55 protein-coding genes, 3 pseudogenes and 1 riboswitch (1 of these 59 running past the window's edge) are annotated in these 57,671 nt (G+C 38.3%); of the genes and pseudogenes, 18 read left to right on the forward strand and 40 right to left on the reverse strand.

Features of this window, described 5'->3' with window-relative positions; translation table 11 throughout:
- The 4 genes and pseudogenes from ODU50_RS06750 to ODU50_RS06765 all read left to right on the forward strand — a co-directional run.
- A pseudogene (locus tag ODU50_RS06750) lies at positions 1-108 on the forward strand (IS30 family transposase); the annotation flags it as partial.
- 103 nt (positions 109-211) lie between these two features.
- Entirely contained in the window at positions 212-682 is a 471-nt protein-coding gene (locus ODU50_RS06755; protein WP_014637631.1) for a ferrous iron transport protein A, read from the forward strand.
- The gene (gene feoB / locus ODU50_RS06760; RefSeq protein ID WP_105153564.1) at positions 679-2,823 is read left to right on the forward strand and encodes a ferrous iron transport protein B; all 2,145 of its coding nucleotides are present in this window, start codon (positions 679-681) and stop codon (positions 2,821-2,823) included. Before ODU50_RS06755 ends, feoB begins: the two co-directional genes overlap by 4 nt.
- Positions 2,823-2,975, forward strand: a complete 153-nt coding sequence (locus tag ODU50_RS06765) for a FeoB-associated Cys-rich membrane protein (RefSeq protein ID WP_085461704.1) — start codon at positions 2,823-2,825, stop codon at positions 2,973-2,975. The genes feoB and ODU50_RS06765 overlap by 1 nt, the downstream gene beginning before the upstream one ends.
- Before the next feature lie 52 nt (positions 2,976-3,027).
- On the opposite strand, the gene ftsX is transcribed toward ODU50_RS06765, so the two are convergent.
- The 6 genes from ftsX to ODU50_RS06795 all read right to left on the reverse strand — a co-directional run bounded on the left by ftsX (position 3,028) and on the right by ODU50_RS06795 (position 8,158).
- Positions 3,028-3,957, reverse strand: coding sequence for a permease-like cell division protein FtsX (ftsX, locus tag ODU50_RS06770; RefSeq protein WP_044759522.1), 930 nt, complete (start codon positions 3,955-3,957; stop codon positions 3,028-3,030).
- Positions 3,950-4,642: a cell division ATP-binding protein FtsE gene (gene ftsE / locus ODU50_RS06775; protein WP_002936190.1), complete on the reverse strand. Its 693-nt coding sequence runs from the start codon at positions 4,640-4,642 to the stop codon at positions 3,950-3,952. Before ftsE ends, ftsX begins: the two co-directional genes overlap by 8 nt.
- A gap of 142 nt (positions 4,643-4,784) precedes the next feature.
- A protein-coding gene (gene prfB, locus ODU50_RS06780) for a peptide chain release factor 2 (RefSeq protein WP_105153565.1) occupies positions 4,785-5,880 on the reverse strand; the annotation gives its coding sequence in 2 pieces (ribosomal slippage) (positions 4,785-5,807 and positions 5,809-5,880; 1,095 coding nt in all).
- 34 nt (positions 5,881-5,914) lie between these two features.
- Positions 5,915-7,042 (reverse strand): tRNA epoxyqueuosine(34) reductase QueG, encoded by a 1,128-nt coding sequence (gene queG / locus ODU50_RS06785; RefSeq protein WP_105153566.1) that lies wholly within the window; start codon positions 7,040-7,042, stop codon positions 5,915-5,917.
- A gap of 40 nt (positions 7,043-7,082) precedes the next feature.
- Positions 7,083-7,571 carry a VanZ family protein gene (locus ODU50_RS06790; protein WP_105153567.1) on the reverse strand — a complete coding sequence of 163 codons (489 nt, stop codon included), beginning with the start codon at positions 7,569-7,571 and terminating at the stop codon, positions 7,083-7,085.
- Positions 7,572-7,741: 170 nt separating this feature from the next.
- Entirely contained in the window at positions 7,742-8,158 is a 417-nt protein-coding gene (locus tag ODU50_RS06795; protein ID WP_024411787.1) for a TM2 domain-containing protein, read from the reverse strand.
- 67 nt (positions 8,159-8,225) lie between these two features.
- Between ODU50_RS06795 and ODU50_RS06800 the strand changes: the two genes are divergently transcribed.
- Entirely contained in the window at positions 8,226-8,681 is a 456-nt protein-coding gene (locus ODU50_RS06800) for a hypothetical protein (protein WP_238145670.1), read from the forward strand.
- Positions 8,682-8,807: 126 nt separating this feature from the next.
- Here the strand turns inward: ODU50_RS06800 and ODU50_RS06805 are convergent, their stop codons facing one another.
- The 3 genes from ODU50_RS06805 to ODU50_RS06815 all read right to left on the reverse strand — a co-directional run bounded on the left by ODU50_RS06805 (position 8,808) and on the right by ODU50_RS06815 (position 12,987).
- Positions 8,808-11,492: a cation-translocating P-type ATPase gene (locus ODU50_RS06805; RefSeq protein WP_105153569.1), complete on the reverse strand. Its 2,685-nt coding sequence runs from the start codon at positions 11,490-11,492 to the stop codon at positions 8,808-8,810.
- Positions 11,493-11,701: 209 nt separating this feature from the next.
- Positions 11,702-12,088, reverse strand: a complete 387-nt coding sequence (locus ODU50_RS06810; protein WP_105153570.1) for a DUF1934 domain-containing protein — start codon at positions 12,086-12,088, stop codon at positions 11,702-11,704.
- Positions 12,089-12,099: 11 nt separating this feature from the next.
- Complete coding sequence (locus ODU50_RS06815; RefSeq protein ID WP_398581370.1) at positions 12,100-12,987, reverse strand: TSUP family transporter; 888 nt, start codon at positions 12,985-12,987, stop codon at positions 12,100-12,102.
- 98 nt (positions 12,988-13,085) lie between these two features.
- On the opposite strand from ODU50_RS06815, the gene ODU50_RS06820 reads away from it, so the two are divergent.
- Both ODU50_RS06820 and yidA read left to right on the forward strand, forming a co-directional pair.
- Positions 13,086-14,399 carry an HD domain-containing protein gene (locus tag ODU50_RS06820; protein WP_029171514.1) on the forward strand — a complete coding sequence of 438 codons (1,314 nt, stop codon included), beginning with the start codon at positions 13,086-13,088 and terminating at the stop codon, positions 14,397-14,399.
- Positions 14,389-15,198, forward strand: coding sequence for a sugar-phosphatase (gene yidA / locus ODU50_RS06825; RefSeq protein ID WP_105153572.1), 810 nt, complete (start codon positions 14,389-14,391; stop codon positions 15,196-15,198). Before ODU50_RS06820 ends, yidA begins: the two co-directional genes overlap by 11 nt.
- 53 nt (positions 15,199-15,251) lie before the next feature.
- Here the strand turns inward: yidA and tpiA are convergent, their stop codons facing one another.
- The 8 genes from tpiA to ODU50_RS06865 all read right to left on the reverse strand — a co-directional run bounded on the left by tpiA (position 15,252) and on the right by ODU50_RS06865 (position 24,234).
- Positions 15,252-16,004, reverse strand: coding sequence for a triose-phosphate isomerase (tpiA, locus tag ODU50_RS06830; RefSeq protein ID WP_004298713.1), 753 nt, complete (start codon positions 16,002-16,004; stop codon positions 15,252-15,254).
- Positions 16,005-16,178: 174 nt separating this feature from the next.
- A complete protein-coding gene (gene tuf / locus ODU50_RS06835; RefSeq protein ID WP_012775011.1) occupies positions 16,179-17,375 on the reverse strand; it encodes an elongation factor Tu in 1,197 nt (398 codons plus the stop codon).
- 355 nt (positions 17,376-17,730) lie between these two features.
- Positions 17,731-18,702, reverse strand: a complete 972-nt coding sequence (locus ODU50_RS06840) for an anti-sigma factor (protein WP_044692710.1) — start codon at positions 18,700-18,702, stop codon at positions 17,731-17,733.
- Entirely contained in the window at positions 18,683-19,186 is a 504-nt protein-coding gene (locus ODU50_RS06845; RefSeq protein WP_044692709.1) for an RNA polymerase sigma factor, read from the reverse strand. The genes ODU50_RS06840 and ODU50_RS06845 overlap by 20 nt, the downstream gene beginning before the upstream one ends.
- 114 nt (positions 19,187-19,300) lie before the next feature.
- Positions 19,301-21,997 (reverse strand): phosphoenolpyruvate carboxylase, encoded by a 2,697-nt coding sequence (ppc, locus tag ODU50_RS06850; RefSeq protein ID WP_044670274.1) that lies wholly within the window; start codon positions 21,995-21,997, stop codon positions 19,301-19,303.
- Positions 21,998-22,017: 20 nt separating this feature from the next.
- The gene (gene ftsW, locus ODU50_RS06855; RefSeq protein WP_105153573.1) at positions 22,018-23,232 is read right to left on the reverse strand and encodes a cell division peptidoglycan polymerase FtsW; all 1,215 of its coding nucleotides are present in this window, start codon (positions 23,230-23,232) and stop codon (positions 22,018-22,020) included.
- 136 nt (positions 23,233-23,368) lie between these two features.
- Entirely contained in the window at positions 23,369-23,734 is a 366-nt protein-coding gene (locus ODU50_RS06860; protein ID WP_105153574.1) for a DUF4430 domain-containing protein, read from the reverse strand.
- Entirely contained in the window at positions 23,731-24,234 is a 504-nt protein-coding gene (locus ODU50_RS06865; RefSeq protein ID WP_161947042.1) for a hypothetical protein, read from the reverse strand. The genes ODU50_RS06860 and ODU50_RS06865 overlap by 4 nt, the downstream gene beginning before the upstream one ends.
- A gap of 112 nt (positions 24,235-24,346) precedes the next feature.
- On the opposite strand from ODU50_RS06865, the gene ODU50_RS06870 reads away from it, so the two are divergent.
- The 6 genes from ODU50_RS06870 (at position 24,347) to lysS (ending at position 29,576) form a co-directional block, all read left to right on the forward strand.
- Entirely contained in the window at positions 24,347-25,201 is an 855-nt protein-coding gene (locus ODU50_RS06870; protein WP_105153575.1) for a glycoside hydrolase family 25 protein, read from the forward strand.
- 23 nt (positions 25,202-25,224) lie between these two features.
- Positions 25,225-25,320: riboswitch (TPP riboswitch) on the forward strand.
- Positions 25,321-25,378: 58 nt separating this feature from the next.
- Positions 25,379-25,927, forward strand: a complete 549-nt coding sequence (gene thiT / locus ODU50_RS06875) for an energy-coupled thiamine transporter ThiT (protein WP_024414787.1) — start codon at positions 25,379-25,381, stop codon at positions 25,925-25,927.
- A 102-nt stretch (positions 25,928-26,029) separates the two neighbouring features.
- A complete protein-coding gene (locus ODU50_RS06880; protein ID WP_024414786.1) occupies positions 26,030-26,872 on the forward strand; it encodes a DUF368 domain-containing protein in 843 nt (280 codons plus the stop codon).
- Positions 26,872-27,354 (forward strand): aminoacyl-tRNA deacylase, encoded by a 483-nt coding sequence (locus ODU50_RS06885; protein WP_024414785.1) that lies wholly within the window; start codon positions 26,872-26,874, stop codon positions 27,352-27,354. The genes ODU50_RS06880 and ODU50_RS06885 overlap by 1 nt, the downstream gene beginning before the upstream one ends.
- A gap of 2 nt (positions 27,355-27,356) precedes the next feature.
- Positions 27,357-27,983, forward strand: a complete 627-nt coding sequence (locus ODU50_RS06890) for a histidine phosphatase family protein (protein WP_024414784.1) — start codon at positions 27,357-27,359, stop codon at positions 27,981-27,983.
- Between the two features lie 102 nt (positions 27,984-28,085).
- Positions 28,086-29,576 carry a lysine--tRNA ligase gene (gene lysS, locus ODU50_RS06895; protein ID WP_105120806.1) on the forward strand — a complete coding sequence of 497 codons (1,491 nt, stop codon included), beginning with the start codon at positions 28,086-28,088 and terminating at the stop codon, positions 29,574-29,576.
- 223 nt (positions 29,577-29,799) lie between these two features.
- On the opposite strand, the gene ODU50_RS06900 is transcribed toward lysS, so the two are convergent.
- The 8 genes and pseudogenes from ODU50_RS06900 to ODU50_RS06935 all read right to left on the reverse strand — a co-directional run bounded on the left by ODU50_RS06900 (position 29,800) and on the right by ODU50_RS06935 (position 37,601).
- Positions 29,800-30,345: a hypothetical protein gene (locus ODU50_RS06900; RefSeq protein ID WP_105153577.1), complete on the reverse strand. Its 546-nt coding sequence runs from the start codon at positions 30,343-30,345 to the stop codon at positions 29,800-29,802.
- 86 nt (positions 30,346-30,431) lie between these two features.
- Positions 30,432-30,596, reverse strand: coding sequence for a hypothetical protein (locus ODU50_RS06905; protein ID WP_161498822.1), 165 nt, complete (start codon positions 30,594-30,596; stop codon positions 30,432-30,434).
- A gap of 22 nt (positions 30,597-30,618) precedes the next feature.
- Entirely contained in the window at positions 30,619-31,284 is a 666-nt protein-coding gene (locus ODU50_RS06910) for a hypothetical protein (protein WP_105153578.1), read from the reverse strand.
- Between the two features lie 92 nt (positions 31,285-31,376).
- Entirely contained in the window at positions 31,377-32,957 is a 1,581-nt protein-coding gene (locus tag ODU50_RS06915; protein ID WP_398581371.1) for a hypothetical protein, read from the reverse strand.
- A gap of 367 nt (positions 32,958-33,324) precedes the next feature.
- A pseudogene (locus ODU50_RS06920) lies at positions 33,325-34,388 on the reverse strand (LLM class flavin-dependent oxidoreductase).
- A 131-nt stretch (positions 34,389-34,519) separates the two neighbouring features.
- Positions 34,520-35,767 (reverse strand): ABC transporter permease, encoded by a 1,248-nt coding sequence (locus tag ODU50_RS06925; RefSeq protein ID WP_105148320.1) that lies wholly within the window; start codon positions 35,765-35,767, stop codon positions 34,520-34,522.
- Positions 35,768-36,463, reverse strand: a complete 696-nt coding sequence (locus ODU50_RS06930) for an ABC transporter ATP-binding protein (RefSeq protein WP_044679028.1) — start codon at positions 36,461-36,463, stop codon at positions 35,768-35,770.
- On the reverse strand, positions 36,444-37,601 hold the full coding sequence (locus ODU50_RS06935) for an efflux RND transporter periplasmic adaptor subunit (RefSeq protein ID WP_024402725.1): 1,158 nt from the start codon (positions 37,599-37,601) through the stop codon (positions 36,444-36,446). The genes ODU50_RS06930 and ODU50_RS06935 overlap by 20 nt, the downstream gene beginning before the upstream one ends.
- A 211-nt stretch (positions 37,602-37,812) precedes the next feature.
- On the opposite strand from ODU50_RS06935, the gene gorA reads away from it, so the two are divergent.
- The gene (gene gorA, locus ODU50_RS06940; protein ID WP_105153580.1) at positions 37,813-39,162 is read left to right on the forward strand and encodes a glutathione-disulfide reductase; all 1,350 of its coding nucleotides are present in this window, start codon (positions 37,813-37,815) and stop codon (positions 39,160-39,162) included.
- 50 nt (positions 39,163-39,212) lie between these two features.
- On the opposite strand, the gene ODU50_RS06945 is transcribed toward gorA, so the two are convergent.
- Complete coding sequence (locus ODU50_RS06945) at positions 39,213-39,950, reverse strand: cyclase family protein (RefSeq protein ID WP_024399542.1); 738 nt, start codon at positions 39,948-39,950, stop codon at positions 39,213-39,215.
- Between the two features lie 204 nt (positions 39,951-40,154).
- On the opposite strand from ODU50_RS06945, the gene ODU50_RS06950 reads away from it, so the two are divergent.
- Positions 40,155-40,694 (forward strand): biotin transporter BioY, encoded by a 540-nt coding sequence (locus ODU50_RS06950; protein ID WP_024411794.1) that lies wholly within the window; start codon positions 40,155-40,157, stop codon positions 40,692-40,694.
- Positions 40,695-40,796: 102 nt separating this feature from the next.
- Here ODU50_RS06950 and ODU50_RS06955 read toward each other — a convergent pair whose 3' ends face one another.
- Genes ODU50_RS06955 through ODU50_RS06975 form a run of 5 tightly spaced genes read right to left on the reverse strand, consistent with a single transcriptional unit; the run spans position 40,797 to position 48,247 of the window.
- Entirely contained in the window at positions 40,797-42,929 is a 2,133-nt protein-coding gene (locus tag ODU50_RS06955) for an alpha-amylase family glycosyl hydrolase (RefSeq protein ID WP_105153581.1), read from the reverse strand.
- Between the two features lie 10 nt (positions 42,930-42,939).
- On the reverse strand, positions 42,940-43,767 hold the full coding sequence (locus ODU50_RS06960) for a sugar ABC transporter permease (protein WP_024393150.1): 828 nt from the start codon (positions 43,765-43,767) through the stop codon (positions 42,940-42,942).
- Complete coding sequence (locus ODU50_RS06965; protein ID WP_024411795.1) at positions 43,764-45,074, reverse strand: carbohydrate ABC transporter permease; 1,311 nt, start codon at positions 45,072-45,074, stop codon at positions 43,764-43,766. The genes ODU50_RS06960 and ODU50_RS06965 overlap by 4 nt, the downstream gene beginning before the upstream one ends.
- A gap of 8 nt (positions 45,075-45,082) precedes the next feature.
- Positions 45,083-46,537, reverse strand: a complete 1,455-nt coding sequence (locus ODU50_RS06970; RefSeq protein ID WP_105153582.1) for an extracellular solute-binding protein — start codon at positions 46,535-46,537, stop codon at positions 45,083-45,085.
- Between the two features lie 9 nt (positions 46,538-46,546).
- On the reverse strand, positions 46,547-48,247 hold the full coding sequence (locus ODU50_RS06975; RefSeq protein WP_013730216.1) for a glycoside hydrolase family 13 protein: 1,701 nt from the start codon (positions 48,245-48,247) through the stop codon (positions 46,547-46,549).
- A 63-nt stretch (positions 48,248-48,310) separates the two neighbouring features.
- Here ODU50_RS06975 and ODU50_RS06980 point away from each other — a divergent pair, with 63 nt between their 5' ends.
- Entirely contained in the window at positions 48,311-49,105 is a 795-nt protein-coding gene (locus ODU50_RS06980; RefSeq protein WP_023369586.1) for a LacI family DNA-binding transcriptional regulator, read from the forward strand.
- A gap of 449 nt (positions 49,106-49,554) precedes the next feature.
- Here ODU50_RS06980 and ODU50_RS06985 read toward each other — a convergent pair whose 3' ends face one another.
- Both ODU50_RS06985 and ODU50_RS06990 read right to left on the reverse strand, forming a co-directional pair.
- Positions 49,555-50,331: an InlB B-repeat-containing protein gene (locus tag ODU50_RS06985; protein WP_044679035.1), complete on the reverse strand. Its 777-nt coding sequence runs from the start codon at positions 50,329-50,331 to the stop codon at positions 49,555-49,557.
- Positions 50,332-50,607: 276 nt separating this feature from the next.
- On the reverse strand, positions 50,608-50,823 hold the full coding sequence (locus tag ODU50_RS06990) for a YdbC family protein (protein WP_004194749.1): 216 nt from the start codon (positions 50,821-50,823) through the stop codon (positions 50,608-50,610).
- A gap of 91 nt (positions 50,824-50,914) precedes the next feature.
- Here ODU50_RS06990 and ODU50_RS06995 point away from each other — a divergent pair, with 91 nt between their 5' ends.
- A complete protein-coding gene (locus ODU50_RS06995; RefSeq protein WP_024384625.1) occupies positions 50,915-51,238 on the forward strand; it encodes a hypothetical protein in 324 nt (107 codons plus the stop codon).
- A 19-nt stretch (positions 51,239-51,257) separates the two neighbouring features.
- On the opposite strand, the gene ODU50_RS07000 is transcribed toward ODU50_RS06995, so the two are convergent.
- Complete coding sequence (locus ODU50_RS07000) at positions 51,258-52,544, reverse strand: U32 family peptidase (protein WP_044761901.1); 1,287 nt, start codon at positions 52,542-52,544, stop codon at positions 51,258-51,260.
- Between the two features lie 176 nt (positions 52,545-52,720).
- Positions 52,721-53,650 carry a peptidase U32 family protein gene (locus tag ODU50_RS07005; RefSeq protein WP_105153583.1) on the reverse strand — a complete coding sequence of 310 codons (930 nt, stop codon included), beginning with the start codon at positions 53,648-53,650 and terminating at the stop codon, positions 52,721-52,723.
- A 160-nt stretch (positions 53,651-53,810) separates the two neighbouring features.
- Between ODU50_RS07005 and ODU50_RS07010 the strand changes: the two genes are divergently transcribed.
- Positions 53,811-54,122 carry a DUF3270 domain-containing protein gene (locus ODU50_RS07010; RefSeq protein WP_105153584.1) on the forward strand — a complete coding sequence of 104 codons (312 nt, stop codon included), beginning with the start codon at positions 53,811-53,813 and terminating at the stop codon, positions 54,120-54,122.
- A gap of 25 nt (positions 54,123-54,147) precedes the next feature.
- Here ODU50_RS07010 and nmlR read toward each other — a convergent pair whose 3' ends face one another.
- The 5 genes and pseudogenes from nmlR to ODU50_RS07035 form a co-directional block, all read right to left on the reverse strand.
- The gene (gene nmlR / locus ODU50_RS07015) at positions 54,148-54,558 is read right to left on the reverse strand and encodes a stress response transcriptional regulator NmlR (protein WP_105138941.1); all 411 of its coding nucleotides are present in this window, start codon (positions 54,556-54,558) and stop codon (positions 54,148-54,150) included.
- A 99-nt stretch (positions 54,559-54,657) separates the two neighbouring features.
- Positions 54,658-54,835: pseudogene (locus ODU50_RS07020) on the reverse strand (phage tail protein); the annotation flags it as partial.
- Between the two features lie 130 nt (positions 54,836-54,965).
- Positions 54,966-55,799 (reverse strand): class C sortase, encoded by an 834-nt coding sequence (locus ODU50_RS07025; protein ID WP_105138940.1) that lies wholly within the window; start codon positions 55,797-55,799, stop codon positions 54,966-54,968.
- Positions 55,800-56,034: 235 nt separating this feature from the next.
- Complete coding sequence (locus tag ODU50_RS07030) at positions 56,035-57,525, reverse strand: isopeptide-forming domain-containing fimbrial protein (RefSeq protein WP_105152818.1); 1,491 nt, start codon at positions 57,523-57,525, stop codon at positions 56,035-56,037.
- Positions 57,526-57,626: 101 nt separating this feature from the next.
- Positions 57,627-57,671: the 3' portion of a SpaA isopeptide-forming pilin-related protein gene (locus ODU50_RS07035; protein WP_105152819.1), read on the reverse strand. Its footprint extends 3,234 nt past the window's final position; 45 of the gene's 3,279 nt are visible here — the last part of the coding sequence; its start codon lies off the right edge, out of view; it ends in the stop codon at positions 57,627-57,629.

A 57,671-nucleotide genomic window follows, 5' to 3' on the forward strand; every position in this document is an offset into this window, starting at 1 on the left:
AAGAAAACGACTCCGAAAGAAGTCGCTTTTATCGAAAATTGGATTAACAACTACCCTAAAAAATGCTTGGACTACAAGTCGCCAAGTGAATTTCTTTTGGGTGGCTAACTTCAACTTGAAATTTGGGGAAAATAAACCATTCCTAAAAATTGTCTGACACTTTTAAGGAATTATGCTATACTATTGTTATAAAAATCACAAAGGAAACGATATGAAACTGCAAAACCTTCAAGTTGGACAATCTTATTTAGTCAAAGATTGTCTAACGCAAGATGATATTCGTAAACACTTAGCGCACTTGGGTTTAAAAGTCGGAGAAGAGATTCGCATCATTTCAAAAACCAAGACCAATGCAATTTTCCAAGTCAAGGCAAGCCGTCTAGCCCTAGACAGAGAAATTATTGAATCTCTGGTTTTAATAGAAAAGTCAGCTACGGAAATAATCAATCTATCTGAGGCACCTATTGGTAGCTCAGCTAAGGTCATGGACATCTATGCAACAGGTGCACTCCGTCGTCGCCTCATGGATATGGGACTTACAAAGAACACGCAGCTATTTCTCAAAAAAGTCGCTCCCTTGGGCGATCCAATCGAAATTACCTTGAGAGGATATGAGCTGACACTACGCAAATCCGAAGCGCAAATGATTGGTGTTCAAATCACAAGCGAGGTGAAGAAATGACAAAACACATCGCCCTTGCAGGAAATCCAAATAGCGGAAAAACAACTCTTTTCAACCTCCTAACAGGAACCAACCAACGTGTTGGTAACTGGCCTGGAGTCACCGTTGAAAGAAAATCTGGAACAATCAAAAAGCGAAAGCATTTACTAATTCAAGATTTACCAGGTATCTACTCGCTGTCTCCCTACACACCAGAAGAACGGGTTGCCAGAGATTATTTGATAGCGAAACAACCAGCTGCTATCCTCAACGTCCTTGATGCAACAAACTTGGAGCGAAATCTCTATCTAACCTTGCAGTTATTAGAAATGGGCCTTCCTATTGTTATCGCCCTCAATATGACAGACGCCCTGAAAAGTCAAGGTCGCTCAATAAACAGCGACCAGCTCTCCTATCAACTGGGAGTTCCTGTACAGCCTATCAGTGCACTAAAAAAGCTAGGTATATCCCAGCTCCTCCATGAAGTAGAAAAAATTACCAATCAGCAAGCCGAGCCAATCTATCCTCAGTATGATAAGCAATTTGAAGCCGGTCTCGCCCAAGTTATTGACCTATTATCGGATTCCATCCCAAATCATCAAAAACGCTTCTACGCCATTAAGCTACTCGAACAAGATCAAGTCATTCTAGACCAATTGCAACTCAATGCACAAGACATGCTTGATTTGACCGAAATCATTGCCATTTTGGAAAAAATTTACGCAGACGATATGGAAGCCATTATCGTCAATCAACGCTACCAATTTATCGAGAAAATCACAGAACTGGTCACAAAAGACAGCGATAAAGCTTTTAACCTGTCTGATAACATAGACCGACTTGTTACCAATCGTTTTCTTGCCCTCCCTATCTTTGCGGCAGTCATGTGGCTGACCTACTTCCTGTCTATTCAAACGGTTGGCACAATGGGGACGGACTGGGTGAATGATGTCCTCTTCGGAGAGCTTGTTCCAGGCCTTATTCAGGAAAATCTAGATCGATTTGAAATCGCTGGCTGGCTACAATCTCTGGTCCTTGATGGCATTATTGCAGGATGCGGAGCCATTCTCGGTTTTGTACCACAAATTTTCGTCCTCTTCGTCTGCTTGGGAATCTTGGAAGACATCGGCTATATGAGCCGAGTCGCCTTTGTCATGGATAGGATTTTTAGACGTTTTGGTCTATCAGGCAAATCCTTTATTCCCATGTTGATTTCCACAGGCTGTGGCGTTCCTGGAGTCATGGCAAGTCGGACTATTGAAAATGAACAGGACCGAAAAATCACCATTATGACAGCAACCTTCATGCCCTGTTCTGCTAAACTTCCTATCATTTCGCTGGTAGCCGGTGCTTTCTTTCCTGACAATCCTTGGATTGCTCCAAGCGCCTATTTTGTCGGTATGGCCGCCATCGTCCTATCCGGAATGGCACTAAAAAAGACCAAGCAGCTCGGTGGAGTCGCAAGCCCCTTTATCATGGAATTACCATCTTATCACTTACCGAAACTCAGTACGGTTCTCCGGTATGCATTCGATAAGGCACTTAGTTTTATCAAACGAGCTGGTACCATTATATTTGTGACCAACATCATTATTTGGTTCAGCAGTTCCTATAATTGGTCCTTACAAATGGTAGAAACAGATGAGAGTATCTTAGCCTCCATTGGACGCAGTTTTTCTCTCCTCTTTGCCCCACTTGGTTTCGGAAATTGGCGAGCAACTGTTGCAGCCATTACAGGTCTCTTAGCCAAGGAAACCGTCATTGCCACCTTTGGTATCCTCTATAAATTAGGAGAAACAACCGAAGAAAATCCCGAACTCTGGGGGCTTTTACAACAAGACTATACAGCATTATCAGCCTATTCCTTCCTAGTCTTCAATCTCCTCTGTGCCCCTTGTTTTGCGGCTATTGGTGCCATTCACCGTGAAATGGGAGAAGCCAAATGGACATGGATTGCTATCGGTTTCCAAACAGGTTTAGCCTATGCAAGTAGTTTGGTTATCTATCAGATTGGTCTTGTACTTATCTACGGACAATTACCAACCGTCTGGACATTTATCGCTATCTTTCTAATTATCACAGCCATCTACAGCCTAGTGAAAAAACCAGCCAATACTCTTCCAATCGTCACGCTAAAAACATTAGAAAAAGGAGAATATTAATGCCCACACTTATCCTCTTTCTCATCATCGTCATCTTATTTTCTCTTGCTATTCGCAGTCTCATCAAAGGAAAAGGATCCTGCGGAGATTGTTCCTGCGACTGTACTATTAAGCAAGAGATGAACGAATCTTCTCACCATAGACATCCATAACAAAAAGGTCTGCACAATAATGAGGCAGACCTTTTTACATGTAGCTTGTCTATTAAATTTTTAAGTAGCGGTTCATGGAAATGACTGATCCCAAGGAACCAATAATAATACCAATTACAAAAAGTGCGCCAATCATTCCTGGAACAAAGACATTCATACTAATCAGAGACAAATCTTGACTAGCAAGACTAGCATTTACCGAAGTATAAATCATCTTATAAAGAGAATAGACTAAAGCAGAAGGCAAAATAGCTCCGAGGAGACCTACCCAGGCACCTTCCCAGAGGAATGGTCCACGGATATAACTGTTTTTAGCACCAACCAGACGCATGATCTGAATTTCACGGCTACGAGAAATAATGGTAATTCGAATAGTATTGGAAATCAAGAAAACAGCAGTAAAGAGCAATAAGCCAGTTGCTGCCAATCCCCATGTACGAACTAGATTAGCTAATTTAAAAATACGTTCCGTTTCAACTTCCCCATCGCGTACCTCTGTAACACCATCAATTTTAGCAATCTCTGCTGCAACAGTTTTTACATATTGCGGTTCAGTCGTATCAATGATATAAGCATCGTAAAGTGGATTGGCATCTCCTTGGAATAGGTTCCAAGTATCTCCCAAGGTAGCTGTTAATTTCTGCAACTGTTCATCCTTACTTGAATAAGTAACAGATTGTACATTTTCTAAGGCTGTAATCTGATTATACACCTTTCGATAATCTGGATTAGCTACCGTCTCTCCTGCTTCGTTCACAATCGTCTCAGCTTGATCGGTTGAGTTCGCTCTCAAATACACATTGATGCGTACATTCTGTTCCAAATCCGAAGCGAGCTTTGCTGTGTTCAAAATAACTGAAGCAAATAGACCAACCAAGGTAAGGGTAATGGCTACAGATGAAATGGCTGCAATCGTCATCCAACCATTTCGCTTCAAACTCTTCAATGACTCAATAAAGTGTCTAAAAAATCGATTACTCATCGTATCCATATTCTCCTTCCGCTTCATCACGTACTACACGACCATCTTCAATCGCAATAACACGATGACGAAGTGTATTTACAATCTGACTATTGTGTGTCGCCATCAAAATCGTTGTCCCCTGCAAATTGATTCGCTCCAATAGATTCATGATTTCCCAAGAGTTTTCAGGGTCCAAGTTACCAGTTGGCTCATCAGCAATCAATACTTTAGGATTATTTACAATGGCACGGGCAATAGCAATCCGCTGTTGCTCACCACCTGAAAGTTCATTTGGGAAAGAACGAATTTTGTGTTTCAAACCAACCAAATCTAAAACTTCCATTACACGTTTCTTGATATTCCGTGGTTTTTCACCGATAACTTCCATCGCATAAGCAATATTTTCAAAGACAGTCTTTTTAGGTAAGAGTTTGTAGTCTTGGAAAACCACTCCTACACTACGACGTAGAAGAGGAACATCTCTCTTTTTAATTTTTGCAAGGTCAAACTTACCAACCTTTAGACTCCCCTTATCGAGCTTTTCCTCCCGATACAAGAGTTTGATAAAGGTTGACTTACCTGCACCAGAAGGACCTACAATGTAGGCAAATTCTCCCGCTTCAACATTGACTGATACTCCGCGAAGGGCAGTCGTTCCGTTTCCATATTTCTTGGAAACGTCTTTCATTTCTATTATTCCCATAGGATTTCCTGTCTTAGACAGTCCTTTCTTTAGATTTGAGAACGTTTTTTTCAAAATACAGTCCGTATTCTCTCAAAAAACTTCCTTGATGAGCGAAAAACTATCTCTTATTTACAAGCACTTCACTTGTAAATACAGGTTCTTAGCTAATTCGCCATTTTAAATAAGCATCTATAAAGCCGTCCAAGTCTCCGTCCATAACCTTATCGACTTGAGCCACCTCATAACCAGTACGGTGGTCTTTTACCATAGTATAAGGCGTAAAGACATAGGAACGAATCTGACTTCCCCAAGTAATTTCTTTTTTATCTCCCTTGAGTGAGTCGACCTCTGCAGCCTTCTTCTCCTGCTCCAATTGATACAATTTAGCCTGCAAGAGTTTCATTGCACGGTCTCGGTTTCCATACTGAGTACGGTCAACTGTGGACTGAGTCACAATTCCTGTCGGAATGTGCGTCAATCGAACACCCGTTGAGACCTTGTTGACGTTCTGTCCACCAGCACCACCTGAACGGAAGGTATCCATCTTCACTTCATCATCTCTGATTTCAATTTCAATGGTATCGTCCAACTCAGGCATTACCTCTACAGATGTAAAGGAAGTATGACGACGCTTAGCTGAGTCAAAAGGTGAGATGCGCACCAAACGATGAACACCCATTTCTGACTTAAGCAAGCCATAGGCGTTTGGACCAGTAAAGCTTAGAGTCACGGACTTAATACCTGCCTCATCACCAGCTTGATAATCCAATGTTTCTACTGTAAAACCTTTGGCATTTCCATAACGCTGATACATCCGCAGGAGCATTTCTCCCCAGTCTTGTGCCTCTGTACCACCCGAACCTGGATGGATTTCCAAGATAGCGTTATTGTGATCATAGGGTTCTGACAAGAGCAAGGTCATTTCGTAAGCAGTCATGGTTTTGTCCAATTCCACTAACTTTTCAACCAACTCATCCCGCACAGACTCATCTTCTGCTAGAAAATCTAGCAAAATTTCAGATTCATCATATAAATCCAACATCTGATGGAAATTTCCATAAGTATTTTTTAATTCATTCAACTCCTGAGACGTCTTCTGGGCTGCCAAATTATCATTCCAGAAATCTGGCTCCGTCATCTTGTTCTCAAGAATGGCAATCTCTTCTTCCAGACCTTCTAAGTCAAAGAGACCCCCTAAAAGAAGTTAATTTTTTGCCAAGTTCTTCAATCTTTTGGCGAATTTCTGCTGTATCCATATACACCTCATTTTTATTCATAATCTTTATTATATCACATTTGCAAGTCCTTGACCATGTTGAGAAAGGCCGCTTGCTCTGCTATGACATCATCATTGTCTGATGAAATACCTGCGATAAAGGAAACCATCTCATCATTGGGCTGTTTGACCAATTGCCCCAAGGCCCAGATAGCCGTTGCCATGTGGACCGGATTTTGTTTTTTATCGATGATTTCTAGGAGTTTGGGAATGGCAGAGCGGTCATTACTATTGGCCAAGGCTATGATGGCATTGCGCTGGAGAATGTTTTTCCCCCGCCAAGAACCAGCAATCATGCCAAATTTTTCCTTGAACTGCCCATTTGACAAGTCCAAAAATGGAATCAGCTCTGGCTCAGCCAAATCTGGATCAATGTCTACAACAGGTGGACTGGAAATTCCTTTATTGTATGGACAACAAATCTGGCAAATATCACAACCATAGATGACCGTCTTGATTTTCTTACGAAACTCCAAGTCCATCATCCCCTTATCCTGTGTCTGAAAAGACAGACAACGGCGGGCGTTCATAGTCGTATCCCCTAACAAACAAGATGTTGGACAGGCTGCAACACAACGATTGCAATCGCCACAGTCGTAGTCCACTGGCTTATCAGGCTCAATCTCAAGGTTGGTCACCAACTCGCCCAAAAACATATAGGAACCAAATTCCTTAGAAATAACCAGGCCATTCTTACCGATAAAACCAATGCCTGCTCGTCTGGCAACAGCAGTATCCACCAAGGCACCCGTGTCCACCATGGCCTTGTATTCCAAACCATCCGTCAGTTTTTCAATCCCCCTCGCCAAGCGCTCCATCTTATCTTGCAAGATATAATGGTAGTCTAGGCCCCAAGAGCTAGGTGTAATCTTTCCACGTTTGTATTGGGTCTTCTGCGGTTTGACAGGCAAATGTCTAGGATAAGCTACCGTGATAGAAATGATGGTTTTAGCTGATTCTAACGATAATTTGGGACGGATACGTTCTTCAATGTTCTTATGTTCAAAGCCTGACGAACGCCCCTCTTCCTGACTAGCACGAAGTGATTTCTCCAAATAAGCAAAATCATCAGCCGTTGTAAAACCAATCTTCGAAATTCCGATTTCCTGAGATAATTTAATAATCTCTTCCTTAATATTCATTATATTCATTTTAGCAAACTTTGGATATATTTAGCAAGACCTACATAGCTAAATAAGTTATTAATATAACAAAAAACGTTAGCGCAAAACAAAAAATATTCATACGAACATAGGCCTTCTCCCGCCAAATACTGGTCAAGACATACATGACATTAATACCGATTGCTCCCCCTAAGCCGTTAGCCAGTAAATCAGTTATATCTGCAACTCCAAGCAAAAGAAAATATTGCAGAACCTCAAAACAGAGACTCACTAACATAATCAAACATAGATTAGCCACCCACGATGCCTTGCGAAATAGCATTTCCATATAAATACCAAAGGGAATAAAACTTACAATATTAAATAGAATTTCTGGAAAATCCAGCACTCCATCATAGACTGCTGTTCCTGCAAACGGAATTAAGTTTATACTAGCATAACCATAGCGTCCATATAAGATGCTCAAGTCCATCTTAAAGACAATCATCCAAGTAAGTAAAAGGAGATAGGCAAAAAATAAAAACATACTCATTTTCTTTGTCTGCATAGAAATTCTCCTCTCAACTAGCATATTTTATCATTATATCATAAATGCCGTTCCATAAAATGTCACTTCTGTGACAAAGCTCGTTCCATATTACAAGTACTTTACATCCTGCTAAAAAACAGAAAAGGAAGACAATACCAAGCCTCCCCTTATTCAAAAAAATATCTTACTTAAAATGTCTGATTGCTATGCTGAAAAGCCTTATATTGATGGATTTGTAGCATCAAACGCTCAAAGTTCGCCTCCTTACATGCTCGCATGATTAAGAAGCAATCAATAAACTTCCACAAATAAAGTCCCAAAAATAACAAGAACCCAATCAAGATAAATAGCGTAACAAAAGATACTGCAAAAGCAATCAGCTTGGCAAATCCCAATTCTTTATTCCCGACATAAAAACGGTCGACACCAAACTCACCGAAGAAAATAGCCAAAATAAGAGCGACAAGAGGGTGACGCATCTCAACCATCATAAGAACGTTTAAAGCCTCATCATCTAAATCTTCTAGTTCTTTTTGCAGAATGAATAACTTATCAGATGGCAAATAACTGCTTTTACTTAAAATATAATTCTGAAGATAATTCATATAAACTCCTACCTCTTCAAAATTATAGCAGTTTCTTATTCTTCAAGCAAGCCTACAGGGGAAAACAGTGCCAGAAATCGTTTACATTTTTTCTTTTTTTGCTATAATGAAACTAGATTACAAGGAGGTTCATATGAGAGTTACTATTCATTATCCAAAACCTATCAAACAACCATCCTCCCAAAAACTTCCACTCCTGGTAGATGGAAAAATTGCTGGGACAGTTACTCAAGGAAAAATTCTAAGCTTACCAATTACACAATCATCTGTTACACTAAGCGTTCGAGGGGATAAAAAATCAAGCATTCAAGTTAAAGACGGCGATAGGGTTCAAATAATAGAAAACAGTAAGTACTTCACCCTTTACTATTTCAGCTTGGCTATCCTTCCAATTGTCATCTTTTTCCAATTTTCTACGATGATAAAGATAATCCTACTTGCTACATCTCTAATCTTTACATTTTTGGGACAAGTAATCTTCCCAAAATACATTATCAGTACAGAAAAAAGCTCAGACCACTAAATCTGAGCTTTTTCAAATGATATAGTCTTCAGTTTGCTTTTAGTACAAGGCAACGAGTCGCAGGCTGTACTAAAGTACAGCAAGGCGAGTTAACGAAGTAATAAAAGATAAGCTGAATAACTATAATTAGATAGCTTTTTCATCCAAGCCCAACTTACGTTGAACAAATTTAACAATTTCTACAACGACAACCATGAGACCTGAACCGATTACTGTTACCATCCATTGAGTTGGTGTCAAGATAGATACCTTGAAGAAGGTATTGAATCCTGGAATCACAACAGTCGCCATCAAGAGCAAGAAGGCTGCTACGATAGACCAGTTAAAGAGCTTGTTCTTGAATGGACCAACGGTAAAGATAGATTGGTAGACAGACTTAACGTTGAAGGCATGTACCAACTGAATCAACCCAAGAGTAACATAGGCCATTGTCAAGGCATCTGCATGGATTTCTTCATAAGTGCTGTGTTCTGGGTAAAGCAGTGCAAAACCATAGACACCAAGTACCAATGCTGTTTGTAGAATACCCTGATAGACAATAGAGCTCAAGACACCACCTGAGAAGAAGCTTGAGTTACGACCACGAGGTTTGTGCTGCATCACACCTGGCTCAGCAGGTTCAACACCAAGGGCAATCGCTGGAAGTGTATCTGTTACCAAGTTAATCCAAAGAAGATGAACTGGCTCCAATACGTCCCAACCAAAGAGGGTTGCAAGGAAGATACACAATACTTCAGCAGTGTTAGCTGACAAGAGATATTGGATGGTTTTTTGGATGTTTGAGAAGACCTTACGTCCTTCTTCTACCGCTACGATAATAGTCGCAAAGTTGTCATCTGCAAGGACCATATCAGAGGCACCTTTAGATACTTCCGTACCTGTAATCCCCATACCGATACCAATGTCGGCAGTCTTAAGTGATGGCGCATCGTTAACACCGTCACCAGTCATGGCAACAACCTTACCATCATTTTGCCAAGCTTTTACAATACGAACCTTGTGTTCTGGAGATACACGAGCATATACAGAATATTGCTTGAAGACTTTCTGGAACTCTTCATCCGTCAATTCGTTGAGCTCTGCACCTGTAAATACATGATCTTCTGTATCGTTTGGATCGATGATACCAAGACGTTTTGCAATTGCTTCAGCAGTATCTTGGTGGTCACCTGTAATCATGATTGGACGGATACCAGCTTCCTTAGCGACACGAACAGCTTCTGCTGCTTCAGGACGCTCAGGGTCAATCATACCAACCAAACCTGAGAAGATAAGGTCGTTTTCAACAATGTCAGATTCCAATTCAGGAATAGCATCCACATACTTGTATGCCATCATCAAGACACGAAGGGCTTGTTTAGCCAACTCTTTGTTTGTTGCAAGGATAGCTTGCTTATCTGCATCGGTAATCGGACGGATTGTACCGTTTTCTTCAATTTGCGTTACACGTTTGAGCAATTGGTCTGGTGCACCTTTAACAGCTACGAAGAAGTTTCCAGCAGCTTGTTGGTGAACGGTTGACATCAATTTACGTGTTGAGTCAAATGGCAATTCAGCCACACGAGGCTCAGATACCAAGACTTCACGAACGTCAAAGTTTTGATCCAAACCAAATTGAACAAGTGCCGTTTCAGTTGGGTCACCAATCAATTTACCAGTTGGGTCAACTTTTGTATCGTTGGCAAAGTTCATAACACGAAGCGTTGTATTGCTTGCATCCAAAGCTTCTTTAGCATCCACCAATTGACCGTTTGTATAAACTTTTTCAACAGTCATCTGGTTCATCGTCAAGGTACCAGTCTTATCTGATGCGATGATTTCAGTTGAACCAAGTGTTTCAACAGCAGGCAACTTACGGATAATCGAGTTACGCTTAGCCAAGACCTGTGTACCAAGCGAAAGAACCACTGTAACAATAGCTGGCAAACCTTCAGGAATGGCCGCAACCGCAAGAGCTACAGAAGTCATAAGAGCAGGTAAGATACCTTCTCCACGTACAAATACCGAAACAGCCATCGTTACCGCAGCAATTACAAGAACTGCATATGTCAAGACTTTTGATAACTGGTGCAAGTTTTGTTTCAATGGTGTATCAGTCTCATCAGCATTGGCAAGCATACCAGCAATATGACCAACTTCAGTGTACATACCTGTATTTGTAACCACACCAAGACCACGGCCGTAAGTAACGTTTGAGTTTTGGTAAGCCATGTTGACACGGTCACCGATCGGTGCATCTTCAGCCAAAACTGCTGACAAATCTTTATCAACTGGTACAGACTCACCTGTAAGAGCTGCCTCTTCGATTTTGAGGGAGTTAGCTTCCAACAAACGCATATCGGCAGGAACAACATCACCTGCTTCAAGCAAGACGATGTCACCTGGTACCAAGTCTTTAGAATCAACTTCGACTACATGATTATCACGAAGCGCACGCGCAACTGGGCTTGACATGTTTTTTAGCGCCTCAATGGCTGCCTCAGCTTGCCCTTCTTGATAAACACCAAAGGCTGCGTTCAAGATAACCACGGCCAAGATGATAATGGCATCTGTCAAACCGTGTGAACCTTCTGTAATCACCGTCAAGATTGCTGCTACAATCAAGATAATGATCATCAAGTCTTTAAACTGATCCAAGAATTTAGCTAAGAGTGTGCGTTTTTCACCCTCATCCAATTCGTTACGACCGTAGTCTGCTAGACGTTTGCTTGCCTCATCACTAGACAAACCGTCCAAAGAAGACCCCATGCTTGACAATACTTGCTCTTCGCTCTGTGTATAAAACAAATCGCGTTTTTGTTCTTTTGACAATTTCCTTCTCCTTCTCGGTCTCTTTTTTACCTAACAAATAAAAAAGAGACCTGTCTTATTAAAACAAGTCTCGCTATTTAATATATTGCCGGAAACAAGTCGGATTGACGACAATATCACGGAATTTTCCGCTAGCTACTCCCTCGATTTGTTAACTATTATATCAAAAATCCCGAGAAATTCAAGAATATTTTTCTGGAAATAAGAGATTATTTCCACGAGATTTCCAAATCATAGGAAGCAAAAACTTGCTGGTTCTCCAATCCCTTTAATTCATATTGCAACTGGACACTTTGATCCGAACGGTTTAATTGGTAACGTTTTGTATCGGTCACAAAATGCTGGATTCCTAACGGTGTAGGAATGGTCACAATAGCTTCTTTACCAGAAATAAATCGCATAATAGACTTCGGAGTGGAAAAGCGTGTCATCACTAACTCTTCTTCGTCACATTTTATGACAACTTTTTCAGCTTCATCGTTACTATAAATGAGATAGAGAGTGCCATCTTTGTCCTTAACTTCCACTTGAAATTGCTGATCCACTACCTCAATCTGCCCGTCCAGATCAATTTCATTTCGTAAATAAATATCCATAGGTCCTCCTACTATTTTTTAATACTAGTAACAAAGGAAGAACGAAGCAGAGTAAAGCCTGTATACGCTGCAATGAAGACAACCAAAATTTTTAAATTATTAATATCTAAATTTGATAAGAAGAAAGCGGCTGTCAAAACACCCAGCACCCCACCGACAATGATTCCTGGAACTCCTGGCCAGTTTACTCGTCCTGATTGGATAAACTGCTTGGCACCCGCTGTCATAATCATAGCAGCATTCAACATCATGACCGGAAGAGCAACCGCTGGACTAATTCCCATCAATGAGAAGAAAATTAACTCAGGAGCATAGTTACCCAGCCCCATACTCATCAGCATTCCCACCATAAAATCAAAGACAATACCAACAGCCAGTTTCCAACCAGTTAAGCCTTTTACTTCATTGGTAAGAGCTGCGCCAGGGTTAGTAATCATGCGATAGACCATGAAACAGGCTGCAATAATTAGCAAAATCCCAAGAATTCGTTGAACTTTCTTTGTATCCCATTTTTGAGTTACCTTGGCACCAACAAAGGCACCCGTAAATGCCGCTACTGCCATAGCAATCAGAGTGACCATGTCAACCTCAACTATCGTAATAAACAATAGCGCCTCTACTAAGACTGGTATGATGTGCGCCGTTGTCATGGTCGCAGGAATTTTACGATCGTCTTCCACCAACTTTGTCAGTTTAAACATAGTGGTTGTCGTTGCAAAGGTTCCAATCCCCAAGGTGTCTAGCAAATCAGTAACATAACCGATACCAAATCCTGTCCAAAATTTCTCTTTTAGAGAAATATCGTGCTTTTTAGCATAGGATAGAATTGTGTAAAGCATCCAAAGAATCAGGGCTACAATAAAGACCTGAATAGTTAATAAGATAATTTGATTATTCATTTCTCCATTATACCAAAAGATTCCATTGGGTACATAGCAATATCCTTGTGTTTTAGAAAAATCAGGAATTTATCTCCCTTTTTTGTTATAATGAAACTATGATAGAAAAAGTATTTCGCGATCCAGTTCATAACTATGTACATGTTGATCATGAGCTGATTTATAAACTTATCAATACAAAAGAATTTCAGCGACTACGCCGCATCAAGCAACTAGGGACTACTTCCTATACCTTCCATGGTGGCGAGCATAGCCGCTTTTCGCACTGCCTTGGTGCCTACGAAATCGCCAGACGGATTACTCAAAAATTTGAAGACAAGTATCCACAAATCTGGGATACAAATGAGTCCCTATTGACCATGGTTGCTGCGCTACTCCATGATGTCGGACACGGAGCCTATTCTCATACCTTCGAGCGTCTATTTGATACAGACCATGAGGAAATGACCTGTGCTATTATTACTAGTCCAGAAACGGAGATCAATGCTCTGTTGAAACAAGTTTCGCCTGAGTTTCCAGACAAGGTTGCTAGTGTTATCAAACACACCTATCCAAATAAACAGGTCGTTCAACTCATTTCGAGCCAGATTGATGTTGACCGAATGGATTATCTATTACGAGATTCCTACTTCACTGGTGCGAACTATGGTGAATTTGACCTAACTAGGATATTACGTGTCATTCGCCCGACAGAAAATGGAATTGCCTTCAAAGAATCTGGTATGCATGCAGTAGAAGACTACGTTCTCAGCCGCTACCAGATGTACATGCAAGTCTATTTTCATCCAGCAAGCCGCTCTATGGAAGTCCTATTGCAGAATTTACTCAATCGTGCCAAACTACTATATACTAGTGAACAGGAGTTTTTTGCACGAACTTCACCTCGGCTATTACCTTTTTTTGAGCATCGTATCCGTCTAACCGACTACCTCAGTCTGGATGATGGAGTTATGAATACTTACTTTCAATCATGGATAGATGGACCAGATCGTATTTTATCTGACTTAGCTCAGCGCTATATCAATAGGAAAGTGCTCAAATCCATCACTTTCAAGGCCGAAGAAGAGGAAGCTTTGGACCGCCTGCGTAGCCTGGTCGCAGATGTCGGTTTTGACCCAGAATACTATACTGCTATTCACCACAACTTCGATTTGCCGTATGACATTTACCGTCCGAATGCAGAAAAGAAACGGACTCAAATTGAGATTTATCGCAAAGATGAAACCTTGGTAGAACTATCCTCTCTATCACCAATTGTTCACTCCCTATCAGGCACAATCCACGGCGATAGCCGTTTCTATTTCCCAAAAGAAATGTTAGAAGAAACAGGGATTTTCGCACCTCAAATAGCTGATTTTAACAACCATATACATAACGATCATTTTATAATTGGAGAATCAAATGAGCATTAAACTTGTCACCATCGATATTGATGGTACACTACTAAATAGTCAACACCAAATTACAGCTGAAGTACATTCAGCAATCCAAGAAGCAAAAAAAGCAGGCGTTAAAATTGTTATTGCTACTGGTCGCCCCATTTCCGGTGTTCAAGCAATTTTAGAAGAACTCAATCTTACAGAAGCAGGTGACTACGTCATCACTTTTAACGGTGGCTTAGTCCAAGATGCAGCAACTGGTGAGGATATTGTCAAAGATACCTTGACTTATGAGGATTATCTCGACATCGAATCTGCTGCCCGTAAACTCAAGCTCCCAATGCATGCCAGCACCAAGGAAGGTATCTATACTGCCAACCGTAACATCGGTAAATACACCATTTACGAATCAACACTAGTAAGTGCACCCATTTTCTATCGCACTCCGGAAGAAATGGCTGACAAGGAAATCATCAAAACAATGATGGTTGATGAACCAGAAATTCTTGATGCTGCTATTCCACTTCTACCGACCAGCTTGACTGAAAAGTACAACGTAGCAAAATCAGCACCATTTTATTTGGAAATCACCCCTAAAACTGTTAACAAGGGACATGCTATCATTCATCTAGCTGAGAAGCTTGGACTAACAATGGATCAAACCATGGCCATCGGTGACCAAGAAAATGACCGTCCAATGTTGGAAGTTGTTGGTAATCCTGTTGTCATGGAAAACGGAAATCCTGAATTGAAGAAAATCGCCAAATACATTACGAAGTCAAATGATGAGAGCGGTGTAGCCCACGCTCTTAGAGAATGGGTACTGAAATAGCCTCTTAAAATATCAAAAAAAGCATCGAATTCAAAATCCGATGCTTTTTGTTGTTAGAAGTTCAACAAAGCCAAGAAGCTTTCTGCTTCAAGTGATGCACCACCAACAAGCGCACCGTCAACGTCTGGACATGCCATGTATTCAGCAACGTTTGATGGGTTTACAGAACCACCGTATTGAACGCGAACTTTGTCTGCAACTTCTTGACCGAAATCAGCAGCAACAACGTCACGAACAGCTTTACACATGTTTTGTGCATCGTCTTTAGTAGCTGATTTACCTGTACCGATTGCCCAGATTGGCTCATAAGCAATAACAAGTGATGCTACTTGCTCAGCAGTCAAGTCTTTCAAAGCTGCAGAAACTTGAGCACCTACGAATTCTACTGCTTTACCAGCTTCGTAAGTTTCAAGTGACTCACCACAACAGATGATTGGAGTCAAACCGTTACGGAAGATTGCATGAGCTTTTTTATTAATATCTTCATCAGTTTCGTGGAAGTAATCACGACGCTCTGAGTGACCGATAACAACATAGTTAACACCCATTTCAGCCAATACTTTTGGAGATGTTTCACCAGTGAAGGCACCAGCATCTTCAAAGTAGCAGTTTTGAGCAGCAACTTTCAATTCAGAATCTTTAGCGAACCACAACAAAGCATTCAAATCTACAGCTGGAGCTGCGATAGCTGCTTCAATTTTGTCGCCTGCAGGCAATTTTCCTGCAATTGCCTCAACGAAAGCTTGTGCTTCTTGAGGGTTTTTGTTCATTTTCCAGTTACCGGCAATGATTGGTTTACGTGACATTTCACTTACCTCTTCTATATTTATTGTACAAGGTACATTATAGCATAAACTTAGCTAAGATTAAAGAATTTCTGTGCATTTTATGAATACTTACAGAAAAACTCTCTACCCGAAAGTAGAGAGTTACAATTAAGTTGTCTGACTATAATTGTTATTTCTGGGAACTCAATCGAATTAAGCTTCGATTTCTGTAACCATACCTGAACCAACAGTACGTCCACCTTCACGGATAGAGAAAGTAGTACCTTGTTCAACGGCGATTGGGTGGATCAATTCAACGTCGATAGTAACGTTATCACCAGGCATTACCATTTCAGTACCTTCTGGCAATTTGATTGAACCAGTTACGTCAGTTGTACGGAAGTAGAACTGTGGACGGTAGTTGTCGAAGAATGGAGTGTGACGTCCACCTTCTTCTTTAGTAAGGATGTAAACTTCACCTTTGAATTTAGTGTGTGGGTTGATAGAACCTGGTTTAGAGATAACTTGACCACGTTCGATTTCATCACGTTGTACACCACGAAGAAGCACACCAACGTTATCGCCGGCAAGACCTTCGTCAAGTTGTTTACGGAACATTTCAACACCAGTAACAACTGCTTTAGATTTTTCTTCTTGAAGACCAACGATTTCGATTTCGTCGTTGACACGAACAGTACCACGGTCGATACGTCCTGAAGCTACAGTACCACGACCAGTGATTGAGAATACGTCCTCGACTGGAAGCAACAATGGTTTGTCAGTGTCGCGTTCTGGTTCTGGAATGTACTCATCAACAGTGTTCATCAATTCCATAACGATGTCTTCGTACTTAGAGTCACCTTCAAGAGCTTTAAGAGCTGAACCTTGGATAACTGGAAGATCATCACCTGGGAAATCGTATTCTGAAAGAAGGTCACGGATTTCCATTTCAACCAACTCAAGCAATTCTTCATCGTCAACCAAGTCAACTTTGTTCATGAAGACGATAAGGTGTTTAACACCAACCTGACGTGAAAGAAGGATGTGCTCACGAGTTTGTGGCATTGGACCGTCAGTTGAAGCTACTACAAGGATCGCACCGTCCATCTGAGCAGCACCAGTGATCATGTTTTTAACGTAGTCCGCGTGTCCTGGAGCGTCGATGTGAGCATAGTGACGTTTTTCAGTTTCGTACTCAACGTGTGCAGTGTTGATAGTGATACCGCGCTCGCGCTCTTCTGGAGCAGCATCGATAGACGCATAGTCTTTAGGTTGGTTAACTGATGAAGGCAAGCGACGTGCCAATACAGTTGTGATAGCTGCTGTCAAAGTAGTTTTACCGTGGTCAACGTGTCCAATTGTACCAATGTTAACGTGTGGTTTACTACGATCGTATTTTTCTTTTGCCATTTTGGTAAAAGCCTCCAATAAAATATATTTTATAGATAGACAGTAGGCAATACAGTCTAACTTTACCTTACTATTCTATCAAATTGTAGCAGAATTGCAAGCATTTTCTATCGTTTTTTATTTTATCCATTTTCTGCAAGGACTATTAGCTTCGCTCATAACTTTTTTTATCATCCCATTTTAACCTATTACTCAACTAAAAATACCTCACTTCCATAGGGATATTGATGTTACCATAGCTACAAGGTATCACAAATACGAGACCACTTCGACAGACCTTTCTCCATTCAATCATCCTACGACTCCCTGATAAGCCTCTTGCTATAGGTATTGAAAATATATTGACTATTTTCACTTAATGATGCAGTTGATAATAAGGCTGAATAGGAATGGACGCGCCAATACTAGAAGAATAAATCCAGTCCTTGCCTTCCAACTGAGCAAAATCTTCTGCTTTTCCTGTTAGGATAATGCCTGCAAATTCTAGCTTATCAATCTCTTCTTGTTTAGTAAAGTCAGTGCCACCAAACTTATCGACAAAGGCCTGCAAGTCATTCACAGGTATGTCCAGATACTGTGCTCGCTCCTGATCTCCCGATTCTAAGAACTCTTTCATAAAGTCCATACCTGTCATATAGTCTCCAGGCATATCCGAAAAGACTAGTTGAATATCCTCTGGATCTAACCCCAAAAGCTGCTCTGGACGATAGTAATGGGTATTCTGCTTCCCTTCTGTCCCTATCCAATACCAATTTTGCTTGAGATTGCTGGGAATCATTTGCTTGATTTCTGCCAAACTGTACTTCTTATCAAAGGAAATAGCCACTTCTACTAGCTGCCCACTCATGTCTTTAAGATAATGCAATTCATTGGCAATGTCTTGAACACTCCAAACAGACTTTTTTCTATTGTAAAAAACAGGTACCTTGGTATTGGTTGTGAAATCATATAGATATTTGAAGGTATTGCCGGGTATATGCTGGGCAAAGTCATAATGACTATCAAAAAGGTCATAGTAAATTTCGTGCTGACCAAAAGCCATTGGAACACCGTATATATCCTTGTATAAATCGAAGTAGAGCTTCCCAGATACATAACTCGTACTTTGGATTTTAATGCCATCATGATTTATATTTGGATAGGCGATTTCCATTAGCATCGTTTGTTCCCACACCTCACGACCTTCTCGTGCACCGACAATTATTTTTACTGTTTGAACGCCAATAAGCATTAAGATGAAGCCGATGAGCGATGATAGCCCTATTGTCTTCCATAAATTCTTCCGCTTACTCTTTTTTGTCACTTCTTCAAAAGTCTTCATAGTCATATCCTCTCTCTTCTAGTACTTTCCTTAACTGTTTACGTCCTCGGTAAAGGCTGATTTTCACCCAACTTTGACCAGCACCTAAAATATGGGCAACTTCTTTGACACTCATATCTTGGAAGTAGTATAAGTCAATCACTTGCTGGTATTTTTCTGGCAGGTCTGCAACAGCTTGATAGAGTTCCTCATAATCTTCTTGGTCATAGACCAAAAAATTTTCAGGTGTAAAAAACTCCTTTTGTAAAATTTCATGGTAGCGCTTGTCTCGCCTGTATTTGTCAATGTAAGCCCGAACTGCAGAACGGTAAAGCCAAGCTCTTAGTTTTTCGAAAGGAAGGACAATATCAGATTCAAGCAATTTGACTAGAACATCTTGGGCAATATCCTGACTGTCAGCTGGGCCGGCTCCTGATTTTTGCAAATAGTAGGAAATCTCCTCTGCAATACCAATAATTTCTTTTTCATATTGATCAAGTTTGATACTTATCTCCTCCTTTCACTGATAAAACGAATAAGGGGTGATTTGGTTACACTTTCTTATGATTATTATATATTTTTATCAGCAAAAAAAACAACCTCCGAAGAAGTTGTTTTATGCCTATTAACCTGAGTTGCGCAAACCTGTCGCCACACCATTGATGGTAATATGAATGAGATTCTCTTGTTCTTTGCTCAATTCTCCACGACGAAGACGATGAATTAATTCAATCTGAATATAGTTGAGCACATTGAAATAAGGCATGCGATAATCAAGACTAGCTTTTAGAAACGGTAGTTCTGCTAAAAGCTCATCATTTTGCTCGATTGATAAAATAATTTCTTTGGTCAACTGCCATTCATCTAAAATGACATGGAAGATATTTCGTACCTCTTCACTTTCACACATTTTAGCATATTCAAATGCGATATTCATATTGGATTTAGACAATACCATATCCACGTTTGATAGAAGTGAACGGAAGAATGGCCAAGATTCGTACATTTTTTGTAACTTAGACAAATTATCAGGGTGCTTATCAATAAAGCGTTTGAAACTTGAACCAACTCCATACCAACCTGGCAACATGACACGGTTTTGTGACCAGGAGAATACCCATGGAATCGCACGCAAACCACCGATTTCTGTGATGGTTTTTCGAGCCGCGGGACGTGAGCCAATGTTCAGACTTGATACTTCACGAATTGGACTAGCGGCAAAGAAATAATCATAAAAATGTGGATTATTGAACACAAGATCTCTATAAATACGATAGCTATCTGATACAATTTCATCCATGGTTTCGCGATAGCCATCGATTTCATTTGGATCGGTAATCATTTGTGTGACCATACGGTCAAGCGTTGCAGATACCAGCATTTCTAAATTATAGTAGGCTGCGTCTTTGTTACCGTATTTATTGCCTATCACTTCGCCTTGTTCTGTCAAACGAAGCCGGTCCTTGATGGAACCAAATGGCTGAGATGTAATCGCATCGTAGGACGGACCACCACCACGACCAACAGTACCACCACGACCGTGGAAGAAGGTGATGTTTACTCCGTAGTCCTGACCAATTTGCGTCAATTCATTCTGTGCTTTGTAGAGTGTCCAGCCGGAGGATAGGTAGCCACCATCCTTGTTGGAATCTGAGTAGCCTAGCATGATTTCTTGGTAGTATTTATTGCCTGCAATCCAACGTTTCGCTAAATCTAATTGCAGATATTGACGCATGGTATCAGGTGCATTATCTAAGTCCTCGATTGTCTCAAAAAGTGGAACAATCTGAACACGGGCCTTATCGACATCTACTAGACCAACTTCTTTTAATAGGACAGCTAATTCCAGTAAATCAGAAACACTCTCCGAGTGTGAAATAATATGTTGCTTGATGATTTCCTCACCTAGCTTATCTTTCAATTCACGCGCAGCAGCAAAGATGGCCAATTCTTTTTCTAATTGTTCTGACTTTGGCATGTGCGTTGCAGAAAGAATGCGTGGATCAGTTTCCAACTGCTTCAAAAGAACATGGCATTTAGCTTCCTCAGATAAACTGGAGTAGTCTTCTACGATACGGGCAGAAGCCAATAGTTCCGCAACACTTGCTTCATGAATAGAAGAGTCTTGGCGCATATCGATACTAGCTAGGTAGAAACCAAACGCTTCAACCGCTTCAAGCAATTCTGTAAAATCACCTTTCAATAGCGCCATAGATTTATTTTCAATCAAAGATTGTTTGATGGCTAATAAATCAGCTTTAAACTCGGCTACATTACTATAGCGAACATCTGACGGCTTATTGTGAACTAGATAATCTCTTGTATTTGCAAGTTTCATCTGAATATAGTGAAAAGCACGACGATAAGGCTCATTTTCACGGTAGACAGAACTATCTTCAGATAAATCCGCCAGCATCTTAACCGCTGTAGATACATTTACAATGGAAGTTGAGAGCGAAAAATTCCGATAAAGTTTATAGAGTTGCTCATCGTAATAATTCATAATGACTTCACACTGAGTCAAGGCTGACAGCTTCAAGGTCTCTGCAGTAACAAATGGATTTCCATCACGGTCTCCCCCAATCCACATACCCATTGTAATTGGACGAGGATTATTTAAGACGATTCCTTTCTCAGCGGCCAAACGTTTGTACTCCCGCTGCAACTTAGTGACAGCCTTAATAAAAGAAGAATTGTAATACTCCATAACGTTTGTGATTTCGTTGGTTACCTTCAACTTCTTCTCACGAATCATATCCGTCTGCATGATAATTTCAATGTAACAACGGAGCTCATCTTCCCATTTGTTTTTATTGAGCAATCCCAATTTTACATCGCGATAACGACGAAGCAACTCATGAATATGCTTGGTTAAATCCAGCATAGACTGGCGTTGAACCTGAGTAGGATGGGCTGTCAAGACTGGAACAACATTCAACTTTTCAAGGATTTCAGCTGCATTTTCTTGTTTGGAAACCATATCAATTGTTGTTGAAATCTTACCAAGATAATCTTGATCAATATTGTTTTGATGGTTGATTTCATAGGCCAAATCAACATCTTCTGATATATTAATCAAAAGTGGCAAAACAGCAAAGTATCGAGAAATAACTGCTAGTTCATCATTATTCAACTGACTGATAATAGCAATCAATGCCTGATAATCATCCTGACGAGACAATTGAGATAATTCTACAATTTTAGCAAAAGTCTCTGCAGGCATCATTTGGGCTGCTACTTCTTCCAAAATAGATGTTAGAATCGTTACTTCTTCACGGATTGCTTCCTTGTTGTTATAGTTTTCTAATTTTTGAATAGCCATCTCCTACCTCTTTCCTATCTCTAAATTAGCGTACGCTCTATTTCTTCTTCAATTAATCGACGTTTTTCACTAGCATCAATATTCAGAACAAACCCTATCCCGATGGAAATAATCAAAAGACTCGATCCACCCTGTGACAAGAAGGGGAAAGTTACCCCCGTTGCAGGAATAATTCCTGAAATTCCTCCGATATTGACAAATGTTTGAATCAGAAGCATACCTGCCATTCCAAGTGCCATCATCGCATTAAATGGACTGCGAGCACGGACGCCTACAATAATAATTCGAATAATCAAAAAGAACAATAAGGCTAGAATTAAACTAGCTCCGACAAAACCGAGTTCTTCAATGACAATCGAAAACGCAAAGTCGGTGTGGGCCTCTGGTAGATACCCCTTTTTCTCAATCGAATTTCCCAAACCACGTCCAAGCCATCCACCGTTACTCATCGCATAGTAAGAATGAGTCAATTGAAGACCTGAGTTGGTGGCATTACCAAATGGATCAAAATAGGCAGCAAAACGACGAGCAATATAACCAAAGAGCGGAATTTTTTCCACCGTTTCTACACCCAAAATTCGAATCGTCCCTAGAATAACTGTTGAGGCGACCACAATTCCCAAAACCGCTGTTGAAAACCAGCGATAGGCAATCCCACTCACACTAATCATCACGACCATAATCAGCACAATAATCGTAGCATTTCCCAAGTCCGGCAGTGTCGCAACTAGACCAAGGAGGAGTAGACTGACCACCCGCCAATCTGTAAACTCTTTCGGAATCCAACTTCCTTTAATCAACGATACATAGTCATAAGTCCGAATATCCGCCTGTTGTTTTGCAAACTCATGTGCCAGATACCAAATGATAATTAATTTCAAATATTCTGCCGGCTGCAAGGTTCCTGCGATTGGCAGAGGAATCCAGCCATGAGCTCCGTTAATCGGAGGAAACAACCGAGAAATAGCTAACAGAAATACTTCTACCAAAATAACCGAATAGATAACGGCTTTCTTGCGTAAAAAACTTAATTTCATACGATAAATCGTATAGATTGCTACCAAGCTGACAATCCAGAATCCTGCCTGGTTAATCACTGTTCTAAATGGATTTCCACCATTAATAATTTGCGTAGCACTGGTTGTCGAATAGACCATGACCAACCCAATCACCGATAAGATGAGATAGGGAATCAGTATGGAGTAATTCAACAACTGGCGTTTGTCAATCTTCATTGCTTATCCAACCTTCTTCGAGTATAGCTCTTATTATAGCATACTTTGTATAAAAATACTTATCACTTTCTAAGTTGCTCTGCAAACATTCGGAACTAACTTTTGTCAACAAGAAAAAGGCCGAAGCCTTTCATATCTATTCAAATGTTTCAAGATAAAATTCAATTTCATCCCCATTCGCAACTGTAAGGTCTTTCGCCCCTTTATCAGCCATTTGGCCATTAACTTTATACATCCAGTATGTATTGGTGCTCGCATCTTGGCTAACACCATCAATTTCTGTTATCAAACCATTGTCTTCTACAATGTCATGATGTTCTTTAAGTACATCCATGACACTATCACCTTCTTCCGCAGTGACTTCCAGACGATTCGCTTTGTCCTTGGTTGTAATCTGCAAAGTGACTTCGATAGCCGAGTCACTCTGTTTCTCAGTAGTGTTTGTACAAGCAGCCAAGAAGAGCGAGAAGACAACCATCAACATAATACTAATTTTTTTCATTTATAAAATCTCCTAAAAATATAATCAATAATTGGATAAAACAAAACTGTTGAAGCAGCGTGTAAACTATCAAAGACTAAACCATTAAGCCAGAAGACGATAGGGGAAGTCCCAAACTGTATAGCAGATAAAAAACTTATCGTTAGCCCATACAAAAAGACAAGAATCCCCGCCAGAAGACTCTGTAGCCACAAGGGAATGTTCTCTTTTTTGATAAAAGGACCGATTGCCAACCACCATATAAATTGGATAAAAGCAAAACTAAGAACTTGCCACAAAACAACTGTGCCAAATCCAAAAAGCAAGCCACTCCCTACCATTACTAGTATCATCAATAACCAGCTCTCCAGCAAACTGAAATAGGACAGAACAATGAGGAAAATAGCCGTGAGAGGCTTTATATTGGGCAACGGTCCAAAAACCACCCTTAAAACAATCGTCAAAGAGGACAGAACAACTAGCTGACTAACACGTCTTACTTTTTCACTTTTGTCATGCATACCAATTTAGCCTACCCTATTCCCTTTATTATGTCAAGTTCAGATAATCTTTTACTATTTCTTGAATCGTATTTTTTTGATTTTTTCATGATTTTACGGTAGAATTGAGGAGATGAGAAAGAAACTAAATCCGATGATTGTTGTTGGTTTTTTCCTATCCTTCTTTGCTCTTATTTTCATCACTGGGGTGACTGGAAATACTGTAAATAAGTCGGAGGTAACTAACGAACCCGCAGTCACACAATCAAACACCAGTACAAGTTCTAAAACAACAAATTCTAGCTCAAGTTATTACATTGCAAATGCGCTCGAAATGAAACCTATCATCGACGTTTCTGCTTGGCAGAGGCCGTCTGAAATTGACTACGATACCCTTAGCAAAAACATTTCTGGCGCAATCGTTCGTATTCAAAGTGGATCACACACTAAAAACGAAAATACTGCGACTGATAAAAATGGGTTAGATAAATCCTTTGATACCCATATTAAAGAATTTCAAGCAAGAAATATACCTGTTGCTGTCTATGCCTATGTCACGGGAAATAGTATTGAGAACATGCAGGAGGAAGCTCGAAGCTTTTATAAGGCCGCAAATAAATACAAGCCAACCTTCTATTGGTTAGACGTTGAAGAATATACCATGGATGATATGAATGCTGGAGTGGAGGCTTTTCGAAAAGAGTTAGAAACTCTCGGCGCTAAAAACATTGGAATTTACGTCGGAACCTATTTCATGGAAGACCACAGCATCAATGTAGATAAATTTGACGCCATTTGGATTCCTACATACGGTGATGATTCTGGCTACTACAATGCCGCTCCAAATACTGACTTGGACTACGATCTTCACCAATATACCTCACGTGGTTATGTAAACGGCTTTGAGCACCACCTAGACCTCAACATTATTACTACCCTGAAGGATCCTAATGAAGTTTATCAGAAACTATTTACAACACCCGAATAAAATGATACAATTTCACTAATTACATATACACAAAGGAGTGCTTCGGCTGAGATCGCAACTGCGAAATCCTCGAACCTGATCTAGTTAACACTAGCGTAGGAATTGTGTGCTTTATAGAATGATACTATACTCTGCTATAAACACTCCTTTGTTGACCATCTACAAAGGAGTCTTTTTATGTCCACATCAAAATTACCCATCCTAGCCGAAGTTGCTATCTTTTCTGCAATTGCCCTCGTCTTTGACAAAATCCCGCTCTTTACAATGCCCCAAGGTGGATCTGTGTCTTTAGTCATGCTTCCAATCTTACTGCTTGCTCTGCGCCACGGACTAGGGGTGGGAGTTCTTACTGGTGGTATTGTCGGAACCATTCAACTTTTCTACGGTGGCTACTTCCTAAACGTTTTTCAAGTTTTTCTTGACTATGCACTTTCTTACGCCGGAATTGGTTTAGCAGGTTTAGTAGCCCCCACCCTATCCAAACAAAAAGATCTAAAAAATGCTACTCTCATCATTACTCTGGCTAGTTTTCTAGGAGGAAGCATCCGATTGATAGCCACCTTCTTATCAGGAATTATTTTCTACGCAGACTACGCTCCAGATGGTATGCCTGTCTGGTTCTATTCCTTTACCTACAATATCAGCTATATTCTTCCTTCCACTGCAATTGCCTCTATTCTGCTCATTTTACTCTATAGAGCAAGACCAGGTTTTTACAATCTTTAACCAAAACTGCCTGCTGGATTTTATCTAACAGGCAGTCTTTTTAATTATTTTTACTTGCTTTATGCTATAATAGGAACGTTATAATACATTTTGGAGGAAATTATGGCTTCTTGGATTTCAAGAATTATTAAAGGTATGATTATCGCACTCGGCTTTATCTTACCTGGTGTCTCTGGGGGGGTACTCGCTGCTATCCTCGGAATCTATGAGCGACTAATTGGATTTTTAGCAAATATTCGAAAAGATTTCAAGGAAAACTTTCTTTATTTTGTTCCTGTAGGAATTGGTGGAATTTTGGGAATCGCACTTTTCTCTTTCCCTGTAGAATTTTTATTGCAACATTTCCAAGTCCCAGTTTTGTGGGCCTTTGCGGGAGCAATCGTGGGAACTATTCCTAGCCTACTTAAAGAATCAACTCAAAAGAGCAAACGAGATAGCCTTGATTTGGCTTGGTTGATTGGGACATTCATCATTTCTGGCCTCCTACTTTACAATTTGAGCGATCTTGTCGGGACACTTCCAGCTACTTTTGCTAGTTTTGTATTGGCAGGTGCCTTGATTGCTTTAGGGGTACTTGTTCCTGGACTCAGCCCTTCAAACTTACTATTGATTTTGGGTATCTACACGCCAATGCTAAATGGTTTCAAATCACTTGATCTATTCGGTACCTTCCTACCAATCGCAATCGGTGGCGTTCTTGCAATGGTTGCATTTTCAAAAGCAATGGACCACGCTCTGAAAATATACCATTCACGTGTTTATCACTTTATTATTGGTATCGTCTCATCTTCTACTCTCCTAATTTTGATTCCACAAGCAAGTAATAAAGAGTCTATTTCCTATGCTGGAGCGAACTTTGTTACATGGATTGCTGCTATTGTCCTATTTATACTAGGAGCATGGTTAGGGCTTTGGATGAGTAAACTTGAGGAAAAATATAAATAATGGCAAAAAAGGTTAAAATAAAGAAAACCTTGGTGGACCAAATATTGGACAAGGCTAAGATCGATCATGATAGCCTTGTTTTAAATGCCTTCGAAGGTCAACTTCCACCAGGAATTGAAGAACACGAAATTTACAAAACACTGGCATTAACTGGAGATAAAACTGGACCAATTATCGGCATTGTCCCAATCACAGAACACCTGTCTGAGAAAAAATTAGCCAAGATCTCTGGCAATAAAAAAGTGAGTATGATTCCGCAAAAGGACTTGGAAAAGACAACTGGCTACGTCCACGGTGCCAATAATCCCGTGGGCATTCGTCAGAAGCATAATTTCCCAATCTACATTGATCAATCTGCCCTTGAACTCGGTCACTTAATTGTTTCTGCTGGAGAAATTGGTCGGTCGATTCGAATTGACAGTCAGGTATTAGCTGATTTTGTAAAAGCTGACTTTGCCGATCTGATTGAGGGGAGGGACTAGACTTGAAAATCTACTTTGTCCGTCACGGTAAGACCGAATGGAATTTGGAGGGACGCTTTCAAGGCTATTCTGGTGATTCAGCTCTTTTGCCTGAATCTTATCAGGATTTAGAAAAACTAGGCAAATACCTTGCTGAAATCCCCTTTGATGCTATTTATTCTAGTGATTTGCAGCGCGCACATAGCACTGCCGTAGAAATTGCTAAAGCCAATCACCATTGCCAAACCGTTCTAACCACGCAACAATTACGTGAATGGAATTTTGGAACGCTAGAAGGAAGCAAGATGGCAATTTTTCGTGCCATCTACCCCAAACAAGCTTGGGCACTCAAACATAATCTAGCACGATTTAAACACGATGTCTTTGATGCCGAATCTGTCCATCAGGTCACACAGAGAATGGTCGATTTTATCCAGTCTCTTCAAGAAGAAAACCTGGAAACAGTCCTCATCGTCAGCCATGGTGCCTTTCTAACCGCTTCTATCCATCGCCTGCTTGGTTTTCCACCAGCCCAACTACGTCACCGAGGTGGTTTGGATAATGCATCGGTTACTATTTTAGAAACAAGCGATTTCGAAAACTTTACAGAATTAGCTTGGAATGATACCAGCTATAAAGCAAAACAGTAGAATTTTCTGCTGTTTTTTCCTATCCTATTAGCAATTTATACTGATTTTTTCTCTCTTCTATGATAAAATAGAAATAACAGACTTTGGAGGAATAAAATTTTTATGTCAACTGAACATTTTGAAGAATTAAATGACCAACAGATTGTCCGTCGTGAGAAAATGACGGCTCTTGCTGAACAGGGTATTGACCCATTTGGAAAACGTTTTGAGCGTTCTGCAAATTCAGCTGAATTGAAGGCCCAGTACGAAGACAAATCAAAAGAAGACTTGGAAGAATTAGGGCAAACAGCAATCATTGCAGGTCGTATTATGACCAAGCGTGGTAAGGGTAAGGCAGGTTTTGCTCACATTCAAGACCGCGAAGGCCAGATTCAAATCTACGTTCGTAAGGATGATGTTGGCGAAGAAAATTATGAAATCTTCAAAAAAGCAGACCTTGGTGACTTTATCGGTGTCGAGGGAGATGTCTTCAAGACAAACGTTGGTGAGTTGTCTATCCATGCTCGCAAGTTGACTCACCTTTCTAAAGCGCTCCGCCCATTGCCAGAAAAATTCCACGGTTTGACAGACATCGAGACCCGCTACCGCAAACGTTATTTGGACTTGATTACCAACCGCGAGAGCTTTGATCGCTTTGTGACCCGCTCAAGAATTATCTCAGAAATCCGCCGTTACCTTGATGGACTTGGTTTCTTGGAAGTGGAAACACCAGTTCTTCACAACGAAGCTGGTGGTGCTGCAGCTCGTCCATTCATTACCCACCACAATGCCCAAAACATTGACATGGTGCTTCGTATCGCGACAGAACTCCACCTCAAACGCCTGATTGTCGGCGGTATGGAACGCGTTTATGAAATCGGCCGTATCTTCCGCAACGAAGGTATGGATGCGACCCACAACCCTGAGTTCACTTCCATTGAGGTTTACCAAGCTTATGCAGACTATCAAGACATCATGGACTTGACCGAAGGTATTATCCAGCACACTGCCAAGGCTGTTGTCGGTGATGGTCCTGTGACTTATCAGGGCACTGAAATTGCTATCCATGAGCCATTCAAGCGTATCCACATGGTTGATGCTATTAAGGAACAAACTGGCGTGGACTTCTGGCAAGAGATGAGCTTCGAGGAAGCAAAAGCCCTTGCAGCTGAGCATAAAGTCCCTGTGGAAAAACACCATACAGAAGTTGGTCAAATCATCAACAGCTTCTTTGAAGAATACGTTGAAGCAACCCTTATCCAACCAACCTTTGTCTATGGTCACCCAGTAGCCGTATCTCCACTGGCTAAAAAAAACGATGAAGACCCACGCTTCACAGACCGCTTCGAGCTCTTCATCATGACCAAGGAATACGGAAACGCCTTTACAGAATTGAACGACCCAATCGATCAATTGGAACGCTTCGAAGCCCAAGCCAAAGCTAAAGAGCTCGGTGACGACGAAGCAACAGGCGTTGACTACGACTACATCGAAGCCCTCGAATACGGTATGCCACCAACAGGTGGACTGGGAATCGGTATCGACCGCCTCTGCATGCTCTTGACAGATACCACTACTATTCGGGATGTACTCCTATTTCCGACTATGAAGTAAGCAAGAGTAGCTTGCTAGGATTGTTTTCACTAGGATGTTCCAATCGCTCTCCAGTTTCTTGGCGAATGACTGACAAAATAAATGCTCTTGGTTCACGCCAAGAGCACTTTTGGTCTATACAGAAGAATTTAAGGGATTTTACATTTTGGTAAAAGAAAACTGACAATAGAAATATACTCTCAATTCTGATTTTCTGAAAAAGACAAATATTTTGGAACATAAATTAAAATATAGATTTTATCCAATTAATAATGCTAAGGCTATTTATTAATTCAGCCTCATATTCCATATAATTTTCAATCTCACCATGCAATTCTTCAATTGTGATATATTCATCTATGATTTCTCCCACCTTTGAGTCAGGACCAACTTTACTTAGATAAATATCATGAGAGTTTCTGGCATCAATGAGATTATTCTTATATTTATTTGACTCATTTATATTACGAAAAATTTCATAATATAAATAATTGTTTTCAGTTTTTCTAGTTACTTCATCTGTTTTTTCAAAATCAGATTTATTTGCATTTGCTCTATTAAAATAATATAATAGCATATCTTGGTTTTCTCTGTATTGATAGATATTACTGACTAGATTATTCAACCTTTGCTTATCACCACTATCAATATTTGTTTCAATGTCCCACCAAAATGTACCTATAGTTATAAAGAAGACAACTGCTTGAGCTAGACTAATAATCCCTTTGAGAATTTTTTTCCCAGAGGTATTACTTTTAAATTTTCCGATTAGCTTGTTTAACAATTTCATAGCCCCCTATAACCTTTGAATTTTACTATTATTATATCGTAATTCAAAACAAAAGAAAACAAAGTGGACAACTGTCCACTAGAAAATTAAATACATAATTGATTGGGATTATTTGTACCAAGCTCTACTTTAACTCCTTCATATTCGACTACTAATCCTCTGTAGCCATAGAAAATTGTTATTCCTGCTAGTAAAATAGCATAAAATTTAGCATCATTTGTTTTTAAGAAATCAATAAGTTCAGTTTTCATAGCGAACTCCTTTTTGTAAACCTTATTTAGAAATCTTTCCTAGACCATATCCAGTTAAAAGCAGACAAAAGCCATAGAAAAAATATTTCAATCCCTTTTCCCTCTCCTTGGGTGCTAATTCTTTCTTTTCTTCAGTGCTTACTTCCATATGTACTTCAGACATGTTTTTTTCATTAGATAATCGCTCCATATTTCCAGTATCACCTTTATTTAACTTACCATTTTTGTTGATATAGCAAACCATAATTCTTTGTCCCTTACATGAATTTAATGAATTTAAGTTATATGCATCGATACTTAAGTTTTTGTCATTTGTAATAAGTAATTGACGAAAATTGGATCTGTCTCTAGTCATTCTTGACAGTAATTCTGAGTCAGCAAAAGCAATATTAGCTTCAACATCATTTAAATTCTCATCTTCAAAAATGAATATATTTTCATACTCATTAAATATTGCAATAACTCTCTTAGCTATATCTTGTTTTCCCACATTTTGTGAACTTAAATGTTTTACAATCTCTAGGCACACCTCACGAGTGACTATGATTTGTTTGGAATGTTCCATAAATATTTCAAAATAATTCTCTATAAAATTTTCAAATGCTGTAACATTCATCAAGGATGACGTGTCAATGTAAATAATATCATTTGTGGTTAATAAAGTCTGTACATATTCTTTATTAGTCATCGTAATCACCTTCCTGTATTTTGTAAACTCATTTTACAACTTTGAAAAGCACAAGACAATTTAAAACGGGACTTTTTAGTCCCGTTTTAAATTTATTCATAATTTTTTTCAAAGAACTTTGTTAAATTAGGATATTTCATTTTTAAATTCAAAATCTCCTCAACTTTATCAATCCCTAATTCAAAGGAAAACTTCAAATCATCATATGTTATCTTTATACTTTGCCCATTAAAATCAAATTCGGCTGTTTCCTTTTGCGGTTCAATCCACTTCTCACCACTATACCCCAATAAATCACCAACTGCTTTACCATCATCAACCCCATATTTTTCATCAAATGGATTATATTCTTTATAAACTGGCCAAATTTCTTCTTTTTCAATACAATCAAATTCTTCAAGCAGATTGTAATGTTCGTATATTTTCCACGTTTCATATGGCTCAAAATAATCATCAAAATTACGGATAAAGTTGTTCCTATTTTTCAAACCTTCCCAAAGTTTAATTAAAGATTGTTCGAGTGATTGAAAGTAATTAATGTAAGTGAACTTTTCGTAGGGGTTATTATTATACTTTTCTCTGCAGTACTCTTTAATTTCTTCAACAGTTTTTATAGAATGGATTTCAAAATCTTTTTTCAACTGCTTGTGCGGAAAATATTCTTTAAAGTCTTCAGATGATAAGTAGTCTTTCATAAATTGACTTTTTTTAGAAATAGCAAAATTAAATTCACCATCAATAATCGTCGCATAAAAGTATTCATTTTTTTCTGGTTGACTATAATTGAAAGTTTCTGCAAAAAGTACTATTCTTCCATCTCTATAAACAGCACTTTCCCTCGTGTAACAATTTCTCGTATCATATATAGTCTCATAACAGTTTCTAAGTGCTCTTAAATTAGCGTCTGTTAAGCCATTCAAAAGAGAAATAAATTTATCATCTGCTTCATCTAATATTTCAAAATATGGTTTTGCTTTACTTCTAATTTGAAAACCATTTCTTAAGTTATCTACTCTAAGAATATATCTCTCATTATTTATATCCTGAATGTACATATCTGTTCTAGCTTGATATTGATATGGATGATAGGTATCACAAAGCGAAGAAAAGTAATCATATCTTATTGAGCTAATATCTGTACTTACCTCAATAATGTTTACTGTTTTTTGATTGCTAGTATCAATAATACCCTCCTTGCCTTTATCTTTATTCGAAAGTCTCAATTTATTAAATCCATTGTTTGTTAAAATATTATTTACTTCATCAACTCCTTTATCAATGTACTCAACATCATATTCTCTTCCGATATTTCCCTCAAGAGTACGAATAATGTAGTAATCTCTACAGCCCATAGTATCATCAAGCCTGGGTAAATCATCATAATAAAATAAAGCTTTATTAGTTTCAGATTCCGACAAAAATAGTGCTGCACAAATAGCAATAACACAATCTCTGGGTTGATTAGGTTTAGTTTTATTTAGAATTTTTCTAAACATCTCATAATTTATACCAACTCGTTCTGCTAATTCTTTTGTTTTTACTCCTTCATCACCGTTTCGGTTCAATTTAGATTTAGACATCAATCTAATATAATCAAAAAATGTTTGATCATGTACCATTCTTTTTTCAAGGGTAGTTGCTACTATATTTTTTTCTTTAAAATTAGAATCCATCTTGTGTTACTCCTGTACAATTTATATTTAAATTATACCGTTTTCATAAAAAAGTCAAAAATAAAACGGGACTTCTGAGTTCCAATTTTGATTATTTAAATTATCGTTAATACTTTCCGATTAATAAAACTCATTTAAAGAAGATCAGGTCTGTATTCTCCTCCACCAAAAATATTCAACTGAAGGCGGATGGCACTCGTTACAATACACTTTACTAAATATTTTCACTATGAAATATTGTTTTGGTCTAATATAACTTTTTTTATCAAACACCACAAAAAACCTGGCCAACTGACCAAGCTTTTCAGGAGATTATGAAAAATATTTAGGATTAACTATAGTATAACTCATCCTATCAACTATCTCATCAGTCTTGGGAATGATTCTCTTCTTTTTTTGCAAAATAATCTCGGACAATTGGCGCGACTTCTTTTCCGTAGAGTTCGATAGCACGGAGGACATCTTCATGTGACATTGAGCCGATTGGGAGATGGAGGAAGAAACGGTCCAAGTCAAGTGTTTCAATAGTCTTGATAATTTTTTCAGCGACTCGTTTTGGATCTCCGACGATGGTTGCTCCTTCGTCTGTCAGAGAGTAGAGATATTGCGCCTTGGTCATCTCGCTCCAATGTGGGCGGTCTTTGGCAATATTGTCCGTAATTACTTTAGTTGGATGATAGTATTCTTCCACAGCCTTGTCATGGTCGTCTGCAATCCAACCCCAAGAATGGGCTGCAACTTTCGTTTTCTTTGGATCATGACCTGAGTTGCGGGCAACCTTGCGATAAGCATCGACTAAAAGTTTAAAGCGATGGGCACCTGCACCAATGACAGCATAAACGATTGGCAAGCCTTTCTTAGCAATCTTGATGGTGGATTCTACATTGCCCCCAGTTGCCACCCAAATGGGAAAGTCTTCCTGAACAGGACGTGGATAGACTGGCTTATTATCGACTGACTGGGTAAAATGTCCATCCCACTTGAGATTGGTTTCCTTGTCGATTTCCAGAAGCATATCTAGCTTTTCATCGAAGAGTTCTTCATAGTCACGGAGATCATAGCCAAACAAGGGGAATGACTCCGTAAAGGAACCACGACCCGCCATGATTTCCGCTCTGCCATTTGACAAAGCATCAATGGTGGTGTACTGCTGATAAAGTCGTACAGGGTCCATGGAGGAAAGGATTGAAACTGCTGATGTTAACTTGATATGCTTGGTATTGACGGCACAGCTGCCAGCACAATCTCAGGTGCAGAAACCGCAAAATCTTCTCGGTGATGCTCCCCAATCCCATATACATCAAGCCCCACCGCATCAGCTAGTTCGATTTCTTTGACTAGCTGACGGATCCGCTCGTCGTGGCTGTAAGTTTCCCCTGTTTTTTCTAGTGGAGTTGTTTCTCCAAATGTTGAAATACCTAATTCTACCATGATGTATTCTCCTTTGAAATCACTATTTTCTTAATTGATGCGTTTATTTTATCTCTAATTAGTGACAAAATCAATTGATTTGCTCAGAAAATAAAACGACTAGGAAAAACCTAATCGTTTCAATAGATTGATTATTCATAGCGCAAAGCTTCAATTGGATTAAGCTTAGATGCTTTGTTTGCAGGTAGTACACCAAACACAATACCAACTACTGCTGAGAAAGCCAGACTACCTAACACAACAGGAATTGAAATTTCAGCAGCTATTCTTTCGCCCAACGCCTTGCTCACATTGAGCAAGAACACTATTGTCTGAGCGATTGCGAGACCAATTGCTCCACCAAGAGTTGTCAAGACCATCGCTTCTATCAAGAATTGAACCAAGATATTTCCTCTAGTTGCTCCAAGCGCTTTTCGAAGACCGATTTCACGAGTCCGCTCAGTTACTGATACCAGCATGATATTCATGACACCGATACCACCAACTAGCAAGGAGATACCTGCAACAGCACCGATAAACAAGGTAACGCCAGACATTTGAGATTTAAACTCCTCCAACATGGCTGACATATCATAAATCTCGTATCTCGCTTCTTTCAATCCAGTCGCTTTAGTCAAGTAATCTGCAGCAGCCTGACCAACTTCTGTTGCCCGTGTAACATCTTCAACATGGACAAAGATTTGAGAATTTTCTTTCATGCCTGTTTCAGCAGCCAGCTGCGTATTAGTCATGACGGCATTTCCACCTGAATTCATTCCATAAATAGCTGTCCCTGCTTTCGGATCTTTGTAAACCCCTATTACTAGATAGGCATTGCTATTAACACTAATCGTCTGATTGAGAGAGTTCTCTATAGAACCAAACAACTTCTCTGCTAGTGCCGTATCTAACATAATCATACGTGAAAAACGACTATAGTCGTTAGCTGTAAACTGACGACCAGCTAAAATCTCATACTCTTTCACAGCAAAGAAATTCTGGCTAACACCAGTAATAGTGACATTCTCTGCTTTTTTATTGCCCGATCTGACTTCAGCTATGTTGCTAATACTGGAGTAATAGTTTGATACGCCATCAATCTCTAGCAGTCCTTTTAAAGTAGAATCCGTCAAATCCGGCTCTTCCTCTAAAATTGGTTCTTCCGTCGACGCTGTGCCAAACGGACCGAAAGCTGTGCTTGAACTGGAGAAGGCAGTAAAGTAAACCTGAACATTATTTTGATCACCAGCTAGAGACTTTTCTATGCTTTTGGCCACCCCTGTTCCCATGGCAACAATAATGACAACTGCAGCCACACCAATGATGATACCTAACATAGTAAGGAGCGATCTCATTTTATGAGCCATAATAGATTTGAGGGCGAATTTCCAATTTTCCATCTAAACTCCCTCCCTTCGACTATCTTCGGTAATTACTCCATCACGTAGAACGATTTTTCGTTTTGCGTAGGCAGCAATCTCAGGCTCGTGCGTAACCATGATAATGGTCTTTCCTTCATTATTCAACTCCGTCAGAAGTTGCATAATCTGCTCACCTGTCTTGGTATCTAGGGCACCTGTAGGCTCATCTGCTAAAATAATAGCTGGGGTATTGACTAGTGCACGTGCAATAGCTACCCGTTGTTTTTGACCACCAGACAATTCTGATGGTAAATGCGTCATCCGCTCTGCCAATTCAACTTTTTCAAGATATTGTTTAGCTAGTTCCTTACGTTTGCTTGATGGAACTCCAGCATAAATCAAGGGTAATTCTACATTTTGAAGGGCGTTAAGTTTCGATAAGAGGAAAAATTGTTGAAAAACGAAACCGATTTGGTCATTCCGAACCTGAGCTAATTTTTTCTCAGAAAGTTGACTGACTTCTTCACCTTCCAACCAATAGTTTCCTGAACTGGAACGATCTAAAAGCCCAATAATGTTCATCAAGGTTGATTTCCCTGAACCAGAGGGCCCCATAATGGCAAGAAATTCTCCCTCTTCCACCTCTAAATCAATATTCTTTAAAACTTGGAGTTCTTGATCACCATTTTTGTAGGATTTATTGATACTTGTTAGTCTAATAAGCTGGTTCTTCATTGGCTTCAACCTCTTTGCCATCTTCGAGATTCGGAGTTGGAATGGTAATAACCTTATCTCCTGCTGCTATACCAGCGGTCACTTCCTGATTCAAAGCATCTGCGTTCCCCAGAGTGACTTCTACTTTCTTAGCTTTCCCATCAACCAAGGTCCACACATAGTTTTTATCTTCTTCTGGCACAACTGCGGACACCGGAATTAAAATGTTTTTACTTGTATTGACAACCTCAATATTTACAGAAAATCCTTGCTTCAACTCACCTAATTCACTAGTTAAAGCTGCCTTAAATGGATATTTAGCACCTGAACCACTGGTTCCTGTTGTAGCAGCACCAGCTTGATCACTAGATGGATAGTTTGAAATATAGGTAATTTTCCCTGTCCAAGTCTTATCGGGATATACCTTGCTAGTCAGCTTGACCTCTTGATCCACTGCAATGTTAGCCAAATCGTATTCTGTCAAACTACCTGTTACTTGCAAACTACCTTGATTTACAATGTGTACAACTGTTTGGCTCGATGTAGAATTCTTAGAAACAGCCTTATTCACCTCAACAACTGTACCAGCAACGGTACTAGTTACTGTCGCTTCTGTTAAGGCTGTATATGCTTTATCAACCGCAGCTTGAGCATCTGCGTATGAATCATTCAAGTCTGCCAACTGCATATCTACTGAACGTTGTGCAGTAGCAGTTGCTGCAGCATCTGTTTCTGCATCACCAGTTGTTTGAACAGTCTGACCGTTGGTTCTTAAGTCTGCAATTTGGCGACCAATCTTATCACGACCACGAACAGCAGTATCCAAAGCAGACTGTAATTCTGTAGCATCATAGCGAATCAAAGGGGTACCTACTTCGACCTTAGCACCTGGAGCAACCAAAACCTCACTCAAATCTCCCTTAGAAGGATCATAGTAAACATACTGCTCGTCTGCTGCTGTAATCGTTCCTGTAAGTAGCGTTGAGGAAGCAATTGAGCCTTCTTTAGCAACAGTATAGGTCATACTCATGGCTACATCTTCTGAAGATGATGGTGATGTTAGCATATTGCTAAAAATCAAAGCCCCACCTACTAAGGCAACTGCGACTACTCCAAGGCCGCCAAACAAAGCAATTTTTGCTTTCTTTGTCTTTAACATAACAAACTCCTTTTCTTTACAAAACATACCTATTTGTGTTGTCTATATAATACACAAATACAAGAACAAATGCAAGTTTTTTCCTAACTATTTTATAAAAAGTTCGGCAATTTTCCCACTTACATTTTTGTAAGGTAACGTAGCGGATTTTTGATTGACACACAAAAAAGCGTTACAATGAATATAGTTAATGATTTTATTGGAGGAAATTATGAAAGTGTTTGATATTATCGCTATCGGAGGTGGGAGCGGAGGCATCGCTACCATGAACCGAGCTGCTATATACGGTGCCAAGGCAGCAGTTATTGAGGGAAGCTATCTAGGAGGGACCTGTGTTAACCTTGGCTGTGTTCCCAAAAAAATCATGTGGTACGGTTCTCAAGTGGCTGAAGCCATTCACCACTATGGACCAGAGTATGGTTTTACCAGCCAGGATGTAAAATTTGATTTTGCCACCTTGCGTAAAAATCGCGAAGCCTATATTGAGCGTTCACGCGCATCCTACGGTAATACTTTTAACAATAACGGAGTAGAAGTTATCCAGGGTTTCGCACGTTTTGTGGATAATCAAACGGTTGAAGTCAATGGTGAACTGATTCGTGCAAAACACATTGTCATCGCAACTGGCGCCAAACCGGTAGTCCCTGCTATTCCTGGTAGTGAGCTAGGGATTGTATCTGACGATGTCTTTGCATGGGAAGAATTACCTTCTTCTGTGGCTGTGATTGGTGCTGGTTATATCGCTGTGGAAATGGCCGGTCTCCTACATGGACTCGGTGTCCAAACTGACCTATTTGTTCGTGGTAATCGCCCTCTTCGTAGCTTTGATACCTACATTGTTGATGCCTTGATGGAAGAAATGCAACGTACCAACCTTCCACTCCATACCGGGAAAACTCCTGTCAGTCTTGAAAAAACTGATGATGGACAAATCCAGATTAACTTTGCTGACGGTAGTAACCATATTGCTCAGAAGGTCCTTTGGGCAATTGGACGTAAACCAAATATTGACAAACTCAACCTGAAAGCAACTAGTGTTCAACTTACTTCTTCAGGACATATTTCTGTCAATGAATACCAAGAAACAGCTGTACCAGGCATCTTTGCCCTCGGTGATGTGACTGGTGAAAAAGAATTAACACCCGTTGCAATCAAGGCAGGTCGCCTTTTGGCAGAACGTCTATTTAACAATAAACCAACCGCAAAAATGGATTACACAACCATCCCAACCGTCGTCTTTTCTCACCCCGCTATCGGAACCGTTGGTCTAACTGAGGACGAAGCGATTGCCCAATACGGTCAGGACAATGTAAAAGTCTATACTTCAGCCTTTACTTCTATGTACACTGCCCTAGAAAACAATCGCCAAATGGCTAAGTTTAAATTAGTAACTGTAGGAGAAAATGAAAAAGTCGTTGGACTGCACGGCATTGGCTATGGTGTCGATGAAATGATTCAAGGATTCTCAGTTGCTATCAAAATGGGAGCTACAAAAGAAGAATTTGATGCCGTTGTCGCCATCCATCCGACAGGTTCTGAAGAATTTGTTACTATGCGTTAACTCAATTGAAAAAGTCCAGACATGAAGGTCAGCACTGTCTGGACTTTTTCTTATGGTAATATAGCAATTGCTCGCACTGGTGAACCCGAAGCCTTCTCCCAATGAGGAAAAGCGATTGAAATCAATGCACCTGTTGGTGGTACCTGATTCAAGTTTGCCAATACTTCCAACTGATAAATATCTTTTGATAGGAGATAGTATTCTTCTGATAAACTTCCTCCGTGTTTGGCTGCAGATACTCCTAAATCGGTATCCAACGTTTCATGACCAACTGTTTTCACCTGACGTTCTTCAATCAAATATTCTAGAGCTTCATGACTCCATCCTGGTGTACGTTGAACTCCATCTTCGTCTAGATTACGAATGGCATCTTGACTGGGCCAGCGCTTTGACCAATCCGAACGAAAGGCAACAAAAGATTTTGGCGCTATCGGACCATATTCAGCCTCAAAGTCTAAAATATCCTGCTTAGTTATCTCATAGTCATTATTTTCTATAACAACAGCTGATTTATCAATAACGTAGAGTGGCAGGAGTAAATCTTTCAAATCAATCTCATCAAGATAACGAGCCCCTTCTACAAAATGAATCGGAGGATCAATATGGGTTCCGTACTGCCCCACAACCGTAAATTGTTCGACAAAGAAGCCATCCTTATGAGTAAATAGGGCTTTCTTTTCGAGAGCTGGTAGCGCAGGGAAATACGGGCTCTTTTCATTGATTTGGTGAGTCAAGTCTACCCAAGTTTTAGATTTAAGAGTACGGTAAATATCAAGTAATTCTGTCATAGACATTCTCACTTTCTTTTTTTATTATTCTAGCATAGGTATAGGTTGTTTTGCATATAATTTATTGCTTTTTACTATATAAGTTTCTTATTAGCTGTTATAAAAATCACCTATAGAGTTGTTACAGCCGATGAAAGAGCATTGACTTTCTTATCCAATCTCACTATAATTTTTGTTAACCATAAAATTTTAAGAGGATAACAAATGAAAACAACTTCTATCAAATCACTTGTTTATATCGCTATTGGAACAGCCTTAATTTCCACCCTTTCACAAATCAGTCTGTCTATCGGACCTGTACCATTTACATTACAAACCCTAGCTATCGGCTTAGTAGCTTCTCTATACAAACCCAAGGAGGCAATTACAAGTGTCAGCTTATATCTAGTTCTTGGCGCTATCGGTTTACCTGTTTTTGCTGGTTTTTCTGGTGGCTTTGCTGTACTCACAGGACCGACATCTGGCTTTCTATGGGGGTTTCTACTCTACACTATCATCACTTCTGCCCTCACTAAATCAGACTCCTCACCAGTTACAATTTTTCTAGCCTGCCTACTTGGAACAAGTATCTGTTTCCTTCTCGGCTGTTTTGTATTTAAGCTAGTTTTAGGTGCCAGTTGGACTGACTCTATCGGATGGACTGTTCTGCCTTTCATTCTTCCTGATTTAGCTAAAATTACACTAGTCATGATTTGTCATCGTTTATTGCAACCTGTTATCAAAAAAGAAGCCTATTTTGCTTAGGCTTCATTCATTTATTTATTGGCAAATGCGAATAAAATTCTTCGTTTTACGTATTTTATTAAAAGTTTTTTCACTTGGAAAATCGTCGTACTAATATACTATCTATTTTTGCCAATTTTGAATAAATGTATCTGCAATTGTTGATGTATTCAAAACATGGTTCGAACCACTCTCCCAAGTAACTTCTCCACTTTGATTTTTTTTAATAAACTTGTATTCTATCCTAGTATTAACTGGTAGATTTATATCGTAAAACCATGATGGATATTGTGCTATAGTTGCAGTTGAATTGAAGAATGTCCCCACAGCCTTTTCTGGATTCCAATTACCAAGCTCACTGACATTACCAACTACATACACATTCTCTCCATATGATGTCTCAGCATTATTTACGATAAAACGAATAGGAACTTGAGTTGCCGTTAATATTTCAAAGTTTGAAAAAATAGTCTCCATTCCACTCTGATTCAATACCTTTACATTATAAATTCCAGCAGGAGTTTCTGGTACTCTAACTTTAATAAGCGTATCAGACCACTCAACTATATCCGAAAGTGTATTTTCAAAATAAACTTGACCTACTTCACTACCAAATCCTGTTCCTGAAATACTAACCTCATTTCCACTAATACCTATTGAGGGACCGATGTTTCCGATTGATATGTCACTATTTTCATCACTATACACCCACACTCCAACTTCACCTTTGCTCAGCTCAAATGAAGCTACTGCACCATTTGAATCCACAGATATGGAATCTGAATATAATAGACCACTCAATTGATCCTCGTAATTTCCTAATGGTAAACTTGTATATAAATTTTCTATTTTGTAACTACTACTTCCTTTGTTAACTGCAATCAAGGCTACAGTAGAACCAAATTTCCTCTCAAAAATGAGCACATCAGAGTTTATCCACCTCTCTTGTGTCGTACCATATGCCAAAGCTTGATTATGTTTTCTCAAGTTTGACAACTTGCTTATTACTTTATATGCATTACTATTTTTATTGAAAGAACTTATATCAGACCTATTCTCTGGATCATTTCCTCCTTGATCATATTGTTCACTTCCGTAATAGATTGTCGGAACTCCTCGAGAAGTTAATAAAAGTGCGTAAGCTTGATTCACTGCAAGTTGATTTCCATTAACTAATGTTGAAAAGCGACTCATATCATGATTATCAATAAAGGTAACCTGATCATTTATTTCTTCGTAGTCATTTTCAGTCGCTTGCAAAACATTATAAAAATCCAGCATTGTAAATGTATCACTCGAATAGAGATTTCTAATAGCATTTGCAAATCTAAAATCTAATAAACTCATACCACTATTGTTCGCGAATGATGTCATTTCTACTTCGGCCTCAGTACCTCCTGTATACCATTCACCAAAAACAAATATCCCCGTCTTCTCATAAATATAGCTCAGCCAATTTTTTTGCCAACCAAGAGACATATGTTTTACTGCATCAACTCTGATTCCATCAATTCCATAATCTATCCATGATACGATAGCATCTTTAAGATATTTATCAATAGTTGGATTAATATTATTCAAATCTGCCAATCCATATAAACTATGATAAATCCCATTTTCATAAGTGCTATAGTCCGTCCAAGACTCATGATTAAATATACCATCAACATCATTTGAGAATGTCCCAATTAAATTTCCATTTCTAAATAAAGCCCCATCTTCAGGAAAAGAATAGCCCGAATATTCTGCGGTTGAAGTATGATTCGGAGCAAAATCAATTACTATTTTAATATTATTTTCATGTGCAATGGATACCAATTCTTTAAAATCCTCTTGTGTCCCAAAAGCAGAATTAGTATTAAAGAAGTCTCTAGCCCAATAACCATGATATGAAGCACTATTACTAGTAGGGTCTATACTAGTAATATTTTCAACAGGTGAAGATATCCAAATTGCTGTAATTCCGAGATCTGTTAAATAGCCATCCTGAATCTTCTTTATTATTCCTCGCCAATCTCCTCCATGATACTTCCTAAGATTTGTAGTATCAAAAATCTCACCTGATGGATTATTAGTCGAATCACCATCATAAAACCTATCGGTAATAATTTGGTAAATAACATCCGATGAAAAATCAACCTTATTGTTAATTGAATTATAACTTTCTGCATTAATAACACTAAATTTTGTTGTAACTAAAAATAAGATAATAATAGGCAGTGCCATTAAATAATCTTTCCAATAAAATTTCTTCATCATTCACCTCTTATTTTACTGCTCCAGCGGTCAAACCATTGACCATATTTTTTATTAGCAAGAAATATAACACTACAATTGGAACCGCAATAAATATACTTCCTGCTGCAAAACGTGCAAACTCTGTCTCATCTAAATTCATCAAGCCAACAGCAACGGTATAAAGATTTTTTTCCTTCAATAATAATTTTGGTAAAATGAAGTCACTCCATGGCCATGCAAAATTGGTTAATGCTGTATATGTAATAATCGGCCTAGACAACGGCAAGTGGATATGCCAAAAAATTTGAAAACTCGTAGCTCCATCCATTCGGGCTGCTTCATCAATGCTATAAGAAATGGTATCAAAAAAACCTTTTTGGGTTAAATAACCCATTGGAGCTGCTGCACTATATATTAATACCAATCCCCACAATTGATTAATTAGGTTAAATTGAGTCATCAGCAAATAAACAGCAATCATCCCCATAAATGACGGAAACATACCTAGTACCATTGTTGTCTTCATTAATGCATTCTTTCCATTAAAATAAAAACGAGACATTGCGTATGCTGTTAATATGACTAAAAATGTTCCCAGTATACAGCTCATACTTGCAATAAATAACGTATTTAAGAACCATCTCGGGTAGTTATATAGATCTGTATCTGTAAACAAAGTTATAAAACTTTTTAAACTATAAGATGTTGGAAAAAAGCCATCAAATGAATAAATAGTGCCTGATTGAGAAAATGAGGCTAATATCAACCAAATACAGGGAAAGAGAAAGATAAAACTCACCAAAATAAGTATGCAATATATCCCTGTACTTTGTAAAAAGTGAGACCATTTTCTCATAAAAATCTACCTCCTTCCTTATAAGAAGATGTTCGAACGTAGACAGAAAGTGAAATAACAGAAGTTAATAAGAAGATTATTAGACTAATAGTAGCCCCGATACTATAATAATTATTATCAATTGAAAGATTGTATAACCAATTAATTAGTAAATCTGTATCACTTGCTAGAAAATAATCATCTAAATATAACCCACCTCTTAGGAAATAAAAGATCCCAAAGTTATTGAAATTACCGACAAACTGACCGATAAGGACTGGCGTTGTCGCTGTCAATATATAGGGAAAAGTAATTTTTGTAAATTGTGCCCACTTATTTGCACCATCAATTTCTGCTGCTTCATAAAGTGATGCGTCCCGATTGGATAACAAACCAGTTGCTAATAGCATAATTGATGGTACTCCAATCCAAGCGTTTACCATAAGGCCAATGACACGAGCTGACCACTTGGCATCAACATCAAGAAACCCTATTGCTTGAAACCCCTGGTTTTGCAAAAGTTGATTGATTGGACCACCATAAGAAAACATGAATTTAAATGCCAATAAGCTAATAAAACCAGGTATAGCATAAGCCAAAATAGGAAAAGCTCTCCAAACCACTTTCCATTTGACACGTTTATTTGAAAAAAGTAATGCTAAGGATAAACCACCAAAATAGTTTAAACCTGTAGATAGAACTGCCCACAAAATATTCCAGCTTAAGATTTTAAAAAAAGTTGGAGCAAATTGAGTCAAAGAGACTATTTTTACAAAATTTTTAAGTCCAATCCAGCTTACTAATTCTGGAGGAACAATTTTTCCACCATAATTCGTAAAAGCAATTAATATCATAAAAATAATTGGAAGGACACTAAACACCATAATTCCTAAAACTGGAAAAAATAGGACAAAAGCTGGAAAGTTTCTATCAATTGAAATTTTTATTTCCTCACGGAACGATGGAATCTTTTTTCCTTCACGTATTAATTGATCAACATATAATGCATCTTTGATATTTATAACATACAAATATATAGCTAGTGAAAATATTATGAAACCCAAAATTCCCATGAGTAACATGATAATCGAATTGTCACCTTCTATTCCAAACCAGGTGTCTGCTTTTTGTGTTCCAAGTGTAAAGAATCCTATTATATCTCTAAAGCCTCTAAAAAATAAATAACTTAAGAAAAATAATTCAATTCCAAAAAATAGTATTCCTTTAAATTTTTGACCGAGAAGAAATTGGCCAAAACCCATGCAAAATAAAGATGTTTTAGCTTCGACAGATGCTTTTCTCAAATCTATTTTTCCATGCTTAAACATATTTTCTCCTATTCTAGTGTATGAATGGCATCACTAATTTGCTGAGTCACTTTTTCAAGTCCTTGTTTAAGATCTTGATTAGTTCTAAATTTTTTCTCTGATTCTGCGCGAAAAACATCTTTAGTAATATCAGCAAAAAATGTTTGAGTAGGGGTCCAAATTTGTGATACAGCCGAATTTGATGGCATTAATACAATATTATTATTTTCGAGCTCTCCATACACTGCTTCTGAAATTCCGCCGATTTCCTTTATTACATCTGATCTGGTAGGCACAATACCCAACATTTCATATCGTTTTAAAATATTTTCATAATTTGTAGCAAAATTTACAAAGGCAAGACTTGCATTTGGACAAGGAGTATAAGCACTAATTGCATAGCCATTCACTCCTCCCATTGTTTTTGTGTCAATCAACTCCGAATTAACATCCGTTAAATCACCACTTTTAGGTAATTGAGGTAAATTAACCATTACCAGATTCTCACTTGCTAAAGTCTCCGCCTCAATTGTAGACATCCCTTGGTGTTCATAATATTGAATCAATTCATCTAAAAAGGTTGAATAAACATCTGGTGTAGACATTGTTGCAAAAAAAGTCCCATCTGCAAGTTTACTATATGCACTTGTAGTTATCGTATCATCAATACTTTCTTCAGTCATAGCCGAAGCCAATTGCTGAATAACTTTTGCACCTTTTTCCGCATCCCCTGATGCAAATCCAATATCATTTGTATCTAAATTATCATTTCCAAAAATATATGCACCATAAGAAAACAAGAAACCGCTTGAAAAATATGAATCATACAAAGATTTCATATAGCCATATTTAGAAGAATCGGCAGCATGACGTTCTTGTGAAAATCTCAGTAAACTTGACCAAGTTTCAACCATGTCTGGGATTTGATTTTTATTGTCATCCCACTTACTTTCCCAATCAACTGGTAGTAAATCTTTGCGATAATACAGCATAGGTGTCTGAACATTCACAGGGACACCTAGAGTATATGTTGTTCCATCTAGATGATATTCAAATGCTTTCCATGCCATTGAAGAAGTTGTTTCATATGCATCCAAATCTTTTATTGGGAGGGGATAAATGTGTTTATCTTCTGCATATTTCATAATGACATCATTAGCCTGATACAGAACATCCGGTCCATAACCATAAGGACCATCATTAGCCAAATCAACATACTGATCTATGTTTGCATCTACTGCTATAATATTTTCATCAGCATACATTTCATTAAATGCTGCAATAAGTTCAGCAAAATATCCCTTTGAAATTGCTGTATTGTTTTCAAGAACTTTAATTGTAGCCCCATTTTCAAGTTTTCCAGTAAATATCATACTGTCATTCGTTGATTGATTCTTATTAGGAATAATCGGTGGACTAACACTAGCTAAAAACAAGCTTGTAATTGCAGTTACAGATATAGCATAAAGTGTTTTGAGTTTCATTTTTTTCACCTAAAATTCATAAAAAATATACCCATATCGTGACAAGAATCCATCACTATCTAATCCCCTAGATACAAGAGGAGTACCTTCAAAGCAAATCTTCTGTTTTTTTTCATCCAAATTTAAGAGGAAATGCACACTCTTTTCTTGCCACTTACGCTCCACATGAACCAATTCTCCTTTATTCAGAATTGATATATCACCATTCTGGATTGAGGTATTTTTTCTTGTAGATATGATTGCTTTAATATTGTTTAAAAATTCGTTATCCCATTCCTCTGTGTTCCAATTAAAGGTCCTACGTGAATCGGGATCGTATCCTCCTTCCAAACATATTTCTGTTCCATAATAGATACATGGAACACCTGGAAAAATAAACATTAAAGCCAAAGCAGCTAATACTTTATCTTTTGAATTTCCAACCTGTGTAAAGATTCGATGTGTATCATGGGAATCCAATAAATTTAAATTCATTTGGTTAACCTGTGTTTGATTCCTCATCAAAATATGATTCAGTCGTTCCACTAAATCTTTAGCCTTAAATCGGTCAAATGCGAAACAATCTAAACTTGCTTTTGTAAAAGCATAGTTCATTATACTATCATATTGATCTCCCATTAAATACGGATATGCATCATGCCAATTTTCACCAATTAAAACACAATCTTGCTTCACATCCTTGATTGCCAATCTAAATTGTCTCCAAAATTGATGAGAAACCTCATCAGATACATCCAATCGCCATCCATCAATATTTGCTTCTTTAATCCAGTACAGTCCAATATCTATCAAATGTTTTCTAACTTCTGCATTCGAGGTGTTCCATTTTGGCATATAGTAGCACGAAGCAAAGCATTCATAATTAACCTTTTCAATATCAGGGAAATCACCATCAATCATAAACCAATCATAATACGGAGAATCCTTCCCTTGGTTGATTACATCAATAAATTCTTTTGAATTCATACTGCAATGATTAAAAACAGCATCCAGAACAACTCTTATCCCTCGCTGATGACACTTACTAACAAGTTCTTTTAAATCTGCTAAAGTCCCAAATTGTTCATCAATCTCATAATAATTTTCAATATCGTACTTATGATTGGTGGGTGATTTAAAAATAGGAGTTAAATACAAAGCATTAATTCCCAAATCTAAAAGATAATCCAATTGATTAATAATTCCTCTCAAATCTCCACCAGCAAAACTTTTAGGTGTTGGCAGGTCTCCCCAAGACATATCAATGTATGACTGTTTTTTTAAGTTATCACCTTTAGCAAATCGATCAATAAAAATTTGATAGAAAGTACTCTCCTTCAACCAGTCGACTGTAGGAAAAATATCAATTTGATTAATGTATGGCATTTGAAAAAAATTATAAAAACCAGTATCAAAATGATAATACTCAGTTAGCCCATCTTCACTGAAAAAATAGCTTTGTGTATTTTTTTCTAGTCTAAAGATATATGCTAATCTTGTATCCGTAACTTTTAAATTTATTTCAAAATATGCAAATGTATTATCCTCATAACGAAGTGGAACTCTTAACTCCTTCCTGTCGAAATGATAATCATATTTTTTTCCATATACAAGATAGATATGTGTGTCTCTATCCTCTTTGGCCGTTCGTATCCTAATTACAACTTCATTTTGATCTATTGCAAAACAATATCTTGAATCTGGAATATGCAAAATTCCTGCTTCATTCATCACTTACATCTCCTACATTATTTTTAAGTTGACTTTTTGTTTTTTTTTTTATATAACAATCCTATGAAAAAGATTACCATAAAAGACGTTGCACGTGAGGCCGGGGTCTCCGTTGCTACTGTTTCCTACATTATCAACAATCGTGAAGACCAAAAAATTAGTCCTGAAACGCGTAATAAAGTTCTACAAATTATTAATTTATTGGACTATACTCCTAACCAAGCCGCAAAGTCACTTGTAACTCAAAAATCGCAAATTGTTGCCCTTCACTACAAGGAAGCCGAGTCCTATTTGCAAAAAGCCGAGCAACTTCATTTCATCAATAAATTAACGAACTTTCTACATAATAAAAATTACTATTTAATGTGTCTTAGTGAACATTACATTGAAAAAATAGATTTAGCTGATGTAATATTAACTCTTGACGTGGCTAAGGAAGATTTCTATAAAATCGGGAATGCCAATTTCTCGCCTCTAATTGCCCTTGATAGTTTTATTGATGATCCTGTGTTTTTTCAAATAAATTCAGATTTTCAAAAATTAAAAAAACAGGCTATACAATATTTTGGAGAGACTACTTTTACTTTTGTATCTCTGCCAATAAATGATGAAAAAAGAAAAGAATTAATTCAAAATACATTTTCTTCAATTAAATACGTTAAATCAGTGGAAGAACTAGATAACTTTGATTACAAAAATGTTTTAATTATTGATTCAATCTTGGAACAATTAATCTCGAACTATTACAACAAATTGTATATCTCAGGTTTCTCAGATGAAAAATTTGAAAAAATTTTTCAAGCTATCGAATGGGCTTCACAGCGTATTGAAATCAATAATCATAACATTGTTGTTTAGAAAGTTAGAGTAGCTATTTCTCGAGATTACATGCTAATACTTACTCATTTTCAAGTCCCTCCTCAGACATATAAAGCACCACCATTTTGTTTATTTATTGTAATAACTCTAACTATTTATGAAACAATTGACGATTGAAAATTGAACAAACTTGGTTCTCATCATAAACTGCAAGCGTAACTTGAATTTGACGTGGTGAGATAACAAATAATAAAAGAAAAACTAATAAACAGTGTCACTCCAACTGAACAACAAAATATTTAAATAATTTAACTAAATTGTCAAAAATTAAAATCAAACTGGATAAGGGAGGAAACAATTTTCTCCCTTAAAAATTTCTTCACTCCTGTGTCAGCGAGTTTTTCAACAAATTTTTTATCTTGTTGAAAAAACTCGCTTTTTTAAAATTTCACAAACGGTTAGGTAATCTAATTCATTTTTTAAACTTACTAGTTTTCATACGTCCAAGCAATCGTATCAAAATTATTTATATTAAAGGATTCTTTCTTTGCTTCTGAATATTCGGAATTTTCAGTGTCATAAGTATCTTCAGCAGGATGTGTAATTAAAGTAAATGTATATGTTCCTGATTTTGCAATCTTAATATTCGACCGTTTGCTTGAAGTTTCACCAAGACCCCCAGAATTTTCAAAATAAGTTACACCATCTTTCTCAATTGTCTCCAAATATCCAAACCCTCTTTGATTTTCCCAACTACTATTTATTGCAAATTGAAATTCGTCACCTTCTTCTAAATTCATTGTAATCGAATAAATATTGCTTTCGTTACTTTCCTCTTTTATGAGTTTATGCTTATCACTTACGTTTGCCCCCCAATTTGATTCTTTAAGAATCTCACTATTTCCATTCCCTACAACAATAAAACTCCGAGTATCTTCTTTATAAGCTGAGAAACCAGCGTATAAGGATAAATCGCTTGTAATATTACTACTCTCAGTGAATTTTCGTGAAAAATCTGGTTTTACATACCATCCAACAAAGGTTTTTCCCTCCTTTGAAGGAGTGTATTTTAGTATATCTCCTGTTGATTTTACTTGCTCAGTTTTTAAAACTGTTGTGCCATCACTGTCATAGTAAGTAACTTTGTAGTTTGAAACTTCAGAAACAACTGAATTAGTCGAATTTGCTTCTTGGGAAGCTTGAGTGCAGGCAACCAAATTTAAAGAAAGTGCTGCAATAGTCAAAAAATATAGACATTTTTTCATGATACCACCTCGGATATTAATATTTTTCTAACTTAACTTAAACGTTTAAGTTAAGTTAATTTTATTGCAATCGCTTACAAATGTCAATACTTTTTCCCTAATTTTTATAAATTTTATTGAATATCAAAAAAATATTAAATTAGTGAAATATTAAATTAGTTATGTTTTTCCGAATTTCAAATAAAAACATTATGGACACATAATCTAATCCATAATGTTCTCTTCATTATTATTCACTTTGTAGAATTACTCCTTCTTCGCTTAGGCTTCCTTCATTTATTTATTAGCAAACGCGTCGAGTAGAACTTGAAATTCCTCATTACTAAGAGTGATTCCTTTCCCCATCTTGGTATGGTCAGGACTCCAGGTACGGATGTCATACTTGGCTGGTGCTCCATTAAAAGATACTCGATTAAGCTCCTTGGTCCATCCTTTATCATTTTCAGATAAGACCAATAATTTTTCTTCAATTTCAAATGTAAATTCTGCCATTTGTTACCTCCTCGCTTATCTATTCGAAAAAGCTTGTCATTTTTATAAAAATTAGATAATATAATTATATCAAGTTTGAAAGGATTATGCCATGAAGAGGTTTTTAGAAGTTATTTTCGAGCAGATCACCGTCTTTTTAGAACATGGCAAAGCTCCTAAGTCTATTGAGCCAGATAGCAAGGAAGAAATCAAGAATAACTTGGAGCTGGCTTTGTATAAAAAAGCTGCAGTCCATGTCATCTATGGCGATCGTAGTTTCACAGGTGACATTGTGAAATATGATACCAATCGCCAACGGATTATCATGAAAAATTTCAAACGTCAGGTTACCAGCATTATAAAAATCGAGGACATCAAAAAAGTTACCTTGGTTCCAGATAGCATCAAGACTTCTCAACAACAAACAAAAGGCTGAAATTTCAGCCTTTTTATGTTTATGCACGAATAGTTAGGGATTGTCCATCTTCTTGGTAGAGGTTGATGAGGCCTGATTTGCAGGCACGAATCATGTCGCCAGGATAAATTTCACGGTCCAGCTTAATAGTTAAGAGTTCCATAGGCTTGTTGGCCCGGTCAATCTTTTCTCCATTTGAATCACGAAGGTCTTGGATAGTCGTTTCAAAATGACGGAAACCAGGTCCGTAGAACTCCACTTGGTCGCCTTCGTTGATAACATTGCGTTGGCGAATGGTGGCGGTCATGTTTTCCTTGTCAAAGGCTACTACTTCCGCGATGAATTTGTATTCTGGAATTTTACGGCGGGCACCGAAGAGCTGCTCATTTTCACTCGGTGGGCTGTAGTAGAAACCTGTTGCCAATTCGCGTTGGGCAACCTTCCACATTTCATCAATCAGGTCTTGTTTGATTGCCTCAAACTTCTCTGGGCTTTCAAGATAAGCATCTACCGCTGCCTTGTAGCAGTTGGTTACGGTTGATACATAGTGGACGGATTTCATCCGGCCTTCAATTTTCAGGCTATCAACCCCATTTTCAATCATGTCTGGAATATGGTCAATCATACACATATCCACCGCAGACATAGAGAACTCCTCTGGGATTTCCCCCTTAATCGAACGACGTTCTTCGCCAAATGGGAGGTCATAGAGGTTGTACTTCCAGCGGCAAGACTGGGAGCAACCACCGCGGTTGGCATCGCGTTTGCTCATGTGGTTGGAGAGGACGCAACGGCCTGAGTAGGAGATACACATGGCTCCGTGGACAAAGGCTTCAATCTCCACGTCTGTCCGTTTGCGGATTTCAGCCACTTCTTCCATGGTCACTTCACGGGCTAAAACGACACGGGTCAAGCCCAATTCCTTCCAAAACTCAAAGGTTTCGTAGTTGGTAGATGATGCCTGGGTTGACAGGTGAATTTCAAGACCTGGTGCTTCGGTTGCACAGATAACGATGAGGGCTGGGTCGGAAACGATAACCGCATCCAAGCCCATGTCTCGTAGTTCACGGAACCAAGCTCCCGCTCCTTCTTCATTGCCTTCGTGGGTGACCATGTTGGCAGCTACATAGACCTTGGCTCCACGGGCATGGGCATATTCGATTCCTTCCCGCATCTCATCCATGGTAAAGTTCCCTGCACGGCTACGCAGACCGTAGGCCTGGCCACCGACAAAGACAGCATCAGCACCATAATCAATGGCTACCTTCAATTTCTCCAAAGTCCCAGCAGGTGACAAGACCTCGGGACGCTTTAATGTTTTTGACATAATAAACTTCTTTCTATTTACGACGGTTTCCACGTGAAAACGATACTTTTTCATGTGGAAACCTAGTACAGAGTTTAGAAAATCGCCCAAAGGTGTTTTCGTACTCTGACCTTACATAGTAAGTGACAGAGCTAACTCTGCCAGGTTAAAGTAAATAAATTGTGCTATAAATATTGTTATTTAACCTTATTGCGGTCAAATTCGTAGAAGCCTGTATCCAAGCCACGTTCAGCTGGATGGAGCTTGCGCACCTGTTCATCCAAAAGGAAAGCCTGATCATAAGTGAATTCGCCTTTTTCAATCAAATCTCTTGCTTGAACAAAAAGCTTAACAATTTCAACAAAGTTCTGACCAGGGCAATAGATACCATCAAGCTTCCAATTATGATAACCATGTTCATCTAATTCTGACAGCTTGGTCATCATATCAATGTCATTGTTGATAAAGATATGGGTACCGTGCTTGTCCTCAAAGATAGAATAGTGGCTATCTGGGTCGCTCGGCTCAGCTAAGAAAAGTCCGCGTCCACGTGACAAATCTGTCTCATCAGCCTTTGTAAAATTGTAGTAATTCTGTAACAAGGTTCGTTTAGAATGGTGAATAACAGAGGCGCCGTAGACCAAGATTTCCGCTGGCATTTCCAAGTTCTTAGCAATATCAAAGAGTTCTTCCGACGGAATCTCTCTTGCCAAAACAGCCTCTACTGCTCCATGATCTTTCCAAAAGTTAATCTGACGGCTGGAAGTCACAAAGACAGATGTATCATAGATTAGCTTGAAATTGTAGCCATCACGTTTATTGATATAGAAAATTCCAGTATCTCCGACAACCAGATAATCAACCTTGATTTCCCTCATTAGCTCCATAAACGGTTTGATATTGTCCATCATATCTTGGTGCATGAGGGCATTGGCAGCGACCGTCAATTCCTTCCCAGCGCTATGAACTAGCTCTGCTATTTCCCTGAGTTCATCATAGGTAAAATTTGTTGGGATGCGAAGAGCATGGTCGGCTTCACCTACATAAATGCGGTCAACGCCTGCTGTAAGCAGTTCCTTGACCTGTTCAATACTTTCAGCTGTTGCTGTAATGATAATTTTTCCCATAAGGATAATTATATCAAAAAGAGAAATATCTGATAAGTGACTAGCTGTGTTTTAATATTCAGACTTTTCTAATATCCTTCTTGTAACATTATTGTAATATAAATGACATAATAATTCATCAATGATATGGTATTCTTTAAGGAGCAGAAAAGGAGACGATATGCCATTAAGACACTATCAGTCCCATGAGTACCAGTACGAAGAGTATATCCCGAAAGAGAAAAAGGCTAATTTTCAAACCTATCAAGCAAAAAATACCAATAAAGAACGTCTAAAGGAATTGTTGTTTTTTGTTAATATCGCATTTTTTAGTTTGATAACAGTCATCGCTAGTTATGTCTATCTATCCGTAGGCATTCCTGTTTTTATTGCCATCATATTGGCAAGTGCGACGGGTTTTCTTGGACTACGTTTGGTTCAAATTGGACTAAAGAAGAAATTTAAACCCAGACAAGTTATCAGAAAAAATTAATAATGAAGTATGAAGACAGAGAAAGTTATTCTCTGTCTTTTTTGCATGAACCACTGCCGTCTGTAAACAATTGATTTTCTGCACCTCTTAATATAGTCTGGTAATTTTCTATCTTATAATCTAAACGTTCTAGAGCTTGCTGAATTTCCAACAATCGTAACTGCAGGACTTCCCGTTCCTCTTTTAGTAAATCAATCCGGGCTTCCACAGTACTATCGCCAGCCTGCACCAAGCCCATATACTCAATCAAGCGCTCAATAGACATACCAGCACTCCTAAAGCAGCGAACAAATTCCAAAACGGCTACATCATTTTCCACAAAGTCCCTTACTCCAGAAGATTTTCTTGCAATTTTGGGAATAAGCCCTATCCGTTCATAGTAGCGAATGGTATCTGCCGATAGACCTGTTACATCACTAACTTCTTTAATGTTCATATTCATTCTCCCTTAGTTTTGTATATCTATTATATACCTTTAAGTCAACTCTAAGTCAAGTATGCGACAAAAAATCTGGGTTTCCCCAGATTTGCTATTTTATAAATAGTCCCCTTTAACCACAAAGAAGCTGCCACGGATTTCGCCTGCTAGTTTGAAGCCGTTGGCGGGCAAACTTGAATTTGCCTTCAAATTCTTTGGGAATTTCAATGCCGTCTGACAATTTGAAACCGACCGATCGCTTGCCGCCTTCTTCAAGCGTATAGAGGACATTGACATATCGTCATTTGGTTTATCTTCTATTTCACCTTTTGGATGATTGGGAGTTGGAAAAATCTCCCTTTCCTAAGCTTAAAAGCTAAAGAACAAAGTCGAATAGTCTGACATTCTTTGCGATACTATCTAAGTCACATAAACAAATTTACTTCTTTTTTTATAAAAAATAAACTCCAAAGTAGTCCTAATAAACATAAAGCAATAAAAGGAGAAACCAGTATAGGTTTTACAATTGATCCCTCTGAGACTACTTGCTTAGTAAGTAGTTGATTTTCAATTCGGTGACCTCTAACTAATAATCGGTGGCTATTAACACCATAAGGTGTGCAAGTCACAAGGGTTACGAAATCCTCATTCGGATCTATCATCAAAGGAGATACATCATCTGGAGTAACCGTAATAATTTTATCAATTTCGTATGTCAGAGTGTTATCTAAAACTTGTATCATAAATGTGTCCCCTATAACCAGCTGATCTAAATCAGAAAACAGTTTTGCAGAAGGCAATCCCCGATGTCCTGAAATAGCAGCGTGACTTCCCTGACCGCCAATGGGAAGGGAAGTCCCAGCAAGGTGACCTACTGCTACCTGCAATACGGCATCATCCGTTCCGTGATAAATAGGTAACGTTGTCTGTAATTTAGGAATTTCTACATAGCCCATAATACCAGTATCTGTGATATTTAAAATTGATTCATACTTTTTTAAAGCTACACTGTCTATATTTAAATTAGGTATTGTCCCCTTTTCGAGCGTGCTATTATATGCACTAACATTTTCTAAAATTTTTTGTTTTTCTTCTTTTGAAATATCCAATAATTTCTCAGAATAAGTAGCTACTGCTTCTGATTGATAATGTGAGTTCCAATAATCACTTACTGTTGGATATAATAACAATAATAGGCCAGTTATTAAGAAAAAGACTAGCAGACTCGTTATGTAATTATTTTTAGATTTGGAAATCATAATAACCTCATTTTGAATAATAGGAAAAGAGGCTGGGAAAAAGGCCAGCCTCGCTTCTCAGAGTTCGTGTCTACATCTCAGCGTAGTGGTTGATTGGGTTTAACAGTCCACTGGACTGTTAAAGGTTGGAGATAGGAGTTGCAAAGCAAATCTCAGTAATTCATGTTTTACGCTTCAAATCTGACCTCTACGACTGTTGCGAACAAGTTAGCTTAATTTCCAACCTATTCCAAATTTACTTAAGGTCTACACGTTTCTTCGTCACAAGAAGGACTGCTGAACTGATTGCAAACAATGCCCCAATAAGGTAAAGCATCTTTGTCCCAACGCTACCTGTTGACGGCAGTAATGAACCTTTTTTATTAATGACATTTGTTGAGAGAGAGCCATCTTGCAAGTTTGAAGTAAATTTCAATTCTTCGTTACCTGACAGTTTGTTCAATGTTGGCATTGCAGACTCAATAGTATATTCCGCAGTAATTGTAAACTCAAGTGGCTTGATTGTATTGTAACCACTTGGAGTGGTAGTTTCTTCTAATTTGTAGTCTCCAGCATCAAGGCCTTTAAATTCAAATTTAGTTAGTTCACTACCTTTTATTTCATCACCAACCTTTTTCCAATCATTCTTTACTTTTTTATAAAGAGTAAATCCTGCACCTGTCAAAGCCTTCCCATCCTGGTCTTGCTTATTTACAATGGTTTGGTATGTAAAGACAATAACTACATCTTTCGGTGTTCTACCCTGTCCTTCACCTTTAGAGTTAGGATTGTTTGAGTACACTAACTCAACTTCATTTCGGTTTCCCTGTCCACCAATAACAGCTTCTGAAGTTAATGTTGCTGTATATTCTACAACCACTTTAGTTTTAGAATTGATTTTGTGATTTTCAATAGATTTCAAATTTTCAATAGAGATTTGAAGTTCTTTAGGATTTTTACTAATTTTAAATTTGTCTGTGACTTCAACTCTATCTTCACCTTCGTTTTCTAAATAAATTTTAGCATTTCCATCATAGTTTAATCCTTTAGATAAAGTATCAACAAATTCAAGGTTATATGTTTGATAATCATCAAAATTACTTGGTAGGGTTGCTGTCAATTTAAAAGGAACTTGGTCATTAAAATCATAATCTGCTGCATCTTGCCAATTTGATTCTACACCTGTGGTATCATTTTTATCTTTAACTTTCTTTTCAACGGTTGGAATGTCACTTTTTAAAGTAGCTTCTGCATCTCCGACAACTTTCAAAATAAAGCGAGTATAAGAAGTATTTGTTTTCTTATTCGTAGCTTCTTGTGAAAAATCTTTATCTTTAACTAGGTAGTAACCCGGCTTTAACCCAGAGAGAATTGTCTTGTCAGCAGTACTCACAACTGATTTTGAAGGAGCCCCTTTTAAATGTTCTCCAGCTTTAAATGCAAACTCCTTAACTTTGTTAGAGTCGTCATTTTCCTTACCTAATAAATCTACAATATCCGTTACCTCTTTCTTTTCTTCAAAAGTAAAAGGTGTAACATCAGAGCCCCATCCAATATTTGAAAGTGTCTTACCGTCTTCTGAAATTTCACCTTTAAAAATTTGGTAGGCTTCATAGGTATGACCAGCTGTTGTTCCATTGATTGTTAAACTGTAATTTCTAGATTCCTCAGCAGAAACCTTTAGAATACCCAAGGCATAGAACATGACTGTAAAAAATACTGTAAAGATTGTTATTAACTTTTTCACGAAAATATCCTTTCTGACTTTAAAAATTTTTTATAAAATAATTTTTCATCATTTTCTGCAGTTATAGCACAGTCTCTCCTCCTATAACGCATATAAATGAATCAACTATACAAATTAAATTTATAGAATAGTCCTCCCGCAACAAC

It is taken from the genome of Streptococcus sp. 2020WUSS084 (genome assembly GCF_044427445.1).
GTDB lineage: Bacteria > Bacillota > Bacilli > Lactobacillales > Streptococcaceae > Streptococcus > Streptococcus suis.

What these genes read in the sequence shown, in the direction of transcription:
- ODU50_RS06755 (WP_014637631.1), top strand. Translation starts at nt 212, where the DNA reads ATGAAACTGCAAAACCTTCAAGTTGGACAATCTTATTTAGTCAAAGAT.
- feoB (WP_105153564.1), top strand. Translation starts at nt 679, where the DNA reads ATGACAAAACACATCGCCCTTGCAGGAAATCCAAATAGCGGAAAAACA.
- ODU50_RS06765 (WP_085461704.1), top strand. Translation starts at nt 2,823, where the DNA reads ATGCCCACACTTATCCTCTTTCTCATCATCGTCATCTTATTTTCTCTT.
- ftsX (WP_044759522.1), bottom strand. Translation starts at nt 3,957, where the DNA reads ATGAGTAATCGATTTTTTAGACACTTTATTGAGTCATTGAAGAGTTTG.
- ftsE (WP_002936190.1), bottom strand. Translation starts at nt 4,642, where the DNA reads ATGGGAATAATAGAAATGAAAGACGTTTCCAAGAAATATGGAAACGGA.
- queG (WP_105153566.1), bottom strand. Translation starts at nt 7,042, where the DNA reads ATGAATATTAAGGAAGAGATTATTAAATTATCTCAGGAAATCGGAATT.
- ODU50_RS06790 (WP_105153567.1), bottom strand. Translation starts at nt 7,571, where the DNA reads ATGCAGACAAAGAAAATGAGTATGTTTTTATTTTTTGCCTATCTCCTT.
- ODU50_RS06795 (WP_024411787.1), bottom strand. Translation starts at nt 8,158, where the DNA reads ATGAATTATCTTCAGAATTATATTTTAAGTAAAAGCAGTTATTTGCCA.
- ODU50_RS06810 (WP_105153570.1), bottom strand. Translation starts at nt 12,088, where the DNA reads ATGGATATTTATTTACGAAATGAAATTGATCTGGACGGGCAGATTGAG.
- ODU50_RS06815 (WP_398581370.1), bottom strand. Translation starts at nt 12,987, where the DNA reads ATGAATAATCAAATTATCTTATTAACTATTCAGGTCTTTATTGTAGCC.
- ODU50_RS06820 (WP_029171514.1), top strand. Translation starts at nt 13,086, where the DNA reads ATGATAGAAAAAGTATTTCGCGATCCAGTTCATAACTATGTACATGTT.
- yidA (WP_105153572.1), top strand. Translation starts at nt 14,389, where the DNA reads ATGAGCATTAAACTTGTCACCATCGATATTGATGGTACACTACTAAAT.
- tpiA (WP_004298713.1), bottom strand. Translation starts at nt 16,004, where the DNA reads ATGTCACGTAAACCAATCATTGCCGGTAACTGGAAAATGAACAAAAAC.
- tuf (WP_012775011.1), bottom strand. Translation starts at nt 17,375, where the DNA reads ATGGCAAAAGAAAAATACGATCGTAGTAAACCACACGTTAACATTGGT.
- ODU50_RS06840 (WP_044692710.1), bottom strand. Translation starts at nt 18,702, where the DNA reads ATGACTATGAAGACTTTTGAAGAAGTGACAAAAAAGAGTAAGCGGAAG.
- ppc (WP_044670274.1), bottom strand. Translation starts at nt 21,997, where the DNA reads ATGGCTATTCAAAAATTAGAAAACTATAACAACAAGGAAGCAATCCGT.
- ftsW (WP_105153573.1), bottom strand. Translation starts at nt 23,232, where the DNA reads ATGAAGATTGACAAACGCCAGTTGTTGAATTACTCCATACTGATTCCC.
- ODU50_RS06860 (WP_105153574.1), bottom strand. Translation starts at nt 23,734, where the DNA reads ATGAAAAAAATTAGTATTATGTTGATGGTTGTCTTCTCGCTCTTCTTG.
- ODU50_RS06865 (WP_161947042.1), bottom strand. Translation starts at nt 24,234, where the DNA reads ATGCATGACAAAAGTGAAAAAGTAAGACGTGTTAGTCAGCTAGTTGTT.
- ODU50_RS06870 (WP_105153575.1), top strand. Translation starts at nt 24,347, where the DNA reads ATGAGAAAGAAACTAAATCCGATGATTGTTGTTGGTTTTTTCCTATCC.
- thiT (WP_024414787.1), top strand. Translation starts at nt 25,379, where the DNA reads ATGTCCACATCAAAATTACCCATCCTAGCCGAAGTTGCTATCTTTTCT.
- ODU50_RS06880 (WP_024414786.1), top strand. Translation starts at nt 26,030, where the DNA reads ATGGCTTCTTGGATTTCAAGAATTATTAAAGGTATGATTATCGCACTC.
- ODU50_RS06885 (WP_024414785.1), top strand. Translation starts at nt 26,872, where the DNA reads ATGGCAAAAAAGGTTAAAATAAAGAAAACCTTGGTGGACCAAATATTG.
- lysS (WP_105120806.1), top strand. Translation starts at nt 28,086, where the DNA reads ATGTCAACTGAACATTTTGAAGAATTAAATGACCAACAGATTGTCCGT.
- ODU50_RS06900 (WP_105153577.1), bottom strand. Translation starts at nt 30,345, where the DNA reads ATGAAATTGTTAAACAAGCTAATCGGAAAATTTAAAAGTAATACCTCT.
- ODU50_RS06905 (WP_161498822.1), bottom strand. Translation starts at nt 30,596, where the DNA reads ATGAAAACTGAACTTATTGATTTCTTAAAAACAAATGATGCTAAATTT.
- ODU50_RS06910 (WP_105153578.1), bottom strand. Translation starts at nt 31,284, where the DNA reads ATGACTAATAAAGAATATGTACAGACTTTATTAACCACAAATGATATT.
- ODU50_RS06915 (WP_398581371.1), bottom strand. Translation starts at nt 32,957, where the DNA reads ATGGATTCTAATTTTAAAGAAAAAAATATAGTAGCAACTACCCTTGAA.
- ODU50_RS06925 (WP_105148320.1), bottom strand. Translation starts at nt 35,767, where the DNA reads ATGGAAAATTGGAAATTCGCCCTCAAATCTATTATGGCTCATAAAATG.
- ODU50_RS06930 (WP_044679028.1), bottom strand. Translation starts at nt 36,463, where the DNA reads ATGAAGAACCAGCTTATTAGACTAACAAGTATCAATAAATCCTACAAA.
- ODU50_RS06935 (WP_024402725.1), bottom strand. Translation starts at nt 37,601, where the DNA reads ATGTTAAAGACAAAGAAAGCAAAAATTGCTTTGTTTGGCGGCCTTGGA.
- gorA (WP_105153580.1), top strand. Translation starts at nt 37,813, where the DNA reads ATGAAAGTGTTTGATATTATCGCTATCGGAGGTGGGAGCGGAGGCATC.
- ODU50_RS06945 (WP_024399542.1), bottom strand. Translation starts at nt 39,950, where the DNA reads ATGACAGAATTACTTGATATTTACCGTACTCTTAAATCTAAAACTTGG.
- ODU50_RS06950 (WP_024411794.1), top strand. Translation starts at nt 40,155, where the DNA reads ATGAAAACAACTTCTATCAAATCACTTGTTTATATCGCTATTGGAACA.
- ODU50_RS06955 (WP_105153581.1), bottom strand. Translation starts at nt 42,929, where the DNA reads ATGAAGAAATTTTATTGGAAAGATTATTTAATGGCACTGCCTATTATT.
- ODU50_RS06960 (WP_024393150.1), bottom strand. Translation starts at nt 43,767, where the DNA reads ATGAGAAAATGGTCTCACTTTTTACAAAGTACAGGGATATATTGCATA.
- ODU50_RS06965 (WP_024411795.1), bottom strand. Translation starts at nt 45,074, where the DNA reads ATGTTTAAGCATGGAAAAATAGATTTGAGAAAAGCATCTGTCGAAGCT.
- ODU50_RS06970 (WP_105153582.1), bottom strand. Translation starts at nt 46,537, where the DNA reads ATGAAACTCAAAACACTTTATGCTATATCTGTAACTGCAATTACAAGC.
- ODU50_RS06975 (WP_013730216.1), bottom strand. Translation starts at nt 48,247, where the DNA reads ATGAATGAAGCAGGAATTTTGCATATTCCAGATTCAAGATATTGTTTT.
- ODU50_RS06980 (WP_023369586.1), top strand. Translation starts at nt 48,311, where the DNA reads ATGAAAAAGATTACCATAAAAGACGTTGCACGTGAGGCCGGGGTCTCC.
- ODU50_RS06985 (WP_044679035.1), bottom strand. Translation starts at nt 50,331, where the DNA reads ATGAAAAAATGTCTATATTTTTTGACTATTGCAGCACTTTCTTTAAAT.
- ODU50_RS06990 (WP_004194749.1), bottom strand. Translation starts at nt 50,823, where the DNA reads ATGGCAGAATTTACATTTGAAATTGAAGAAAAATTATTGGTCTTATCT.
- ODU50_RS06995 (WP_024384625.1), top strand. Translation starts at nt 50,915, where the DNA reads ATGAAGAGGTTTTTAGAAGTTATTTTCGAGCAGATCACCGTCTTTTTA.
- ODU50_RS07000 (WP_044761901.1), bottom strand. Translation starts at nt 52,544, where the DNA reads ATGTCAAAAACATTAAAGCGTCCCGAGGTCTTGTCACCTGCTGGGACT.
- ODU50_RS07005 (WP_105153583.1), bottom strand. Translation starts at nt 53,650, where the DNA reads ATGGGAAAAATTATCATTACAGCAACAGCTGAAAGTATTGAACAGGTC.
- ODU50_RS07010 (WP_105153584.1), top strand. Translation starts at nt 53,811, where the DNA reads ATGCCATTAAGACACTATCAGTCCCATGAGTACCAGTACGAAGAGTAT.
- nmlR (WP_105138941.1), bottom strand. Translation starts at nt 54,558, where the DNA reads ATGAACATTAAAGAAGTTAGTGATGTAACAGGTCTATCGGCAGATACC.
- ODU50_RS07025 (WP_105138940.1), bottom strand. Translation starts at nt 55,799, where the DNA reads ATGATTTCCAAATCTAAAAATAATTACATAACGAGTCTGCTAGTCTTT.